The following is a 57,671-nucleotide window of genomic DNA, read 5'->3' on the forward strand; positions in this document are numbered from 1 at the left end:
CGCTATACAACTTTGTGGAATTTTTTAGCTAATATTTTAATAGCTTTAGTTATTGTTGCGGGAGTAGGTTTATTATACTTCTTCCTTCAAGTAGGACTGTGGGTTATGTTTATCGTTTTATTTGTAATGTTTACGATTGTAAATTATATCTTTATTAAAATTTTAAAATTAGGTGCAGAACGTATATTGTCAAATATTGAATAAATAGATAGATCCTCTGTATTCGTGCAGAGGATTTATCCATAGATGGAGGAGAAAAGGTGAAGAAAATAGCAATTGTAACAGGGGCAACTCGTCTGAATGGAATTGGTGCAGCTGTATGCAAGGTGCTTGCTCAAGAAGGGATAGACATTTTTTTCACGTACTGGTCTCAGTATGATAAAGCGATGCCGTGGGGAATGCATGACAAAGAGCCCTTTTTGTTGAAAGAGGAGATTGAAAGTTACGGTGTTCGATGTGAAATGGCAGAAATCAACTTATCGCAGTCGTATTCGCCCAATCGTTTGTTTTATATGGTATCAGAACGGTTAGGCGATCCATCTATTTTAATTAATAATGCAGCGTATGCTACTCATACGAGAATTGAAGAATTAAATGTAGAACAGTTAGATAAACATTATACAGTAAATGTTCGAGCTACTATGTTATTAAGTTCATTATTTATAAAACATTATGCAAGCAAGGCGAGTGGCAGTATTATTAATCTTACTTCAGGGCAGTCACTCGGGCCAATGCCTGATGAACTAGCATACGTAGCGACGAAAGGGGCAATTGAAGCATTTACAAAATCAGTAGCACCAGTTGCGATGGAGAAGGGGATTACAGTAAATGCTGTTGATCCAGGACCGACGAATACAGGATGGATTACAGAGGAGCTGAAGCATCACTTAGTATGGAAGTTTCCACAAGGTAAAGTAGGAGAACCGGTGGATGCTGCGCGCTTAATTTCTTTTTTAGTCAGTGAAGAAGCAAAATGGATTACGGGGCAAGTTATTCATTCGAATGGTGGTTACTCATAAATATATTATGTTAACAATTATTGAGAAACAAAAAAACGAAAGAAAATTTTATTTTTTTGTGTAAATAAAATGTCAAGAAAGATAAAAATTTGATAGAAGAGTATATCGTTATATAAGGATCGTAATTCTTCATATGACAATATACTCTTTTTCTTTTAGTAAAGAGAAGAAAAATGAAGTAGAAGAAACTCGAATATTCGAATTGATTTATCATTTTTTGTACGTATTATTATGAAGATTACTGTCGGAAAGATGGTAATTCGTATGAAAAGGGATTTTTTAAGGGGAAATCGAATCGTAAAGGGGAGGATAAATAAAGTAAACATAGGGGGATTTATATGAAAATGAAAAAGGTCGCTATCGCATCGATAACAATTGGTACAATGCTTACTATGGCAGCTTGTAGTCCATCAGCAGATAAAGAAACAGAAAAGAAAGAGCAAGTAACAGCGCAAAATGAAGGAGAAGTAAAAACGACAAGTGCAGATGAAGCGTCAAAAACAACGAAAGATACTGAAAAAGAAACAAATACTTCTTCAAATGAAAAAACAGATAAAGATGCCAAAAATACGAAAGAATCATCAGGAACAGAAAGTAACGGTAAAACGTCAACTCAAAACGAGAATGTAAAAACAAAAGAAAAAGAGACGACAGGAAAAACAAATGATCAAACGACTAGTGGGAAAACAACAGATCAAAGTACAAGTGCAAACTCAGACGGAAAAACAACGAAAGATCCGAAGAAAAACGTAGCGGTGAAAACAAATGTAAAAGAAGTTGCGGCATTAATTGATAGCTTAGACAAGCAATTAGCTGCTAATCCGAAATTAGAAACAGTAAATAAACTTGGAAAACAAATTAATGCAAAGTGGGATGTAATTGAGAAAGAGTTAGAAACATCACACCCAGCTGAATCTAAAACAATTGGACAAAGTATGTATCCGTTAATTGTAGGAGCGGAGAAAGAAAAGATAGATATTAATAAAATGAAATCATTAACGACGAAAACGAAAAAAGATTTAAATCAATTATTAACAAAACTTTCGTAGTTTCAAAAGCCTACTTGTGGGAGTAGGCTTTTTTTATGTGGAGAGTGTAATGAAGGTTTATGGGAATCATAATGAAAAAGGATGGTGATAAAAATGACAATAGATCGAATTTGTACAATTGGGCCAGCAAGTAATAATAAAGAAACGTTAGCGCAGTTAATAAGCAATGGTATGAAAATTGTTCGGCTAAATTTATCACATGGAACGCATGAAAGTCATAAAGATATCATTCGTTTAGTGAAATCGTTAGATGATTCTATTAAAATTTTAGGCGATGTACAAGGTCCTAAAATAAGGTTAGGTGAAATAAAAGGAGAACAAATTACACTTCAGGCGGGAGATTCTTTTATTTTGCATACGCAACCAGTTACAGGGAGTAGTACGGAAGCAAGTGTTGATTATGAAGGAATCGCGAATGATGTGAAAGTTGGAAGTAGAATTTTAGTTAATGATGGTGAAGTTGAGTTAATCGTTGAGAAAGTAAGTACGGATAAAATAGAAACGAAGGTGAAAACAGGTGGTAATATCTCATCTCATAAAGGGGTGAACTTACCAGGCGCAATCGTTCGTTTACCAGCTATTACAGAGAAAGATAAAAAAGATATTCAGTTTCTTTTAGAAGAAAGTGTTGATTTTATTGCATGTTCTTTCGTAAGAAAACCTAGTCATATAAAAGAAATACGAGATTTTATACAACAGTATAAAGAAACGTCACCTAATTTAATTGCAAAAATAGAAACGATGGAAGCGATCGAGAATTTTCAAGATATATGTAAAGAAGTAGATGGAATCATGATTGCAAGGGGAGATTTAGGAGTTGAGTTACCGTTTCAATTTATTCCGCTCTTGCAAAAAATGATGATTCAGGAATGCAATCGAACGAATACATATGTTATTACAGCGACCCAAATGCTTCAATCTATGGTAGATCATTCGATTCCAACAAGGGCTGAGGTAACTGATGTGTTTCAAGCTGTACTGGACGGAACGAATGCTGTTATGCTTTCTGCTGAAAGTGCTTCAGGAGAGCATCCAGTTGAAAGTGTGAGTACACTACGTCTCGTTTCTGAATTTGCTGAGCATGTGAAACAAGACGGTCCTTTTGTGATGAAAGATGTACTGGAATTGCTGCATAAATCTTTGGGTGAGTGAAAAATAAAAAGAGGGCGGATATGTATCCGTCCTCGTGTGTTTCATTCTATTCTTGCTCTTGCTCATCCAAAATCTTTTCAAACGCAGCAGATACTTTTTCAAATTCCTCGTCATTCTCAATGTATGAGAATTCACTATCTTCTTCTACTTTTAAAAAGAAAATATCAATGTCTTCCTCGGTTTCTGTTTGAATGTCTTCAACAAAGGCAACTGCAATATATTCAGCGCCTTCGACATCCATCGCTCCAAGCACTTCTACTTCTTGCTCTTCGTTATTCTCATCACTAAGCGTAAACACTTCGCCAACTTCAATATCAGACATATTCATTCTCCTCCTGTCCAACTCTAATAAATAGAGTGTTTAAACTGCATACATACTAATATATCTTTCCATGAAAAACCAATTTCATACATAAGAGAAATGAAATTCTACTTTTTTCGTATGAGTATGCAGCTATAAGGAGCGCATGTTATCTTATTCAATCCATTCAACAATTGCATCCATAGTCTGTCTTGTTTTATCACGTTTTGGCTCTTCTTTACGGTAACCAAAGGCAACCATAACAGATACTTCAAAGTTATCTCCATTGACAATGCCTTCTTGACGAAGTAAAGAATCTACTTTCTCTTTATCAAATCCTTCTATTGGACAAGAATCAATCCCGATTTGAGCTGCGCTCGTCATCATATTCCCTAAAGCAATATAAGTTTGCTTAGATGCCCAATCAAATACAGCACGATCAGATTGTAATAAGTTAAAATCTGTTTCCTGGAACTTTTTGAAGAATTCATATCTAATTTTTTGCGCGTCTTCAGGTAATTCAATAATATCATTCATCATATGTTTAATATAATCTGCATCATAATGCATATCTTTAATATTTCTTGAAAGAACAATGACAAAGTGGCTAGCTGTTGCAAGTTGCCCACCAGCGCCCCATGAATATGGTCGTAGTTTTTCTCTTAATTCTTTATTTTGTACGACAACAAATTTCCAAGGTTCATATCCGAAAGAAGAAGGAGATAATCTTCCTGTTTCTAAAATAAATTTAAAATCCTCTTCTGAAATTTTTTGCATAGGATCGAACGCTTTACATGCATGTCTGAAATGAAAAGCCTCCATAATTTTTTCTTTTGTAATTTGATTTGTATTTGTATTTTTCATAAAAGTTCCTCTTTTCATTAATTTATTTTGTAACCAAATTATATTTTTAAAGTAACATAGAAACAAGTACGCACATTTATGTGGTATAGTATCAAAAAAGATACTAATGTTAAGGGAAGGGATTTATTATGGATTGTTCAAACGAAAATAATGTGAATTACCCATTTTTAAATAAATATTCTTGTCCAGTTGAAGCGATGGTTGAGGTTATTGGCGGAAAATGGAAAGGGGTTATTTTGTATCATTTATTAGATGGTACAAAGAGATTTAATGAATTAAAAAGATTAAAACCTAATATCACACAAAGAATGTTAACATTGCAGCTAAGGGAACTCGAAGCGGATGGCATTATACATCGTGAAGTGTACCGTGAAGTACCTCCAAAAGTAGAATATTCGCTAACGGAGCTTGGTGAATCACTTCGTCCAATGATTCTATTAATGATGGAGTGGGCGACTCATAATATGGAGAAAGTTTTGGAGAGTAGGAATGCACAAAATAATAGTAAATAGTTGAATTTGGTATAGTAGAGAGAACGGATGAGAAGTGATGTTAAGAAATAATATTATTGCACTGCTGATTCCTCTTTTTATTGGCGTTTTCAGGTGGTTATTATCAAATTTCACAAATATATTAAATACGCGTAGTTTTGAGTAGAGTGTAATTATTTTATGTAAACTAATTATTGAGTTGCTCTCATCTATATAAAAACTTGTATACGTAATTCTATAATGGTAGGAAGGCACTTTTAGTTTAATACATAATACATCCATTGCTTTTAGGGAACAGTAATTCAAAACTTAAAACAATGGAGGTTATACTAATGCAAAAAGTACTTTTTTCTTTCTTTTGTATATTTTGTTTCGTAATTGGAAGTTCTTTCACTGTTCATGCTTTTTCTCCAAAGCAGTTGCCGGTTTCTCAAACGTCAGATCGATGGAAAATAGAAATTAAGAAACCTGATAAAAAAACTAGTTTAGTTACATCTAAAAAGGATGTTTTTGATACGTATGGTTTCGAGGTTCAAGATATTGGGAAGGACGCTTATCATGTAACCGTTGAAGTATTTCGAAATGAACCACATTCTCGAACGAAGTATGAACTTTTCACTTCTAAAAAAGATTATGTGTTAAGTAAAGAAATTGCTTTTAATCATGCGAATTTTCCTATATCCGTTCAGTCTAATGAACTTGAAGTTATTATAACTTGGCAAGAAAAGCCTTCTAAAGTGTTGGAAAATGGACAAAAAGACTGTGAGGCGGAAAGAAAGTATAAACAGACATTTATATTTAAACAAAATTAAATTGTGCGAAAAAACTCCATTATTTTTAATGGAGTTTTTTATTTTAACATTTACATTTTGAAGACACTTCACAATCATAACGTAGTAGGCGTATTAAAATACTTATTTAGTGTATTGTCTTTTAAAGAAGAAAGCGGAACCTTTACCTCACTACCTTCCTTCATATTCCGCAGCATAGCGGTTTCTGTACTAAGTTCTTCTTCCCCAATAATAAGCACATAAGGGATATTCTCTTTATTTGCATAATTAAGGGCGCGTTTTAATTTGCGTCCTGCTAGTTCAAGTTCGATTTTTAAGGAAGTGGTAGAACGTAATTGCTGAGCGATTTGTAAGCATTGTAATTCTGTTCCGAGCGGGATGATAAATATATCCGCTGTAGATGATACTGTTTCTTTCTGTGATAGTGCTGTATAAATAACGTCTAAACCGAATGAAATACCGACTGTTGGATAGTTCATGTTATCGCCACGGAATGCTCCAATAATATTATCGTAACGACCACCGCTACCGATGCTAGATGTAATCGAGCCATCTTTTAAAAAGATTTCATATACAGTACCTGTGTACATTGTGAGTCCTCGTGCTAAAAATGGATTAAATATCGTATTCTCATTTATTCCAAGAGCGATTAAATATTGCTGTAATTGTTGTAATTCGTTTACCCCATCTGCAACGAGTGGATTATTGAAAGCTTCTTTAAAGTCAGCAATTGAAAGCTGTAGACAAGATAATACGGTATTACATATCGTATCAGCCATTTCTTCAGAAATTCCGCGCTCAAGTACATCTTTCCGTACACCATCAATCCCAATCTTTTCGATTTTGTCTAATGATAAAATGACGTCACTCGTTCGTTCAGTAGGGATGTTAATAGACTGGAGAATACCGTTCAACAATTTTCGGTTATTATATTGGATCGTTACTTCTAAGTTTAACGTTCGGAACAGTTCAAACGCCATGCTCATAAGTTCCGCTTCTGCCATGACAGATTCAACACCGACAATATCAACGTCACATTGTATAAACTCACGAAATCTCCCTTGTTTAATAGGGCCATCTCGAAATACTTTCCCAATTTCATACCGTTTAAAAGGAAGGCGTATGTTTGGATTCATTGCCACAACTTTTGCGAATGGAATTGTCAAATCGTAACGTAAGGCAAGTGCGCGTTTTCCTTGATCCTGAAGTGTATATATTTCTTTTAATATTTCATCACCACCGCCGTACTTGTAAGACATAAGCTCATACATATTTAATGTCGGCGTTTCTAACGGTTTACATCCGTATCGTTCAAACGTGTCTTCGCACGCTCTTTTAATTTTATTTCGTAGTACTTGTTCCTCTGGTAAATAGTCTTTCGTTCCTTTTACATTTCTCATTTCCATTGTAATCACTCCTTTTTAAATTAAAAAAAGCTATGCAGGTATAAAAATACCCACATAGCTTTATGAACGCTTCGTGGGTCAACAGGAAAAGCCCTGTACCCACGAAGAAAAATTTTTCTTCGGATACACGGCGTTACGTATGATGATGAAGTTGGAAAGAAGTATTAAAATTTTGCATTACAAATCTCTCCTTAACATAAGTTTTTCCAAATTATATCAGATGATTTTTGAATTATCAATATTTTTAGTTTTGAAATATACGTGAAGTTATGTAGGAGAAATGGAAAAGGGTGTATAATAAAACTTAATAATATGAAATAACTTTTTTAAGGAGAACGTTATGAAAAAAGATAAAACAAATGCGATGCGAATATTAGATAAAGAAAAAATTGAATATTCGATGATGTCATATGATCCAGACGATGGAAAAATTGATGGCGTATCAGTAGCCGAGAAAATTGGACGAGAAGTGAGAGAAGTATATAAAACGTTAATCGCTCAAGGGAATAGTAAAAATTACCATGTGTTTATCATCCCGGTAGATGAGGAACTAAATTTAAAAGCTGCCGCAAAAGCAGTAAGTGAAAAGAAAATTGAAATGATTCCTGTTAAAGATATTACGAAAGTGTCAGGATATATTCGCGGCGGCTGTTCACCAGTCGGAATGAAAAAGTTATTTTCTACATGTATCGATGAAAGCGCCCAATCGCTTGAAACGATCATTGTAAGCGGCGGGAAAATCGGTATACAAATTGAGCTTAAAGTGGATGACTTGGCGAAAGTGACGAGAGCGCAGTTTGGTGAGATAACGAAATAATGATACATAGGGAAAGAAGTTCTAGTTTTATTTAATTTAGATAAAGATTTATAGGATAGTTAGTCCATTATGAGGGCGGATTATCCTTTTTTATTTACAAACTGGATAAACCAAATAAAGATTGAATGTTCAGTTTGATATAAACATATAATCTGAATCGTTTGTTTGGATTTTTGGGGACGACAAAGCCTCGGTGCGAGGACTTTAAATAAACAAGCAGAGTTACTCTTAAAGATAGACAAGTGACGGGAGAGTGTTTAATAGGGGTTCAAGAAATACCCAATCTTAGCTAGATGGGCATGGGGTGCTACCCTTGAAAGAGGATGTAGTGATTAATCATAGTTTATTGGGTTCTTCTTGGTTGATAGTAGTATAACATTATCATTAGTGATCCTAAATGTGATTATTCGTATATATTACCTTGGTTTTGTTATGTTTATATCTATGTTTTCTCTGCTTATAGATGGTGCATAACTTGAAATTGTATAATGTCTTTCCATAAATATTCCCTCATTGAGTAGAAGGAACGCCTATACTAGGAAATGAAAAAAGGGATATTTTAACAATGTAACCGGATTTTATAGTAAAATAGGTATCATGGTATAAATGTACGTTTTAGATATGAGCCCAATGAAACATAGGCTTATAGAATTGAGAAAGACCTAAAAACAAATAAGTTATATATTTTAAGACGGTAATACTTTAAGTGGTATATTTAGGGAATTAAGTAACTTAAATGATTTAAGATTCAAACTATGTAAAAGTTAAAGTATATGACTAAGGAAAAGAAGGTTTTGTAGTGTGCCACACATTCAAGAATTAATTCTTACATAGGAGTGCTTATATGAAAATTTTGAAGCATGTAATATTAGTATTATGTTTCTTATGTCTAAATGGTTGTAATCAAGAAAATGGAGCTGAGGTACAAGAATATATAAAAGAAAAATACGGTATTGATGTTGTTGTAACAGATTGGAGCCCGATAAATGAAAATAATGGTGGTAATACCTACCATACTGTACAAGAAAAAAATAACAAATATCTAAAATTCCGAGTAAAGGTACAAGGTCTCCTCTATTCGTATCTAGTAGGTGATGAATACCAATATGGGAAAAAAACATTTGAGGAATATAAGAAATTCAAACCAACTCTAGAAGAAATAAAAAAATTAGGATACGTGGAATCTGAAATGGAAAATCCTCTTCAATATATATTAGATAATAAAGATCCAGATGAAGGAAAACCTACTAATAAATTATTATTAACTTTGCAAATGATTAACGAGATTGACTTTAGCCAATTGAATTCCGTAGAATTAGATCGTTTATATGCTCTATTTCAACTCATTCAGGAGAATAATAAAAAGATAACAGAACTAGAGATTAAGGATCAAAATGGTAAATCTTTAGGTGGTCCTTTTAAAAATGTGCAAGAAAAGATAACAAAAGAAGAACTGTTACGAACAATGAAATCTACGATGTCAGATGTCATAAACAAATATTAGTAAAATTGGATTAGAGCGCAGCACAGTAGGGGCAAGATTATATGAAATGCAAAACGATTGATTCGCAATTAATAAAATCACTCTATAATCTGGCCCAATTGCTGAAAAATATGACCGGTATTTTTATAGCACTCTATTATTTCTGTACAAAAGGAGATTTTATGAGAGGGATATCGTCAGGTTTTTAGAAAATTCCCAGGTTAAGAGTATGCAAATTTTTATGTGGATTTTCAGCTAATTCAGTAACAAACGAGAATTTTAAAACTGAGCTAGGATAGGAATGTATAAAAAATACATGGATCCATGTAAAAAAAGAAGGTTCTCTTGTGAGAATATGTTTTCCTCTTTTCATTGATGCCGATAATGAGACGTTTTGATAACCTCACATGAATACTCCATTCATGTGAGGTTATCAAAATTGTTTTTGCTGATGGTATAATCAAAATCATGGAGGGATATTATGTTGATTTTTTATGTAATACCATTGTTTCTTATATCCGGTATTTCAATATTTTTATTTTTCTTATCTGTTTCACCCAAAATTAAGGCTAAAAATTTATCATTGATAATAATCTGTTTAGCGATAAATGTACTTACAATTCCAATTTCTTGTTTGGTAGGTTCGTTTGTTTCTTATAAACATGAGGCGTCAACAGAATTTATATATAATAATCCACTTTATTTTTGGAAAGGATTTTTCTTTATTCAAATAATACCGTTTTTCGTGCTATTTGTGGCTTTGATATGGTGGTTTATCCGTAAGGGTAAAGAAAAAATCGAAACATAGAATTTTAAAATAACTTCCGCTTTCGAAAACTATATAAATAAGCTGTTCACTGGAATCTCATAGAAAACTATGGTGAGATGCAATGTTTGATTTTGAAGTACTTCAAAATCTTAGCTAGATGGCCATGTATCGGTACCCCACAATAAAAAGGCAGGGACATATCAAATATGTCCCTGCCTTTGATTTTAGAGACATGTTTCCTAACAGTTGATTTTGTTAACGAAAGTCGACTTTAAATCCATATTTTGTGTGAAATAAAAGCATATAATAAAAGTATGAGGTGATGATGTGAAGGAGATAAACATTCATAAAGTAATTGCGGATAAGAGAAAAGAAAAGGGAATTACACAGGAAGAGTTAGCGGCGTATATCGGTATTACGAAGGCGTCTGTTTCCAAATGGGAGACGGGGCAGAGTTATCCGGATATTACATTTTTACCACTGCTAGCATCGTACTTTAACCTAAGTATAGATGAACTAATCAGTTATAAACCGCAAATGGAACAGGAAGATATTAAAAATTTATATCATAGACTAGCGGAAGCTTTTAGTGAAAAACCATTTGATGAAGTAATGATGGAGTGCAGGAAAATCATAAAAAAATATTATTCTTGTTTTCCATTATTAATTCAAATAGGAATACTTTTTATTAATCATCACATGTTAACGGAGGACACGGATAAAAGAATTGAAATGTTAGAAGAAGCAATGTATCTCTTTAGCAGGGTTCAGGAAGAAAGTGATGATGTTTCTCTTGTGAAAGAGGCGGTATCGTTTCAAGCAACTTGCTATCTTATACTCAATAAACCGAATGAAGCATTGCAATTGCTTGGTGAAACGATACGTCCTAACGTTCCAGAGGAAGATTTAATCGCACAGGCGTATCAAATGCTTGGAAATACTAAAAAGGCGAATGAAATAATGCAAATTAGCATGTATCAACATTTAATACAACTCGTTGCGACAATACCGAATTATGTAGTAGTAAATGCCTCAAGCGTTGAAAAAGTAGAGGTGATTTTGAATAGAGCTTTTATGTTAATAGATATATATGAAATAGAAACATTACATCCTAATATGACTTTAAAAGTATACTATGCTGCTGCGCAAGTATATTGTATGCAAGGGAATTTTGAAAAGGCGTTAGAAATGTTACGTAAATATGTAACGGTTTGTGCGGCAAGCTTCACAGTAAATAGTCTGCATTTACACGGTGATTCCTATTTTGATGCGATTGATGGATGGTTTGCAGAGTTTCCACTCGGCGCTAAAACAGTTAGAAATGAAGAGATTATAAAGCGAAGTATGTTACAAAGTATTGCAGAGAATCCAGTTTTTGCTCCAATGAAAGATGTAAGAGAGTATAAAAATATAATAACGAGTTTGAAATTTAAATTGGATATAAAAGAATAGGGGGACAAAATGATGACTTTTGATGAATATGAAGTAGCGATCAATAGTGAGTTTACTTTGCAAGGTACACTCACTAAACCGAAAGCTGACGGGAAGTATGCGGCTATTGTCATTATCGCGGGATCTGGAGAGATTGATCGTGATGGAACGATCGTACCACTAAAGCTTGAGGCGAACATATATAAAGATTTAGCGCATGTAATGGCGAGACTTGGGGTAGTGACGCTCCGCTTTGATAAACGCGGAGTAGGAAAGAGTGACGGAGAATTTCTGAAGACTGGAATGTGGGATTTAGTTAGTGATATAGAGTTTACGATTACGTATTTAAAAGAACAACCATTTGTTAATCCGGAAAATATCATTTTAGCTGGTCATAGTGAAGGCTGTATGTTAGCAACTGTAGTAAATGCAAGAACACCAGTTAATGGACTCATCCTTCTTACAGGAGCTGCGGAATCGTTAGAAGAAGCTACGAAAAGACAAAGAGAGATTGCTTATAAAGAATTAAAAGAACAAAAAGGAATAAAGGGAAAACTAATGCGCCTTCTCAATGTGGAGAAACGTGGAGAAAAGCAGATGGAAAAAATAAAAGAGAAAATGATGAATACAGAAAAAGATACGATTAAAGTTGGTTTTAAACCGATGAATGCAAAATGGTTTAGAGAGCATTTTCAGCATGACATTTATAAAGACTTACAACAAGTAACATGTCCAGTGCTAGCTATCGCTGGTGATAAAGATATTCAGGCTGACCCTGAAAGAGCTAAGCGGATCAGTGATTATGTGAAAGGTGATTCTGAAGTATATGTAATAAAAAATATGGATCATAGTTTGAAAGTTTTTGAAGGTGAGTTTAAAGCATTAGATTTTAAAAAGAATTATGAAGAAGGAGCAAGAAAGCCACTTCATCCAGAGCTGGAAGAAATAATTATAAATTGGATGGCATCATATTTTATCCCAGGTAGTAGGACTCTTACATCAAAATTAGGTGAATATGAGGAAGATGGAAGGGAGAGTAACTGCCTATAAAAGACGGACTGGTGTGGGGGGAATGGTAGGTGTAAGTACTTCTGTAGTTTCAAACATATTCCCCTGATTGTAGGTTCTATAAATACCCTATAAATAATCCAGGCTATTTAATATTAGGAGGAAGCCAACTATACACATAATCCATGACAGAGCTGATCCTGTACTATTAGCGATTTTCACTCGAATTCTCTCGAGAGGTTTTTGCATCCATCGACCAAACAGGAGATAGAAGAGAAACAGCAAGAGAGAGGGCAATACCATGATCAAGTTGTATCCAGCTAAAATAGAAGACCATTCTACCCATGATAGATTAGACGTAGTCAGTATACCAATTGCCGCAAAATAAGGAAATGCAGTACCCGCTTCAATTAATGTAGTAGTGAATCCTAGTGCAATCATTGAAAAAATACTTTTTGTTTTTGGTGAAGGGATCTCTGAATTTTTCTTAGGTGGAATATAGAAGCTTGCAATGAATAATATGACACCAATAATGAAGAACGACCAGCTTACGATTCGGTTTTGAAATAAGCTAGAAATAAACTTAAACAAAAAATCTAATCCTAACATGAGTGAAACGCCAACAGCAAAATAAAATCCTGCTACCGTCAATAAATAAACGAATAAACGTTTCGTGAGACGCTCTTTATCTGTTAAAAGTAGATATATTGTTACTCCTATTGTAGTAGGGCTTAGCGTGTCTAATATAGCTAATCCGCCTATTAGGAGAAGTTGCTCTGTACCCATTGTGCTTTCCCCCTTATTCCGGCTCAGGATTATTTTTTTTAGTCATAAAAATGGCATATGCCTCGTTCATAAACTGAAGCACATCTTGATCGATTGGATATAAACTAAGTTTCTCTGATTGTTCGGGAGCCATCCTTATCTCCCAAAGCTTATTTAGAAATTCATCCTCACCTTCAAATTCTTCTAAGCGTTTTTCCTCCATTCGTCTTATGATATTTTGAACTTTCGTTGCTTTTGGGCCATCCTTCATATAACGCTTTAACTGGCCGATGAGAGCAATCCATTCGAGTGAATCAGAACAGTCACTTGCCATTTTAGGAACCTTTTCCAATAGTTTTATTTCTTTTTCTTTAAATACAGATTCGCGATAATACTGTTGTATTTCTTTATCTTTGCTGGATAATTGCATGATTTTTTGAATCGCGATCCAGCTTTCTTCTCCCTCTAACGCAATTCCATTTATCATTTCTCGTAAGGATAATTCTATTTTCTTTAAATTTTTCTGCTCATTTATTACATAAGATAATTGGCTCTTTAAACTATCCGACCAATCCCACTCATTGAAGTCGAGCATATGTTTAATCTCTTGTAACGGAAATCCAACCTTTTTTAAAAATTGAACTTGCTGAAGTTTTTTTATTTCTTCATTTGTATATAAACGATGGCCACCCTCTGTTTTGGATGCTGGTTTTAATAATCCGATTTTATCGTAATAACGCAGTGTTCTTACTGTAACGCCTGTCAGTTCTGCAACTTTATTAATGTGTATCAACTGATAAACCTACCTTTCTGTACGTTAAGATTTTATCTTTAACGATTATTTTCTTATTTCGCATCTAACCTTCTTTACTAAGAAGATTTTTAAGTAAGTAGCCTGCTCCTAATCCAATTAGTGCACCAGGAAATCCATGATCCAGTAGCAGTCCAATACCTGCACCTATAATGACACATCCATAAATAATAATATCGCCCTGTTTCATATGAAAACCTCCTATTTTTCTAATTTCTTTTATGAAATTGCTAAATAGTAGCTACTTAACAGTATATAAAATGACCCAACGTCAACTTCAAGTGTTTTTGATTATTATTAATACATTTATATAAACCTTTAAAGCGCCCTCTAACGGAAGATTTAATTTCAAAATATTTTGCGGGCTTATCGTTCCAAAATATTTATACTAAAATATATAATACGGGGGTGTGGTTAATGGGTAGAAAGATTAGTTTTAATAAAGTTATGTATTTATTTTGGGAGAAAGGTCATAAGCTGAGCTACTCTCTACGATAGTTTTTGAGGTAAGGATGCACTATTTAAACTAGCTGTGGAACATTATAAAAACTTTGGTGCCTTAGCATACAAAATTCACGTATTGTTCTTGCTATCCTGAGGTGAAATTGGAGGGAATGTCTTTTGAGAAGCATGCCTGTAAAGTTATTTTTTAAATCAATCCTATTTTTTTTCTTATGCGGTATTGTTGTTTATTCTATATTTCAGATTATGTTTGTCTGGAGTGCTTCGACAGGATTAGGAAGGGATGATATAGTCGGATTTTCTGATAATAAGTATGTAATTGGTCGTCCACCTGTTAGCTATAATTTATATAAAAAAGATAGTGGGGAAACTATATTAGATAATGTTATTGGTTATAAAAAAGGAAAAACGAAAAGCTATGTTCGGAATGAAATCGAATTTGTAGTGATAAATGAGATAAAGGGTAGCTATGAATTGTATAAAATAGAAAAGGCTTCAGAAAAGGATATAGAACGGCTGAAAGAAATGCAGAAATTAGAATAAAAGGGGCTATTTGAAGGATAAAAATGCTATTGGGTTGAAATAAAATTTAATAAAATACTAACTTCAGAATTTTTCATTTTTAACAAACTTAATTGGAATTTTACAAATGCACACATATTATTGTTAAATCTAAAAAATGGTTTAGACTGATAACTGAGTTTTATTTCATGAAAAAAGTCAGCATAAAAATAAAGCATTAGGAGTTCAGTCCCATGTCTATCAAACTAATTAAAGTTTCTTTTTCAGGGATAGAAAGGAAATGAAATCATGGAAAAATCAATAAATAGTGAATTGATTGGAATGTTTATCTTTAATGAAACTTTACATACATATGAACAAAACGAAGGAAAAGTACATTGGGAATTGGATGTTAGAAATGAGCGTGTACAAGTACATGAAATGCTGAAAAGAGCAGAAAAGCTTTATGTATGTTTAGAGGAATTTGATAAAAAAGCTAAGCTTGCTATAGCGGAAGAATTAATAGAGTATAAAAATGATTTTTGGCCTGAATATGATGAGAATGATGAACATTTAGATTGGGATGCTGTAGATGCAGGAGAATATGATATGACGAAAGAAACATTTGAGCAATCTATTACTCTTATGGACATTGTAATGAGAGAAAATGATATATATTGTGAATACAATGATGGAGATGTATTTGGTGGCCATAGAATCCATGCTTCTTTTGACAATGAGTACAATTTATTAGCTGCAGAGATTTAGCTTTGAGAGATGCAAGTGAAAAGGATTGATTACTATAATCAATCCTTTTTTTCATTATTATAAGATAACGGTGAAATAATAGGGAGAAAGTTTCATAGTTTTAATACGGTCCCCACTCAATATTCACGCCAACAATAAGAAAAATAAGTCCAATAATAAACCAAATGAATGCAAGTGGAGCCATAAATCGAATCCATTTTCCATAAGAAATACCGCTCGCTGCGAGAACGCCCATTAAAACACCGGAAGTTGGATTGAGGCAGTTCACTACACCTTCGCCGAGCATAACAGCTTGTACTGTAACTTGGCGTGTAATGTGCATGAAATCAGCTAACGGAGCTAATATCGGAATAAAAATAACAGATTCACCTGTACCGGATGAAATAAGGAAATGTAATGCGGCACTACTTACATACATACCGATTACGCCAAATACCGGGCTTTGTCCTTCGAGAGACTGTGCGAGTTGGTTAACGATTGTATCAAGTAATTTTCCTTGTTCTAAAATGACTGAAATACAACGAGCCATTCCGACGATCAAAGCACCGTATATGAGATTTTGGCAGCCTGCTAGAAAAGTAGAAGCGATATCGTTTGCTTTCATACCACCTATTATTCCAGCTGTAATTGCGATGAAAATAAAAGTAGCAGTCATTTCTGCGTCTGTCCAATGTAGACGAAAAGCGCCGATTAAAAATGCAATTAATGATAAAGCTGAAACGAGTAAAATTAATTTATGACGTATTGTCCAAGGAACTTCTGTTTTCTGCGCTTCTTTTTCACTTGAAAGAGCATTACTTGGAAACCAGTTATCTCCGAGTATGCTTCCTTTATTCGAATTTTTTAAGCGTTTTACGTACCAATTAATATATAGAATGGTAGCAAGTAAAAAAGAGATATAAATTGCTGTGCGTAAACCAATTCCTGAAAACATTGGGAGTTCCGCGATTTTTTGTGAAATGCCTAAAGGTGAAGGAGATAATATAGTAGCATTAAAACCAGCATAAGTACCTAAATAAATAATGGCTACGCCGACGATAGCGTCCCATTTTAATGTGCGGGCAACGATGATGCCGATAGGGATAAAGCCGATAACTGAGTTAACGATAATGCCAGTCGTTCCGAGAATGGAAAAGAGTGCGGCGACAATACATATGAAAAGTAATTGCTGATTACGAAATTTGTTAATAACATGATAGATTAAACCGTCAAGAGCACCTGTTTTTTCAAGAATAGCAATAGCGCCACCCGTAAATAAAATTAAGAAGATGATCGGAGCAGCAAGTGTCATTCCTTTTTCAATAGCGGTAAAAAAAGAAACAAATCCTACTGGCGATTGTGGAACAGAATGATAACTTCCTGGTATTGTCGTTGTGACAGTCCCGTTTGTAACTCTTTTAAATTCTCCAGCAGGAACGAAATAAGTAGCTATTGCACATAGTAAAGCAATAAAAAATAGTAGTACATACGCATCAGGCATTTTAAACTTTCGTTTACTAGGTTGTTTTTTTACTTCAGTTTGTAATTGCATAAAACCCCTCCTTTTTCACTTAATTAATTTTTAATATTCTGAAATTTATCTGTGAAATAGATTATAATAAAGGTGGCTTCGTAAGGCAATAGTTTTTCTGTCCTTTTCCCGCACATACAAATTCTTGCAACATTAGACAGGGAAACGAAAATAATCCAAGAATATGTTAAATAGAAAGAATAAGGAAAAGAGGGGGAAAAATGTGGAAAACTACGGATTTATGTGATGAGTTTGAAAAAGAATTGCAAATATGTCGCCAGTCTTTTCGATCTTTTGGGAAGAAAGAACAATTTCACGGGAAAATTGCAACGGTGAAAGTGAAGGATGATAATGTACTAGTGAAAGAAGGATTGCAAACACTACCAGAAGGAACGGTATTAGTTGTTGATGGCGGTGCGTCTACGAATTGTGCGTTACTTGGTGATAATTTGGCAGCTATTGCGGAGAAAAGAAAGCTGGCAGGGATTATTGTAAATGGATATGTTCGTGATTCTAGTGAACTAAAGAATATTAATATTGGTATTTTAGCGTTAGGAACGATGCCAAATAGAAGTGTAAAAGAAGGGAAAGGCGAGAAGAATATTTCATTGCAATTTGGACAAGTAGAATGGAAGCCGAATGAATATGTATATGCGGATGAAGATGGCGTCATTATTAGTGAAAAGAGTTTGCATCGTTAAAGGTTAGTAAGTTACTATTCTTAGAAAATAAATCCGATAAAGCATGGACAAAATTCTTTGTCAATAGTAAAATAATACAGAAATTTAAAATTAACAGAATGTATAGGTTTATCGTTTTACGATAACTTAAATGGAAGTAAGTTGTGCCTAGAAAAGTGAATGTTATCACAATGATACGTTCATGAACAAAATTATTTTTCCTATACAAATATAGCCGCGAATGATGCGGGTCGGAGGTGTTGCACAGTTTGTTCGACACTTACAAAAAAAGAGTGTCAATTGCACGCCCTTGAAGGGCCTTTTTTTGTGTGAATAGTAGTAAGGGAGGAAATTTTGGGATGGCAATGTTAAAAAAATGGCTGCTTACGTCGTTAATGGCAGTTACACTTGTATTTGTTTCTTTTGCGAATACAGTACATATTACGTTTGCTGAAGGAAATACAGCAAAACTTGCAATTATTGGTGAATCACAAAAGGGCATTATGTTATGTCCGAAAGAAGAGCAAATTAAAGATGGGGAAACAGCTTTAAGCTTGCTGCAAAAAGTCATGGGGGACAAAGTAGAAGCTGAAACGATGTCGTTTGGAACGTATGTAAAAGGCATTGACGGCTTAATGGCTGGGGCTACAAGCGGCTGGCTATATGATGTAAATGATCAATCTGCAGAAGTTGGAGCGGATAGTTATAAATTAAAATCTGGAGATGTTGTTGTTTTCCGATTTGTTTCAGATTGGAACAATATGAGTCAAGAAACATTACAACAAACATTAGATAAATTTGGTACTTGTAAAACTGTAGAAGAACCAAAAACAGATGATCCAAAACAAGAAAAACCAGAAGAACCAAAGACGGATGATCCAAAACAAGAAAAACCAGAAGAACCAAAAACGGATGATCCAAAACAAGAAAAGCCAGAAGAACCAAAAACGGATGATCCAAAACAAGAAAAACCAGAACAACCAAAGCAAGAAAACATTCAAGTTCCAGCAGCACAAGTAAATGACGCGATCTCTAAGACATCTGAAAAGATGTTACAAGATGGAATTGAAAGTGATTGGGTAGCGTTAGGTCTTTCTCGTTCTGGAAAGGATATACCAATCGAAGCGAAATTAAATTATGTTAAGGCTGTAACTGAAAAGGTAGAAAAGCGCGTTAATCGTTTTTCAGCGACAGATTTAGCTAGAACGATTATTATGATGAATGCCATGAATGCAGACCCAACAAAGGTAGGCGAACATAATTTAGTTCAAAAATTGTACGAATCAGATAAAGTGAATTCTGTTACAGGTTATACATTTGCTTTACTTGCATTTGATACGAAGAAATATGAAGTGCCAGTGAATTCAAAATGGAATCGAGTTGCTTTAGTAGATGCACTTTTAAACGCACAACATACAGATGGCGGCTGGACTTATGATAGTGCAAGCAGTAAAGACAGTGCGAGTAGCGTTGATGTAACAGGTATGGTTTTATCAGCATTAGCTCCTTATCAAGACCGTGAAGATGTGAAACCAGCTATACAAAAAGCTGTTGCGTATTTATATAATGAACAGCTGCAAAATGGTGGTTTTTCAGCGGATGGACAAGAAAATTCAAATAGTACTGCGCAAGCAATTATTGGATTATCGCTTGTTAAAGATGTAGATCAAAATCGTCTTCATAAGGCAATGCAAAACCTATTATCATATCAACTTCCAAATGGTGAATTTAAATGGTTACCAGGCGATCAAAACGGTAGCGGAATGGCTACAGAGCAAGCATTATTAGCTTTACTTCAGTTTAAAGATCTTGGGAAATCGATTTATGACTGGTCAAATGTATCTGTTCCTGAAATCGATACGAAACCAAATGTGGATTCAGAAAATGTTGTAGTAGAAAAAGAAGTTACTGAACAACCACAAGAGCAAAAAGAACAAAAACAAGTACAACAAGAAACGAAAGATGACACTTTAAAAGTTGTTGTTGATAACGAACCGGTTAAAAGCAAAAAGTCAGGAAACGGTAGCACGTTACCAAAAACAGGAGCATCTTCTCATAGTGCAGCGACAGAAGTAGGTATGGGTGTATTATGTATTGCTTCTGCATATGTATTATGGAGACGTAAAGCAGCTTAACAAAAATTAGGAGCAATCATTTGCTCCTAATTTTTAATATGAAAGGTGAGAGACAACATGAGTAAGGTGAAATGGTTTATTTCTTTACTGCTTTCACTTGGGCTACTTGCCGGATGTGAAGAGGCAGCTGTAAAGCCTGAGAAGAAAGTAGAACCAAAGCAAGAAGAGGTAGCAAAACAAGAAGAGAAAAAAGATGAAGCGAAACCGGAAGAAAAACCGGAAGAAAAACAAGCTGAACAAGAGCAAAATAAGCAAGAAGAGCAAAAAGAGAAACAAGAACAAAAAGTAGAAGAGAAGCCGAAAGAAGAAAAGCCACAGGCACAACCGGAAGTAAAGAAAGAAGAGAAACCTGAGGAACAGCCTGCTGTTAATAAACAACCAGAACAACAAAAAGCACAAGAAGAAAAACCACAACAGCAGCAACAACCGAAAGCACCAGAAGTAAAAGAAGAAGCTAAGGTTGTGAATCAGCCGAAAGAAACACCGAAGCAGGAGCAAAAGAAAAATCCAGAAGAGAACAATAGTGTACCAACTCCGCCAACACCGGTACCACCACCAAAGCCAGTACCACCAGTACCACCAGAACCTAAAGCAAAACAAGTCACTATCTCAGTAAAAGGTAATGAAGGATACTTATTAGCTGCGAAAAAGGTTGATGTACAAGAAGGTGATACTGTTTATAAAGTATTGCAGCGTACAGGATTAGATGTGGATGCGAGTGGATCTAAAGGTGATATTTACGTAAAAGGTATTAATGATTTATATGAAAAAGATATTACAGATACTAGTGGATGGAAATATCGTGTGAACGGTGCGTTTCCAAACCATAGTGCAGGTGTAGTTACAGTGAAGCCAGGAGATACAATTGAGTGGGTGTATGTATTAAAATAAGAAAGGTATTCGGTAAAGGACTATGAAAATAAGTTTTTCTTCTTTACATCCTTTTGTGAATTTTTTCTATTATATCGGGGTGATGATACTATGTATGATGTGTCTTCATCCTCTTTTTTTAATTGGAGCAATACTATTAATTGTTATAATCAATGTGATGCAAGGGAATAGCGAAAAGATAAGAAAGATGTTACCGAGCACAATCGTTTTCTTTTTGATGGTCATTTTATTTAATTCGTTATTAACGCATAGAGGTCGAACTACATTATTTTGGTTAGGTGATAGCCGTATTAAGCTTGAGGCGATCATGTTTGGAGTAGTAATGGGGTTATTACTAGTTGCGATTATGTTTACGTTTGCTTCGTATAATGATATTATTTCAAGTCATAAATTTTTATATTTGTTTTCTAGAATTTCACCGAAAGTAGCATTGTTAACGATGATTACGGTGAGGTTTGTTCCTTTGTTTATGAGGCGATTACAGAAAATAACACTCGTCCAAAAGACAAAAGGTGTACAAGTAGATGCAGGTTCCATAGTGGAACGGGTTAAAAATGGTATGCAATTGTTGCAAGTACTATTAATTTGTTCGTTAGAAGATGCACTGCAAACAGCAGATTCTATGCAAGCGCGTGGATTTGGTGTAACGAAGCGTACGACATATATTCGGTATAGAATGGAAAAACGCGATTGGTACACTCTCAGTTATTTAAGTATTCTATTTATAGTTGCTATTATATGTAGTACGTATGGCGGAGGAAAGTTAATCATTTATCCGAGAGTTGAATCTATATTATTTCAGCAATACGATGGAATGATGTTCGGCGTATTTACGATGTTTATTAGTTTACCAATCATAATGGAAGGAAGGGAATGGTTATGGTGGCGCATGCAGAAATAAACAATTTATCATTTGTATATGCTGATGAAAACGAATATGCGTTACAGCATATTTCTCTTTCTATTCAAAAAGGAGAGTTTATTGTACTTGCCGGCGGATCAGGGTCCGGGAAGACGACTTTATTAAAACATTTTAAAAAGGAATTACTTCCAATTGGTAAGCGTACTGGGGATACATATTATGATGGTACTTTATTAGAAAATGTACCGGATTTGTTATCTGCCCAAGAAATTGGAATGGTATTTCAAAATCCAGAAAATCAGCTCGTAATGGATACGGTCATTCAAGAATTAGCATTTTCTTTAGAAAATATCGGGTTACCATCACATATTATTCAAAAACGAATAGCAGAGCTTATTAGCTTCTTAGGATTTCAAGATTTATTGCACCAATCTGTTCATACGTTATCTGGTGGACAAAAGCAACTTGTCAATTTAGCTGCGGTATTAGTTATGCAGCCAAAGTTATTATTATTAGATGAACCGACAGCACAATTAGATCCAATTGCTGCGAAAGAGTTTTTAGGATTGTTAAAACGTATTAACGAAGAACTTGGAATTACGATCGTTTTAAGTGAACATCGCTTAGATGAAGTGATACCACTTGCAACGCGCGTTATTTGTATGAGTAACGGCCAAATCGTGTATGACGGTAGTCCGAAAACGGTTGTAGCAAATATGTGGGAAGTAGAAAAGTTCCGTCCATTTATTCCGCAAATTCCAAGATTGTTTTTAGAGTGGAATGCGAAAGATATTCCGTTTACAGTGCGAGAAGCACAAATGAAAATGAATGATTTTTCAGCGATATCATATGTAAATGAGCCAATAGTACAAAGTGAAAAGCAAGAAGTCATTTTAAGTGCCGAGCATATTTCGTTCCAATATGAAAAGAATAGTCCGCTCATTTTACGAGATTTAACAGTATCGATTGAAAAAGGAAAATGGGTAGCTCTCGTTGGAAAAAATGGTACAGGGAAGTCTACACTGTTAACGATTTTAGCAGGGTTACAAAAAGTGAGAAGAGGGAAAGTAAAGTGGAATGGGAAAGTGATACATAAAATTGATTCGAAAGAACGATTTAAAAGTATTGGGTATGTATCACAGCATCCGTATTATCATTTTACATTTGATACAGTGTGGGGCGAGGTGTATGAACGAGCACGTGAATTATATGGAGAACAAGGAAAAGAAATAGCAGAACATCAGCTTAAAAAGTTTTGGCTATATGCACTTAAAGAACGCCATCCACATGATTGTAGCGGGGGAGAGCAACAACTACTTGCATTATGTACAACGTTATTATCAAAGCCGGCGTTATTATTACTAGATGAACCGACAAAGGGACTAGATCCGTGGAAGAAAGAAAGAGTAGGAGAGCTATTTAGAAAACTGCAAAAAGAAGGTACAACAATTGTAATGGCAACGCATGATATTGAGTTTGCAGCGAAATACGTTGATCAATGTATGATGTTATTTGACGGAGCAGTTATTATGAATGATGCACCGAAAGAATTTTTTAGTGGCAACTTCTTTTATACAACATCTATCAATCGATTCATTCGAAAACAATTGCCATATGCATTAACGTGGGAGGATGTGTACGAAGCGTGTCCAAACGATATGTTGCATTCATAATATGTATTTTTGCAGTAATAATAGGCACATTACTCTTTACTACACTTATCATGGATGGGTATTACATGTTAAGTAGTTTGTTTTTATTAGTCGTTATTATGTTACCGTTCTATATCCGCTTTGAAAGAAAGGCATTTGTTTCACGTGAAATTGTTCTCGTTGCTGTGTTAGCGGCAATTGCAGCAGTAAGCAGAGTACCATTTTCTATTTTACCAAGTGTACAACCAACTTCTTTTGTTATTATCGTTTCTGCAATCGTGTTCGGAAGTGAAACTGGATTTATGATCGGGGCAACAGCGGCGATTGTGTCTAATATCTTTTTAGGGCAAGGTCCGTGGACGCCGTGGCAAATGTTTTCATGGGGTATGATTGGTTTTATAGCTGGATTATTACGTAATACGTTTTTAATGAAAAAGCTATGGGGAAGACTACTATACGGATTGTTTGTTGGATTTTTATTTGGCTGGATTATGAATTTCTGGGGACTTCTCGGTTTTATACGAGAGGCAACGTGGGAAACAGTCATTTCGTATTATATCGCAAGTTTTTATTTCGATTTGAGCCATGCCATTTCGAATGTTGTTTTCTTACTATTATTTAGTACGTCTTGGATTACGATTCTTACAAGATTTAAAAAGAAATATGGCATATTAGATGAGCATAACATGGTATAGAAAAGCATACTCATATAAGGTAGGGTCGCGACTTACATATTCGTTTGCCTCTTTCATGCTTCTTACATATTGTAAGGAGCATTTTTTATTGTCAAAAAATAGTCCAATATATATCCGTTACTATATAAAATTATTTGTATAATAGTAGGTGAGAATTATTTTCAAAAGGGAGGTGTATAGTTAATGAAGTTAGTTATTCCGAAGCAACATGGTGCATGGGCGATGCTTGTTATACCATTTCTATTAAGTGTCATACTTGGGAAACCTACTATGTATCATATTCCATTGTTTTTAGCTTGGTTCTTTATCTATTTAGCTACGTATCCATTTCTTATGTACATAAAACAAAAACGGAAAAAAGAGTATTTACATGCTTCAATTGTATATTTTATTATTGCGTTCATATTTGGGATGATTTCTCTATTATATGAATGGCGCATTCTTTTATTCGTAATAGTCATGATTCCACTCTTTATAGTAAATATGTATTACGCTCGTCAAAAAAATGAAAGAGCATTATTAAATGACGTTAGTGCAATTATTGTTTTCTGTATAGGTGGTTTAGTTAGTTATTATTTTTCAATGAAACTGATAGATAAAACAGCATTATTTATTGCGCTTATTTCATTTTTATATTTTTTAGGAAGTACGTTTTATGTGAAAACGATGATACGTGAGAAAAATAATCCGAAGTATCGTTATATATCTTGGGGTTATCATATCATGTTAACGGTCATCGTATTTGCTATTAATCCGTGGTGCTCCCTTATTTTTATACCAAGTGTCATTCGAGCCATTATATTGTATGGCAAAAAAATTTCTATTATAAAAGTAGGGATTTTAGAAATTGTGAATTCTGTATATTTTTTAATCATAACGGCAATAATTATGAAGTATGCCATTTGAAAAAGCTTCCCACCTTATGATGGGAAGTTTTTTCAATCTTGTTCTAAAATGTGAACGGTGTAGTCACAGCGTTGAATAGCTTGTTCGATTGCATAAAGAGATTGTTCAATACGAGCGCGATTAAAATCTTTTTCAACAGTCTGTAGTGCTGCTTCTAAACATTGTTTTGCTTCTTGTAATGATTGAAAAGAGTCTTGGACATATCCGCGGGCATTTTCGTGCATTTCATAATCCTCCTTGCATATTCATATATGTATAGTATGAACAGTAAAGAAGAAAATATAATTTGTTATATTTGTTTGACAATTGAAATGAAATTACGTATAGTAAGAATTAAGTGAATATTTTCTTATCCAGAGAGGTGGAGGGACTGGCCCGATGAAACCCAGCAACCGCGATGCAGGTGCTAATTCCAGCAGAACAAATTTGTTCTGGGAGATAAGACGAAGATATATACGTAACTTCTTCTTATCGGAGAGGTTTTTTTATTGCAAAAAAACCGATTACGAAAATTTACATTAAGAAGAAAGGGGTTGCGCATTACTGTGACACTCGAAAAATACGTAAAACTGCGTAGTACAGTTTATGAATATATGATAGAGCAAGATAAGCCAATATCATTGTTAGATATTCAAGAACATATCGTTTCGCATCATGAAGGAAAATTCACGAAAAAGATGTTACATCAATTTTATTTATCAAGATTATTAGATGAGTTGAAACTGGATGGGAAAATTACATTAGCTGATGAGTATCTCTATACTGAAAAAGGGGTATTGTATAAGGCGAGAAAAGGGAGCTAAGCTCTCTTTTTTTGAAGTATGTAGAGTAAAAGACTGCTTAAGCAGCCTGATACAGGGAATGGTGTTGAGTGTGTAGTGTCAAAGATTGAATGTGCCTGAAAGAGGCACTTCATATCGGCTGCAAATGAAAAGAGACACCTTCGCCGAATAGGTGTCAGTCGTTTTGTCATCTAGACTTGCTATTTGACAGTTATTAGAATAACATGCGCAGGTTTGGAAGTCAAAAGGGAATTAAAGGAAGAGGGGTTGTTATGTACGCTTATTTAATAAAAGAACTATATAGGCATATTCCGAAATATATTATTGATAGAGGATATGAATATTATGAAGATGGACATGTAGAAGATGTTGAAATACATGATAATAAAGTATTTGCATTTGTAACTGGAAATGCAGGGAATTATGAAGTGGTCATCGATCTCGAAGATTTTTCAGAAAGTAATTGTGAATGTCCATATGAAAATTATTGTAAGCATATGGCGGCAGTTGTTTATGATATGCAAGAGGCTGGTGAGAGTAAGGTGAAAGAGAAACTGAAAGATTTAGAAAAGGAAGAGTTACTCACAGTATTAAATCGTTTATTGCAAAGTTCAAAAAACGTACAAATTGTAGAAAAGATGTTAAAGAAGGGGAAACTTTAACTTATAGAGGGAGTTGTTTTGTAGTGAATGTACTCATTGTATACGCTCATCCTAGTCCTTCAAGTTTTAACGCGGCAATTTTAAATCATGTGCAAAAAGGACTACAGGAAACAAATCATTCAGTTACCGTACTTGATTTATATAAGGAGCAATTTGATCCAGTCCTTGTATTTAATGAAGAGAAGAAAAGACGTGATTTAGTAAATGAAGAAGAAACAGCCAGGTACAGAACATTAGTAGAAGAAGCAGATATGCTTCTATTCATCTATCCGATATGGTGGTGGGGGATGCCAGCTATTTTAAAAGGGTTTATTGATCGCATTTTCGTAGCTGGATTTGCTTATAAATATGAAGGGGCCTTGCCGAAAGGCTTATTGAAAGGTAAGAAGGCATGGGTAATTAATACGTTAGACTCACCGTTATGGTACGTCGCATTACTATATCGATCAGCAGATTGGATTATAATGAAGAGAGGTGTTTTACGTTTTTGCGGCATTCGCGATATAAAACGGTCAGTATTTCAATCTGTGAAAACGAGTAAACGAGAGAAGCGGGAAAAGTGGTTATTACAAATAGAAGAAAAGGCTCGTACATTATGAATGAAATCGATCGAATTATAAACTGTTGTGGGTATGATAACGAACTTTTTCGAACGTATATTACATGTTTACTTCAATTGAAGAAATGTAGCGAAACATTTCAGCAAATTCAAATACAATTAAGAAATGATTACTTAATAAGAGGAATTTGTGAAAGAGAAGTGGATGAAGTAGTAAGGGGAAGTAAGGAGTATGAAATGCATTTTCTTCCTAAAGCTTTACAGTGGAACTTCTTGAGGGAAAATCCACATCAGATTGAAAAAGTATGTGAAGATTTTTTTGCATTTGAGGCATTATATCTTACGGAGATAGAGTGGAAGACTGTGATAAATTGCGTGGGAAATAAATGATTTATTATGTAAAAAAGCTAGTATAAAACTAGCTTTTCGTTTAAATAAATAAGAAACATAGACTTATGATAAATCCTGCATATAGTAAGTTCACAACGCAAAATCCCATAATATCACGAGCACCTAAACCAGCTATCGCTAATGCTGGTAATGCCCAGAAAGGTTGAATTAAATTTGTCCAAGCATCGCCCCACGCAATGGCCATTGCTGTTTTTGCAGCAGGTACACCAAGTTCAGCGCCAGCTGGAATCATAATGGGTGCTTGCACAGCCCATTGACCACCACCAGATGGAACGAAAATATTAACGATGCCAGCACTTAAAAAAGTAAAGAGGGGGAAAGTTGTTTCGTTTGAAATGCTAATAAAGAAATTCGAAATAGCTCCTCCAAGTGAAAGGCCTTCACTATTTGCTCCAATCATCATCCCCATAATTCCTGCGTAAAACGGAAATTGAAGTAGAATGCCAGAAGCGCTTTTCGTAGAGTCTGAAAAAGCGCGAATATATTGAATCGGAGTACGGTGGAAAACGAGTCCAGCAATTAATAACATAAAAATAACGATGTCTAGCGTAAGGTTAAAGCCTTTCGTATAAAAGTAGTTGAAAATATAAATGAGACCTAACAATCCAACGCAAAGTGTAATAATGATACTATTTTCCATTTTCTCAGCGAACGTATTTTTCCCTACCTCTTGAGCGGCAGCTTCTTCATGGAACACGCTAGGGTCTACTGTAATCGTATGTTTTTCATCTGGATGCATCGCCTTATTAATGAGAGGCATCGTAACTAAAAAGATAATAACTGGAACTAGGGCGTATGGTGAGAATAACGTTTCAGTGATTGGAATCGCTTCTTTAATACTTCCAGCTGTCGTTTTCATTAACGTTTCTCCGCCTGTTGCTAACGTAAGAGGGATAGAAGCAGAAAGCCCCGCATGCCAAATGAGAAATCCAGAGTAAGAAGAAGCAATTGCCAGTCTATAATCTAATCCTTCCAGCTGTCTTGCTACTTCTTTTGCATATAAAACAGATACAACAATACCAAATCCCCAGTTTATGTACGCCCCTAGTAAACTTACGATTGAAATGGCAATAATACCTTGTCCATTTGTTTTTGGTAGTCTTGCCGCTTTCGTTAATCCTTTTTTAATAAGAGGAGCATTTGCTAAAGCAGATCCTGTCACGAGTACAAGTGCCATTTGCATAGAAAAGGCGAGAAGTCCCCAAATGCCATTACCCCAGTGATTAATCATTTCCACAGGTGTTTGATGCGTTGCAAACATACCAAAGAAGATAACGAAAACAGTTAATAAACATGATAAAATAAACGGTTCTGGCAAGAAGCGTTGCACTAAGGCGACGCAACCATTAGTAAAAGAACGAAACAAAATAGATCAACCTCCTTATGTATATGTATTACAATTATTCGAGGTTGTTTCGTTCATAACCTCTTAAAAATAGAAAATTCTGATATTTTTAGAAGGATTGAAATATGTTCAAGAAGAGTGGTAGCATCATCACCCTGACAGAAAAAGTTGCTTTTCCCTAATATGAAATATTGCATATAAAAATGAATTGATGCAAATGTAAAAGCTTATTATAATGAAAGCATAAATATACAATACATCTTAATACAGCAAAGAGGAGGAAGGAATATGGAAATCGCAATGGCAGTTTTAAAATTTTTAGGTGGAGTAATTCCTTTAATTCAAGAACTTTTAAAAGCGTTTATGTAAGTTTATTCGTTAGCTATCATATATCCATCATTATTATATCTTACTAAAAAAAGAATGGGGTGATTTTTCTGAACATTAAGAAAAATTCTAAGAAAAGAAAGTTCCTTACATGTGTATTAGTTAGTCTATGCACTCTTAATTATTCATCTATTTCTTTCGCAGAAACACAAGCCGGTCATGCAAATGATATAAACAAAAATGCTAGTAGCATTGATACTGGTATAGGGAATCTTACATATAATAATCAAGAGGTTTTAGCTGTAAATGGTGATAAAGTAGAGAGTTTTGTTCCAAAAGAAAGTATCAATTCAAATGGTAAATTTGTAGTAGTGGAACGTGAGAAAAAATCACTTACAACGTCACCAGTCGATATTTCGATTATTGATTCTGTAGCGAATCGTACGTATCCAGGAGCTGTACAACTTGCCAATAAAGCTTTTGCAGACAATCAACCGAGTTTATTAGTGGCTAAGAGAAAGCCTTTGAATATTAGTATAGACTTACCTGGTATGAGAAAAGAAAATACAATCACTGTCCAAAATCCGACATATGGTAATGTAGCTGGAGCAGTAGATGATTTAGTATCTAATTGGAATGAAAAGTATTCCGCAACACATACGTTACCTGCAAGAATGCAGTATACAGAATCTATGGTTTATAGTAAATCACAAATCGCAAGTGCTCTTAATGTTAATGCTAAATATCTTGATAACAGTCTAAATATTGACTTTAATGCAGTTGCAAATGGAGAAAAGAAAGTGATGGTGGCGGCATATAAACAAATATTTTATACTGTAAGTGCTGAACTACCTAATAATCCATCTGATCTCTTTGATAATAGTGTTACTTTTGATGAGCTAACTCGTAAAGGAGTAAGTAATTCGGCTCCACCTGTTATGGTTTCAAATGTAGCTTATGGTAGAACGGTTTATGTAAAATTAGAAACAACATCTAAGAGTAAAGATGTACAAGCTGCTTTTAAAGCTTTACTTAAGAATAACAGCGTCGAAACGAGTGGACAGTACAAAGATATTTTTGAAGAAAGTACCTTTACTGCTGTCGTATTAGGTGGAGATGCGAAAGAGCATAACAAGGTTGTTACAAAAGATTTCAATGAAATCCGAAATATCATTAAAGATAATGCTGAATTAAGTTTTAAAAATCCAGCATACCCAATTTCATATACAAGCACGTTCTTAAAAGATAATGCAACTGCTGCTGTTCATAACAATACAGATTATATCGAGACGACAACTACAGAATATTCAAGTGCAAAAATGACACTTGATCATTACGGTGCTTACGTTGCGCAATTTGATGTATCTTGGGATGAATTCACATTTGATCAAAATGGGAAAGAAGTACTAACACATAAAACATGGGAAGGTAGTGGCAAAGACAAAACAGCCCATTACTCTACAGTAATCCCTCTTCCACCAAATTCAAAAAATATAAAAATCGTAGCAAGAGAATGTACAGGTCTTGCATGGGAATGGTGGAGAACCATTATTAATGAACAAAATGTTCCATTAACAAATGAAATAAAGGTTTCAATTGGAGGAACAACATTATACCCAACGGCTAATGTTAGTCATTAGGTTGGAGCAAATTGCCCTGTTTATAGGGCAATTTTTTTACTTAAGTGAAAGTAGATCGGCGTTTCTTAAATATATCATAATCAATTCGCAAATCTTGTCACCATATTTTTAAATGTTATCAGTTTTCATTATTAATTTATTGCGCATCAGCATTTGGATATTTTTATTGGGAATAGTAAGGAGGAGGGGAGGTGCATTACATATGGGAAAAGGTAGAAGTAATAATGCTGGTAAAAAGCAACCAAATTTCGATGATTCATCTAATTTCGCTAAACAAAGTCAACCGACAGAAAAGAAGAAATAGGAAAAGGAGCTCTCTTTATGAAGAGAGCTCCTTGTTAGATATATTGATGTTTCAGCACAAGAGATTGCGTGTTCAATCAAATAGTCATACATGTAAGGTTTAAACTCCTGCTGCTACTAATGTGGAACCTTTTCTAAATGATGTGCAATATCAACATACATGTTTGAGTATGTTGAATGTATGTCATTACTTGGCGTAGCGTTAGAAGAGAAGTGGACAATTACCATATTTGCTTTCGGATCGATGTAAAGTGTTTGTCCGTAACTACCTAACACTTCAAAAGCACCTTGTTCATTGTGCGGAATCCACCATTGATTATGATAAGAAATGGAAGCTCCAGGGCCAACTGCAAGTTCACCTTCTTGGACATTTTTTATATCTTCAGTAATAGAAGAAGGGAGAATTTGTTTTCCGTTATATTCCCCGTTGTTTAATAGTAATTGCCCGAATCTAGCCATATCTCTAGCAGTTGCATTTAAACCAGCACTAGCTTGTTCAACTTTTGTTTCATCTGTTACGTAATACGCGTTTTCTTCCATACCAATTTGAGACCATATGCGCTCGCTAACATTTTCAGCTAATGATTTACCTGTGATCGTTCGAATCACCCAAGCGAGTGTTTCTGCTGATCCGTTATCGTAAGAAAAATCGGAACCAGGCGGTGCAGTTTCTTCTGCTTCTCGTAACATATCATAAATTTTCATCGGGCCATCGTAATTTTTACCTCGAGGTAAAATATTGCTCGCTAAATATAGTTGTGCATCTTGATTTTCTAACGCTGGGTGTTCATAGCCGTGAGTGGGGTATTCCACAGAAACTTGCATGTCCATTAATTGCTGTAGTGTTGCTTTTCCAAATGGTGTATTTTTTAATTCTTTTATATATGTGTCAGCTGTTTTTTCTAAATCAATACGGTTTTCTTCAGCGAGAGATTGTATTATTGCTCCGGTAAATACCTTTGCTAATGATGCCATGCCATGCGGTTCACTCTCGTTATATCCATTAAAATATCGTTCATAAACAAGTTTTCCATTGTGTACAACGACAAACGCATCTGTTTTGTTATCGTCTAAAAGTTTTTTTAGAGGAGTTGTATTTCCCAATCTACGCTCTACAGCAAAATCATCTAAGTTTTGCAAAGCGGTAGAGAAATGGGAAACTTGATCTGGGTTATGATTTACCTCGTTAATTAAAGTGAATTCTTTCATATGTGTATACGACCAACGTAAGTATGGATCATCTAACCAATTTTTTTTCGTCACATTATTTTTCGACGGAATTGTTTTATTATGTTTGAAGTATGTAAAACCGAGCCCTGTAATTACAAATATGAATGTGATTATGAGTAAGAGTAGGGGAGATTTTTTAAGTTTCATATCGGTCCCTCCTTTTTATTTCTATTATAAGTATACGCTCCAATTGAAAGAAATACAAAATAAGGAAAGTAAACGGATAAGTTTACTTTCCTTATTTACGTTAAGCGGATATTTGTCCGTCTGTACGCTGTTTCTTAAATTTTTGTTTTCGTCCGTGTAATCCATAGTATAAAAGTAAAGTGAACGCAACGATAATAGCCGCGATAAAATACATATTATGGTAACTTGATTTCGCTGCGACGATACCTAAAATGAAAGAACCAAAGCCAATACCACTATCAAAGAATGAGAAGTACGTAGCTGTCGCAGAACCACGTCGATGATTTGGAGCGGCAGAAATCGCAATCGTTTGGAAGCTAGGAATTAATGTTCCGTAACCTAAACCGATTAGCATACCTGCACCAAGGAACCAAAATGAAGTTTGTGCTTGGCTTAAAATGAACATCCCAATTGTGAAAATAATAATAGCTGGATAAACAAGTACGTTTTCACCGAAGCGATCAAAAATCTTACCTGTAAATGGACGAGAAATGACAACAACAAGTGCGTATAAAATAAAGAAGTAACTTGCAATATCAGCTAAACCGAGCTCTTTTGCATAAATAGGAATAAAGGATAAAATACCACTATAAGAAAAGGCTAAAACAAATCCTGTAAGAGCGATTGGAATAGAAGATGGTTCAAGTAAGTCTTTCCATTTCATTTTTTCTCGTTTTTGTTTGCTTACAGGTGCTTCATGCGGAATATTGACAAGTAGTCCTAATAAAAATGCAAGTAATGAAAATACGGAACAAACGATAAATAATACAGTAAACGAAAAATGAGAAATAATTGTTAAACCTAAAAAAGGACCAATTACCATCGGCAGACTCATAAATACGCCGAAATAGGCAAGTGCTTCGCCTCGTCTATGAGCTGGCGCAACATCTGTGACAATCGTACCAGTTGCAGTTGTTGCCATACCGAACCCAATACCATGTAAGAAGCGAAGGGCTAGTAATAAAAATAAACTTTGTGCACCGAAATACATAACGGTAGCGGCTAAAAATAGTGAAAGTGAAATAAATAATATTTTCTTTCTTCCTAAATCATCGAGCCACTTTCCTGTGAATGGTCGACATAAAACAGATGAAATAAGAAAAACAGTTGCAACTAAACCAATTTCCTCAGGTTTTCCTTTTAGGCCGTCTATTACATAGACGGGTAAAGTAGTCATAAGCATATAAAATGTTAAGAAGAGAAATAGACTACTAAAACAAGTTCCGAGGAAATCCTTCGTCCAAAGTTTTTCACTTTGCATCGTCATCCCTCCAATTTAATCTAAGTTTTTAATAATTTGTTGTAACACTTGAAATGCTTGATGTAAATCATCTTCGTTAATACCTTCTAGCGTCTTTTCTTCGAAAGTATCAACTTCTTCTTGCCATACCGGAATCATTTTTATCGCTGTTTCTGATAAAGAAATGAGCTTCTCACGGCGATCTTTTCCTTCAGTACGAATAATCCATCCCATCGTTTCCATACGTGTTAACGTACGAGTCATCGTTGGTGACTCAACATTTAAATACTGACATAATTCTGTTTGCGTACAAGAACCAGTTTGATTAATACGGAAAATTACAGCCCATTGCGCACTAAATAATCCAGTGGGAGATACGCGTTCATTAAATTTCTTCGTAAACTTGCGAGAAGTCTGGCTGACAATGTGAAAAAAATGTTGTTTTTCGTCCATGTATGTTGATCCTTTCAAATTAGTTACCTAGCTAACTATATACTTTTTTATTATAATTGTCTAGTAATAGACATGTTGATTTATGTAAAAATTTCGTATCGCTTTTTTGTTGAGAACATACATTCTGCGTGTTATTCTTTAATTAAGTAAAGAATTTTCTTTCTATTAAAAAGAATGGGGGAACTTGTGATGATTAAGCCTGCAACAATGGAGTTTGTTTCACTATCGAACGGAGAAACGATTGCGTATCAGGAAGTTGGAAGGCAAAATGCAGAAATTCTTGTACTCATTCACGGAAACATGACATCGTCACAACATTGGGATTTAGTCATTGAAAAGCTGCAAGATCAATACCATATTTACGCTCTTGATTTAAGAGGATTTGGTCAATCAACATATAATAAAGCGATAGATTCAATACAAGATTTTGCAGAAGATGTAAAACTATTTATTGATCAATTAAAACTAGAGAAATTTTCATTAATGGGCTGGTCAATGGGCGGTGGTGTTGCGATGCAATTTACAGCGAATCATCCAACGTTTGTCGAAAAGTTAATTTTAGTAGAATCGGTGGGTATGAAGGGATATCCAATTTTTAAAAAGGATATAAACGGGCAACCAATCGTATCAAGCTTAGTAAAGACGAAAGAAGAAATTGCACAAGATCCCGTACAGATTGCACCAGTGTTAGATGCGATAAAAAATATGAATAAATTATATTACCGTACAGTATGGAATTTATTAATATATACACATAATCAACCTGAACCAGATCGTTATGAAAAGTATTTAGACGATATGTTAACGCAACGTAATTTCGTAGATGTGAATTATGCGCTCATTACATTTAATATTTCAGATGAACATAATGGGGTTGTAGAGGGGAGTAAGCAAATTCATCATATTAAAGCGCCAACACTCGTCATACAAGGTGACAGAGATTATGTCGTACCACAAGTAGTCGGTGAGGAGTTAGCAAAACATTTGCCAAATGCAGAGTTGAAGGTATTAGAAGATTGCGGTCATTCGCCGTTTATTGATTGTTTAGACGTATTTATAAAGCATGTAGAGGATTGGTTAGAACAGAAATAATCCCCGAAATGAAAGGTATTGCATATACTATAACATTGTAAGTAAAAGGGGAGATTATCCATGCACCATCCGTTCTTAATTGCGCATTCTCCATATCATCATCATGTGTATACAAAAATGATGATAGCTCCGTTGTATATGCAAGTTTCACCAGCTGTAGTTCCTTTACAACTGCAATACCCGCAGCCACCAATCACTAGTACACAGCAATACGTGTATGAAACTGCTTTTTATAAACATCCGTATTTCAAGCAATTCCATAACAATGTGAAAGCACAAGTTTGGGAAGGATAAGAAGCTAAAAGATTCATTCTTTTAGCTTCTTTTTTATTGCGAATATTCGTACACGCATTTGCAGAAACAGTTTATAATGAAAAGTGGAAAGCGTGAGAAGGAGAGGGAAAGGGAATGTCAATGCGTTTTACTTTTTGGATTATGGTTGGGATTGTAGCAATCTCGGGTTTGTCACAAGGAATGCTTTTACCGGCCATTGCAATGATTTTTGAACAAGAAGGGGTTAGTTCAAGTATTAACGGTATTCATGCGACAGCACTATACATTGGGATATTAGTGATCTCACCGTTTCTTGAAAAACCGATGCAAAAGTTTGGAATGAAGCCAATTATCGTCATTGGTGGGTTTCTCGTTATTATTTCATTATTCTTTTTTACACAAACATTTTCATTTTGGGTATGGTTTATCCTTAGATTTCTAGTTGGCGTGGGAGATCATATGCTACATGTCGGAACACAAACATGGATTACGACAACATCGGATCCGAGTAAAATAGGTAGACAAGTATCGATATACGGTGTATTCTTCGGAATTGGTTTTGCCGTCGGTCCGTATTTAGCAAGCACAGTTCAGTACGGTCTTGCAACGCCATTTATTATATCTACTATACTTTGTCTAATAGGTTGGCTGTTATTATTACCAACAAAAAATGCATTCCCGGCGCAAGATGAAAGAGAAGTGAAGAGTGAATCATCATTTTCTCGTTATAAACAAGTTGTTGGATTAGGATGGATTGCACTGCTGGGACCACTTGCATATGGCGTACTGGAAGCAATGTTAAACAGTAACTTACCAGTATACGCGCTTCGAAAAGGATGGTCCGTTTCAGAAGTATCCTTCTTATTACCAGCATTTGCAGTTGGGGGCATTATTACACAAATTCCGCTCGGCATATTAAGTGACAAATACGGAAGGGACCGTATTTTAACGTGGACGTTCAGCATAAGTACGGGCATTTTCTTACTTGCAGCCGTATTTGATCAATATTATTGGATCGTCTTTGCCTGCATGTTGTTAGCGGGTATGGTCATTGGATCGTGCTTTTCGTTAGGACTTGGATTTATGACAGATTTATTACCGAGACACTTATTGCCAGCAGGTAATATATTATCTGGAATCGCCTTTAGTTTAGGAAGTATACTGGGGCCTGTATTAGGAGGCGTATTTATAGAAAAAATACAGTATACAAGCTTTTTTATTGCGGTTATGATTATAATGGGAATTCTCGCAATGTTATATATGATTTACATGAAGAATCAATTCGCATCAAGAAAAATAGAAAGTAGGTTAGGGCATGACAAAACAACCTAATAAAAAGAAATTTGAAGTACTCGAAAATGAAACAATTACAGACTGCTTAGCACGTATGGAACAAGAAGGCTATGCACCGTCTCGCCGCATGGAAGAGCCAATCTTTCATGAGGTGAAGAAAGACGGTAAAACAGTAGTTGAACCGTGCGGTAGGAAGATTGTTTTTGAGGGGAAATTGAAGTAATACAAATAGCAAATTCTCTTTATAGTATAGAGCCACCCAATTCATTTGAATTGGGTGGCTTGTTTTGTTACTGAGTAATAAAGGAATAGGTAGATTAGGAATTGAATAGAATGAATGGATATTTTCTAGAGAGGATGAAGTTAGTTGTTCGGGTATGGATTATAGAGCTAAAACTATAAGAAGCTAAAATTTTGCAAAGGGAAATAGGTAAATACGCCGAGTGCTGGTTAATCCGTACGTCATCAATTTTGTCATTTGGAAGAAAATAATAATATCATAAAGCATACTATAAATAGTTATATTTTTTTGTATAGAAAATGCGTAATTGTAACGTTAAATCTTCCTGGAAGAGCAGTTACACTAGCTTTGGATTTTTGTTAATTCAAAATTCAGTGTGCAAACGAGGTGGAGTTCAAAAATGGAAGCAAATCAAAATGAGCGAATTCTCTATGCAGTTTTTGAGAATGAAATGAAAAATGAATCTGTTTTGTTCTCACAAAATAATTCACACATCTAGTCATATAAGAAAACGCTGTTGATTCCAATATCAATAGCGTTTTTATTTTTAGTAAATATATAGATCAAAATGAATTTCTGCTTGAATCGAACTAGCGAAATCAAGTATATCTTTTTGTAAATACATTGCGGGTGATTCGTTATTCTCAATTTGAATGACTACCATAAATAGAAATTCTAAATCATATTTTTTCTTAAGCTGTTTTAATGGTTCTGTTTTCTCTTCAAGTGATTTTAGAATAACATACAACTGATTATTTATATCGTATGATTCTTGATAGCCAGTGCTTAAATTCCAATCCGTCTCTTTTCTATATAGTTTTTTTGTGGATACAAGATTCGGATTATCACGTCTTGCGACAATATCACCTTTTTTATAAGTTCTTGTAGGTTCGATATTTAGGGCGTCGGTAATTGCTTCAACAGGGAATATATCACCCGTTATACTAAAATAAGCCATAACTTTAGTTTTATCCAGAACGGTTCCTCCTCTATTGTTAAGATGTCACTCTTATTACATTATAAAAATTTAAGAATGTATTTACTAGAATGTAAATGTGTTTTTGATTGAAATTTGGTGTTGGGATATAAATGATAATGCTAGATATATACCTTTGTAGTAAGGGGGAATTATACAAAAGTAGGATGATTTCAAATGTATTTATTTGTATGATAAAAACAAAATGTTTTTAAAAAATTGGAATGTAGGGGAGGGGGAATCATAATGATACAAAGCATATATGAAACGCATTTACATGTGAAAAATTTAGAAAAGGCGATAGATTTCTATCAAAATAAGTTAGGTTTAATATTAGCAAAAAAACTATCGGAAAGGCCGGTTGCTTTCTTTTGGATAGGAAAAAATAAAAAACAAATGCTTGGATTATGGGAAGTACATAGTAATGAAGATTTTGAGATGAAACACTTCGCTTTTCGTGTAGATGTAGAGTTTTTAAAGATTTCTAAATTATGGTTAGAGAAACGTGGAATAGAGGTAGTAGGGAGTCAGGGGAAAGGAAATGAAGAGCCAATTGTCCAAAGGTGGATGCCAGCTGCAAGCGTATATTTTCTAGATTGTGATGGAAATAAATTAGAGTTTATTTCTATGTTACATGATAATCCAGATGAATTAGAATATGCAACGTATTTAAGTGAATGGGAAGCGGAGCACTAAGAAGAATAAAGTTTAATCAGTAGGAGTGTTATAGCTTTGTATTATGTTAAATAGATAGAGACAAAAAAATCCCTCAAGAAAAGGCATGTTCTTGAAGGATTTTTTTATTGTTTGTAACTTATTAACGATCTTCACGTTTAGATATTTCAGCGCGTTGAATATAACCATCAGAGAAGCTGAAATAAAGAGAATAGCTTCCTCGATTATATATAAAGCCTTCGCTAGTCATATCCTCTCCGATTAAATCGGGCTCACCAAACCACTCTTTTAATTCATTGATAGAAATATCCATTTTAACCCATATATATCTAGCGTCCCAAGGGTACATGTCAATATTATAATCGCCGTATACCGCTATATTAGGTGCATCACATTCTGTACATGGTGCTTTTTTCAAAACATCAGGCACTCCATATTCTTTTTTTACTTCAGATATATCTTTACGCAATGAATTTAATGTAAATGGACCAAACGTCCCATTCTCTAAAGCTGTTGTTAACATTTGTTTCAGTTCTTCTTTTGAATTGATGTTGAAATTATAATTTCTGTTTTTTGCTATTGCATTATAGAAAAATTGTGCATACTGCTCACGCTTCACAAATGTGTTTCCGTTAAAATTACCTGACTCGTCACCTTGTGCTATACGGTTACTACGCAGTGTATTTACAGCTTCATAAGCCCAATGACCTTTTGGTACGTCTTTAAATTTTCCTTGTTCTTTTGATTCTAAATGAAATACTTTTTGTAATATTACTGCCATCTCATATCGAGTTAATACATCATCTGGACGGAATGTACCTGTTCCATCACCTGTCATAATTCCAGCTTGCGCAATGGCTTTAATATCTTTTTCAAACATATGATTTGTAATATCACTAAACATATTTCCTTGTTTATCGTCTACTTTTAAACCTAAATGTCGATTGACTAAAGAAGCTACCTGTCCTCTAGTAACATTGTCACCAAAACCAAATTTCCCATTTCCATACCCCTTATAAATCCCTGCTGCTGCTAAGTAATCAATAGCATCTTTTGACCAGTGGTCCTTTGGTACATCTGTAAATACAGTGTTCGTATTGCTAGCTACCTTATAGTTATTCGTAGTTGTTTGTGCATTAGCTGTGCCTACCATCGTTGTAGTTACTAGTGCTGCGGTGATTACGAATCCGAAAAAAAATTTAGCTTTGCTTGTTTTCTTCCCCATTTGCGCAAGCCTCCCCAGTTTCATTTAACTTTATTAAATATACTCATTACGATGCATGCATTTAATACAATTAAATGCATGCATCGTAATTGTAACATGTAAGTTATAATTATTTGTCATTTATTTCCGTAATGTGGATGAAATTTTGATAATATAACCAAAAATGTGGATAATTGATATTCAGCGTTATTTAATGATGATACATACAGTAAAATGTTCTGTTTTCCATTCTACGATAGAAAACAGAACGTATATTTGGTATAATCGAAATATACTATATGAAACGATGTACATGAGTTTGACATGTATGTATTAAGGTACGTACTACATAACAATAACTACGCTTTATACAAATCAATCGTTAGAAAGGAAAAGAAGTAATGAATCAAATTTCATTTGAAGATTTATTTGAAGAAGAAAACGCGAAAGAAAAGGTGGAGGTAGCTGAAATACCAGTACCTTTATCACCATTGCAAAGAGATATATTGGAATTAATGGATTCTGAAGAAATAAGTGCACTTGAGCTGTGTGAACAATTAATACGAGCTGGAAAAATATCAGATGAAAGATTCACAACGAATAAGCCGAAAGCATATGGAGAAGTATGCTTACTATTAGAAGGATTTGTTAAAGAAGGAAAGCTTATTTTTGTCAAAAGTGATGAGAAAAGAGATAGGGTTTATAAATTGAATGAAGAAATGTTTAACGGATAAGGTGTGCAGGGGGAATTCATTCATTTTTCTCATTAAAAAAGGGTGTCAATTTTACTTAGATTGACACCCTTTTAATCATCTAACACCTTACATGTTTACGCTTGAAACCAAGTCTTCCTCTATCAAGTTCTTTCTGAATACTCTCTGCAGCATTTAGCAAACTACTTTTTTTATTATCACGTTTTATTTCAACTATACCAACTTCTTTTGCAATCTCGACTGCTTTTTCGTGTAGTGGTACATAGGAAATTGCTACAGTGTTTAGAAAATTATTCATAGCGGATTTAGTTCGTTCTGGCGAATCATGGATTGTCTTTTTCACCATTTCAAGCATATCGGAAAGTTTGCTTTCAGAAAACTCATCGTCTTTGCGATTTCCTAAAAGCCAGCAGTAGCAACTCCAGCCTGCAGACATTTTAAGCTCTTTACCACTTGCAATCCATTTATCAGCAACTTCTTGAGCGATATTTGATTCGGATAAAGTAACTGCCACCACATAATCAGACAACATATAAAAATACGCTCCGTCTATCCATCGATCAAAATCAGACTCCTTCATAGCTTTCGGGTCCGCAATAATGCCTGCAAAATACATAGCATCGTAGTTGCCTGTGGCATAAAGTTCTTCTGCTAACTCTTGGTTTATTTTTATTTTTTTTGCGATTGGTTTCATAGCACCTGTAGCTACGCCGAAAACTGGTTCCTGCGCACCGTTAGATATGTATATTTTTTTCGTTCGTTCCTTGCCTAGAGCTTCAAGCTCTTGCATAACTGTTTTAAAATCCAAAGCTGTGCACTTCCTTTCTTCATGTAAAAACCATTTTAATTGCGAACAACTAGCCTATATTTTTTATCATGTTTCCATACTTTCTAATTTTAAATCTTATGTGAGTAGGATGTCTACTTTCTATAATTTGTCGATAGTGCAGATAGTGATTTTGAAAGTCTAGATTTTTAGGATGAAAAACTACTGATTAAAGTTTCCCTGTATCTTTGGCTCTTTCTCGGTATTATTATGTTATTATTTGGTAAGAGGATAAATGTAAAGTGAAACATGTGAGGTTGGTTATAAATGATAAAGAAATTTACTAGAGTAGTATTAACTGTAGTTATGCCAATTAGTATGATTGTGGGGTGTGGAAATACTGAAAAAACTGAAGCAAAAGAACCGAAAGCGATACAATCAGAGAAAAAGGACTATACGGATTATTCGTATGGAAGCAAAGGTATAGTAGTAAGCGGAAAAGCGAAAGAACGTCAACAATACGAGGTTGGATATATGGATGATAATAAGTTAATTGGGATTGATGAAAATATTGAGGACTGTATTATTTTAGATAATAAAGATGAAGCAAGTCTCGTTTGGAAACAAATAGAGCGTGGATCGATTATTGAAGTACAATATGGTAAGGACCGTAATGATATCATAGGCGTACAATTAGTAGGAGATCGTGAGCCATACGAAATTAGTGATAAGTTTGATCGAAATACGATAAACGAGATTGTCGAAAACGTTAAAGGGAATTTGTAATAGAAGCTAAAATGAAAAAATATTTAAATTTACTATTAATAAAGTCGATTCCTTATGGAGATAAGAAATCGACTTTATTAATTATCTTTTTTGTAAGTTGTCTTTCCAAAAATTATAGCTATTATCAATAACTTCTTTTAATTTGAAATAGTTTTCCCAAGTATCTTTTACGTGGTAGAGAGTTTCTTCGTCTATAAAAACGTCTGAGTAATCACTTATATACTTCCATTCCTCATCATTATTAAAGTAATACATCGCGAATTGATTGCCTTCGTCATTTAACATGTCGTCTGCCAAAACGCCATCCCAGTTCATATAAATTTCTGTGCCAGTCATTTGTCTAAGTTTAAACTGTTTAATTTCGTCTAGGGACTCTTCTTCAAATTCTTCACTAAATAAATTATGTTCAAGTATCCATCCTAAAAACATACCAGTATGTACAAAAGCTTGATCAATTGGTAAGTCTTCAGGAAAATCTCCTTCATAATGGTACTTCGCTTTATCGTAAACAATCGTATGTAACAATCAGTTCATCCCCTTTAAATAACGTATTCTCTAATAAATTTGTACTGTTTGTTTTAATAGTTCAACTATGTTTTCAAGCCATTCTAGCGGTGTTATTTCTAGTCCTTCAAAATATATACCATCTGCTGAATATCATGTGTACCCTCGTTTTTCTTCATCATTTTTTGGTCTTCTTCATTTCAGGTATCAATATGAGAAATCTTTTCCAAATAAAACTCATTTCAATGTAAAAGGTTACATCTATATTATCGTAAGAATGTAAAAATGTTAATATTTTTAAAGAGAACAAGTACAAAGAAACAGGATTTATTTAATAGATACTTGATAGTTATGAAAAATTACAAAGATCCTTCTTGTTGAAGAAAATCAGTAAAAGGTATCCGAATCTATTTTTGAGAAGTAGTGGTGTGTAAGGGAAGAAGTACTTTTGACGTCGATTGCAATTGGTTGTAAAATAATGTCTGTTAAGGGATTTTCTAGAAACTATCATTCGCCTGCTGGGGATAAAATGCAGTGTTTATAAAAAGGCGGAATAACCATATTTTTATACATAGTAGATTCATAGTCTTTCACGAATGAGAAAATAAAGGGAGGTTGAGATATTTACACGAACAGTGTAGGTATCGATTACAGCAATGAATATAAAAAAACGAGTAATCGGACTATCAACAAGTCTAGTAATGTTAGGGAGTGCACCTTTATCAATATCAGCAGAAGAGTTAAATAAATCTCATACTGACCAGATTAGTATTGCACAAGGGGAACGTGGAACGAACGGATTACGTTATTCTAATTTCAATCTAGAAACTCCAGATTACATGCAAATTAATGAAGCAGAAGTATCAGAGAACGAGGAAATTCTTCTAGAAGAATATAAACATAAACATGATGAAACAGAAGAGTTACATAAAATGAAAGAAGCGAAAAAAGGTGAAGTAGCAGGAGATGAAGCTATTTCAAACATTGAAAAGGCATTTGAACATGTAGACGGTCGAAATGATGGCTCTACTCGTGAACTGAAGCCGGTTGAAAAACGAAGAGCTATTCAGTATAGTGCATCGATGACTACAAAGAAATATGGAACACTTGCAGGTGTCCCGTTTGTAGAGTGGATTGTTCCAGCTGGAAATCCTGATATTCGTCCTGCAAATCCGATGAAAGCACGCTACATTACAATTCATGAGACTGCAAACACAGCTCGTGGTGCAAATGCTGAAAATCATGCGAAATATTTGTATAAACAAGCAACGGAAGGTACGTTCCGAACAGCTTCTTGGCATTTTACTGTAGACGATAAACAAATTTATCAACACTTACCAACAAACGAAAACGGTTGGCATGCAGGAGATGGGGATGGATCAGGAAATAGAGAATCTATCGGGATTGAAATTTCAGTTAACCAAGATGGAGATTACAATAAAGCGTTAGAGAATGCAAAGAGACTTGCAGGTTATTTAATGAATAAAGAAGGTATTAGTGCGGACCGCATTTATAGGCATCAACAATGGAGCGGGAAAAACTGTCCTGATATTTTAATTTCTCGTGGGAATTGGACTGGCTTCGTACAAGGGATTCAATGGTATGCAAATGTTAACGCACAAATTGATTCGCCTTTACAAGAAAGAAATGAGCTATTTGATTCAAATGAATATAATCCAGCTGAACCTAATATGGAGCTTGTAGTGAATGGTGATGGTATAAACGTACGTAGTGGTTCGGGACTTGAACATCATATCGTTCGTAAAGCTTCAAATGGAGATCGTTACAAAGTGTTAGCAGTTAAAAATGGTTGGTATAAAGTAGGTAACGATGAGTGGATTTTCTATAACCCAAGTTGGATTAAAATAAACTATAATATGCCACATAAAGAAGTACAAAAACCAAAAGATGATATTACAGGTGGATGGTTTGAAGGGAACATTCGTAAGCTGAACAGCCTAGGAATTATGAACGGTGAAGGAAACGGTGTATTTGCGCCTTATCGTAATGTTACGAGAGCTGAGTTTGCAACATTAATCTCAAATGCTTTCAAGCTACCGGAAGGAAATAAGTCATTTGTAGACATTAACAAAGCGCATCCATCACTTCATAGCGGTATTAAACGTAGTGCAAGCGCAGGAATTATTAGCGGTCGTGGCGGCGGAATTTTTGATCCTAACGCATCTATCACACGTGAAGAAGCATCGATCATGATTGACAACGCATTACAGTATAAAGGTGTTACAGGTGAATTAGTTGCATTGCCATTTAGGGATAAACATTTGATCACATATAAACAGCCTGTTCAACGATTATATAGCTTAAAAGTAGTTACTGGTGTTGGAAATAATGAGTTTAATCCTAAAGGGACAACAACTCGTGGTGAAGCAGCTGCCTTTTTAGTGAAGATGTTAGATGCAAGTCAAAAATAGAAAGAATGATAAAGGAGCTATCCAAAATGAGAATTTGGAACAGCTCCTTTTTATATAAGCCCTTATTAAGCCCCTTCCAAGCCCCTTCCAAGCCCCTTCCAAGCCCCTTCCAAGCCCCTTATAAGCACCTACCAAGTAATAAATCACTAAGAAAAAACAAAACAAAAACAACTACAAGAACAAAAAAGCGCGAAAAAATAAAACCGTCGTTGTAGTAGTTAAAAAAATTTGGAATTCAACTGCAAAAATCAATTCCTCACTCCTATATATATATTGAAGGATTGAAATCTGCCTTTTTATAAGTGCGAGGGGGAGGTAAACATATGGCGGTGTACCGTAATGTGCAAGTGAACTTTTGGCAAGATGAATTCATATTAGATTTAACGCCAGAGGAGCGTTATTTTTACATATATTTGTTAACTGGTACGAAAACGAAGCAATGTGGAATTTACGTATTACCGAAGCGAGTGGCAGAGCTGGAAACAGGTTACAGTATGGAAACTGTTGAGAAATTGTTAAGTAGATTTGTGGAATACGGCAAGATTTTATATGATGCGGAAACGAAAGAGTTATACATCATAAATTGGCTACACTATAACCCTATTTTAAATACGAATGTAGAAAAGTGTGTGCTACGTGAATTAAAAATTGTGAAAAATAAAAAGTTCGTACATATGTTTTTACGTAAATGTCTGGAAGAAGAATGGAAGATTCCGTTGTTGTTACAGCATTTTGGTATGCCAGAAGAAGAAGGGAATAGTAGTTTACAAGAAGTTGTTGAAGAAATAGAAGATGAGGAAGGGGAAGAGGATACTCAGCATAGTGAAGTTTACAAATTTTACGAACAAAATATAAGTAGTCTATCCCCATATATCGTGAAGGAATTGAAGAATTGGATACAAAGACTTTCAGGAGAGAAAGTATTAGAGGCACTTAAAATTGCGTTTGAACATAATAAGCGAACGTTTGCTTATGTGAAGGGGATTTTGAGGAATTGGTGTAGCAAGTATGGTGGAGAGAAGTGTGTGATGGGTAGTTTAGAGAGAAGGAGAAGTGTTTTGAGTAGTGTGTTTTAATTTACATTAATTTAATATAGAATATATGTTCGTTTCGGTTGGTTTTATGCTATACTACAAGTAAATAAGGGTATTTTTATAAAGCATAAACAGATGCGGGGGAACAAAGTTTGACTACAAATGCAGCTCAGTTGTTTCAATATGTCCATATGACAGAAGAGCAGGAACAATTATCATTGCGTTATTTAAAAACGAAAGATGAAGAGATTTTAAATCATATACAACTAACGACAATTAGAGATCAAAATAGAAGCGATTTTGCAAATCAGTTTATAAATGATTTTAGGAAAGTATATAAACAAGATCCAGCTTTCTTTCGGTTATTTTATTATTTGTTAGGGGAGCAATTGTTAAATGTTCTTATAATAAGGTTTAAGTATGTGGATTTTGCTAATATGAAGATTTATTTAGAGAAAAGTGCACTTCCATTGGATAAACTGGTAGTAATTGCGTGTAAATATTTAACTAATATCTCTAGTTATGTGAATGAGGCGTATAGTTTTCTTAAAGAGTTAACAAAAGAGAAACCGAACTATATAGAGGAACAATTACACACTTTACCAAATCAGCAGCAATTATCGTTACTTCTCGTAATGTTTGAAGTAAATTATGAGAGGTTCTATACATATAGCACTTTATTGGACGAGAGATTAGAAGAACATGCTGAATTTATATTGAATTTGAATGGAGAAAAGGTAAAGGTTGAAGCAGTTGAAAAATATATAAAAGGTGAGAGTGATAGGGAATTATTTTTAGGTGGAAATTTACCAGAATATATTTGGCGACTATTATTTAGCATTCATCAGTATTCAAATATTGCGAGGCGGTATGTTGAAATATTAGCGAAGAAAAACGTTTGGGGTTTTATGAATCATGCTACGCGTTACGTGTGTCAAACTCTCGATCAGCCTCAAAACTATAAACGAACAGGTAGTGTAAATAAAAAAACATATGATGAAATTCAAAATTTTTGTAAACAGTTTTGGATTTCTGAGGAAAGATTTTTTGCACACCGTCTGAGGCAACATGATTTAAATAATGAAGAATTCTGTAAGACGTATGAATATGAAATGTTATGCTCCGTGGCGGAAGAAAACCCTGAATTTGTTCAACGTACTTTACAATATGTAAGTAAAAGTAATTACCTCATAATCGCCCGAACGTTAGCTGAAAAAGGACATGAGTTAAATAGAGGGAGAATGAGAGAGGAATTTTTTGTCGCTGCTTTGCAACTTAAGTTGTCTACGGTGCGGGATACGTATCGTGATTATTTACTCGGGAAATTGTCATTTGATGAAATGAAGCAAATACTTAAAAATCCGAAGTATAGAAATATGTATTGGGATATGCCAGTTTTAGAAGTTGTACTTCTTTGGGATATAGATGATGTGGCAAAAAGAGAAGCGGCACTCACTCTGGAATTTGGAGATGTATATAGTGTTTATTTATATGAACTTCTGTATGAATGTTCGGCTAGAGGGATAGAACCAGAAAAAATAATAGAAGATCTCCTTTCTTACGGGCTAAGTAAAGAAAAGCTGATTGATTATTCAGTTGAGCAAGTCTCACATTATGTAGAAGAGAGAAATAAAGCGAAGGAAGCGCTCGTTACGATCATTGTAAAAGAACAGGCATACATAATGGAACGATTTGATATGTATTCTGCTGAGGCAAAAGCGTATATTTTGAATGAATTAGCAAGAGATAACAGGGTTGAAACACGTCCGGTTTTAATTAAAAACTTAGGTGATTCATCTAAAAAATTACGTAAGTCTATAGTTGAACTGCTTTCAAAAGACATAGAAGCGGCAGAGGATGTAGCAGTTGAACTTCATAATAAAAAGAAAATTGTTCGTGAAAATGTGATGAAAATACTACTAGCGTATAGGATTGAAACATATACACAACTCGTACAGGAAGCATTGAAAGAAAAGAAGAATGCCTCTTTAGCCGAGAAGTTTGCTCCATTACTTGAAGTGGGGAGGAGCTCAGAAAATATAGAAGAACTTTGTAGCCGTATCGTAACGGGACAAAAAAGAAATTCACTTCTGCAATTGATTGGGGAGGAACCGCAAATCCGTCTTCGTCATTCAAATGAAATTGCGGATGCTACAATTCCATTAGCTTATATACAACAGTATATTTCAGATGCTGTCATTGAAAAGAAAGAGGCAGCTGAAGTAATTGGGAGTACTTTAAATGAACAAGACCTGAAAGAATATGTGCAAGCAATCTATCAAATATGGATTTTTCAAGATGCAGATGTGAAGAAACGCGGTATTCTTTCGTTATATGGAATATATAGTGATGACAAAATGGTCGGTATACTTAAAAAGCAAATCGATGAATGGGTACTAGATATGAGAGGAAAGATTGCAGCAGATGCTGTTCGTGCTCTAGGTTTGTCTTCATCTAAGCTTGCACTTATGTTTATTCATGCTATGGCATTTAAATATAAACATAAACAAGTGCGTAATGCGGCAAAAGAAGCATTAAGTCTTGCTGCGAAAACCCGTGGTATAACGGAAGAAGAACTGGAAGATCAACTAGTACCAGATCTTGGCTTTAATATACGTGGGGAGAAGAAGATTGATTTTGGGAATAGATGTTTTACTGCTATTTTAACTTCTGATTCAAAAATAGAATTAGAGACAGAAGAAGGAAAACGTATGAAGTCACTTCCAAAGCCGAATACAAAAGATGATATAGAAAAAGCTGAATTAGCTAAGAGAGAGTTAGCCACTTTAAAGAAAGAGCTTCGGAATGCTCTTTCCATGCAGAAACAACGTCTGGAAGCTGCTCTATCATTAAAACGCTATTGGTCATATGATACGTGGAAATCGATATTTTTGGAAAATCCAATTATGAAGCAATTTTCCACTTCACTTATTTGGGGTGAGTATGCGGAAGGCAAGTTACTGAAAATGTTCCGTTATACAGAAGATGGTACGTTTTACTCAATGATAGGAGAGAAACATGAGGTTTCATCTGGAACTGTAATCGGTTTAATTCATCCGTTAGAATTATCTAGAGCGGAAAAGGAAATGTGGGAAGAGCAACTGGAAAACTCGAAAATTGTCCAGCCATTTCTACAAATTGAACGTCCTGTGTTTGTAGTAGAGGAAGATGATAAGGTTACTGTTGAGAGATTTGGCGGTATTTTACTAAATGGTCGCTCGTTATTCGGTAAGATGACGAAACTTGGATGGATTCGCGGATCAGTTCAAGATGGCGGTGTGTATTATACGTTTTATAAAGAAGATACTCGCACTGGATTAGGGGCACAACTGTCATTTAGCGGAGCACCAATTGGCTATGAAGACGAAGAAGATATATGTGTGTATGACATTGAATTTTATAAAGCAGGTACAGTGAATCGTGGTTCATATGAATACGATGAAATTGATGATGAAAGACGCATTGTGCCAAAAGAAGTAGATAAGTATTTCTTTAGTGAAATATTATATGATGTACAAGTAGCGACCGATTCAAATCTTGGTCATAATGAAAGCTGGCGTAACAAACGATAAAAATTCCCCCTTCATTTGTAGGAAAATGAAGGGGTTTTTCAATTTTTCTAAAAGGTTCTTTCAAAATAGAAGCGAATAGTTTGAGAAAGGAGGGGTTATATGGAAGTTGTTATAAAGAAGAAACGAACTAGGGGTAAGAGAATTTTCATTTGGTCTAGTAGTATCGTTCTTTTGTTAATAATTTGTACAGCGATTTTTTTGAACATATATACACTTAGATCTATGCCAAAGATAGATGGAACGATAAAGCTAGAGGATTTACAACGTGCTGTTACGGTAAAGCGGGATAGTAAAGGTGTACCGCATATTAAAGCGGAAAATGCACATGATTTATATTTTTCGCAAGGGTATGTACAAGCGCAAGATCGATTATTTCAAATGGATTTAAGTAGAAGGCAAGCTTCTGGGATGTTAAGTGAAGTTGTAGGGGAAGCAGCTATTGATCGAGATAAGTTGTTTCGAACGCTCGGTTTACGGCGAGCAGCCGAAGCGTCTGTTAGCCAATATGATGGAGAAGCGAAATTTGCTCTGCAGTCATTTGCTGATGGGGTGAATGCCTTTATACGCGAGGCAAAAGTGGAAAAGAAATTGCCAGTTGAGTTTACTATATTAGGCTATGAACCTGCTGAATGGTCAATTGTGGATACGTTAACGATTGGAAAGTATATGGCGTTTGATTTAGGCGGACATTGGCACGGACAGGCGTTTCGGTATTGGGCGCTAAAAAATCTACCGAAAGAGCAAGCAAATGAGCTGTTTCCTACATATCCGAAAGATGCCCCTAGATTGCTAGCTGAACTGAAAAATACAAATGTAGACGTAGCACAAAGTTTTGCAAAAGCAATCATTCCACCAGAGTTTAATGGTAGTAATAACTGGGTTATAAGCGGTGAGAAGAGTGCGTCTGGTAAGCCAATTTTAGCGGATGATCCTCATTTATCACTTGCGACACCTTCTATTTGGTATCAATCGAAACTTGAGATGAAAGATTTACATGTGAGTGGCGTTATTTTCGCTGGCGTACCCGGGGTTATATTAGGACACAATGACAAAATAGCATGGGGCGTTACGAATACAGGTCCTGATGTGCAAGATTTATATATTGAGAAGAGAAATCCTAATAATGAAAATGAATTTCTATATAACGATAAGTGGGAAAAGGCGACTGTTGTGGATGAGTCTATTAAAGTAAAAGGCGGAAAGACAATACCGTATAACGTTACCGTTACGAGGCATGGTCCAGTTATTTCAGAGTTTGCGGATAAAGGGAAAGAGAAGACGAAAACAGTATTTGCTTTGAAATGGACTGCTTTGGAGCCTTCCGCTGAATTAAAGGCTGTATTAAATATGAATAAGGCGAAAGACTGGAATGAGTTTGAAACGGCACTGCAAGATTTTCATACACCAACTCAAAACTTTGTATTTGCATCAAATGACGGCACAATTGCTTATAAAGCAAATGGAAATATACCAGTGCGTAAAAAAGGTGATGGTAGTTTACCTGTTCCAGGATGGACAGATGAATATGAATGGGAAGGGTATATCCCGTATGATCAGCTACCAAAAGTAATCAATCCAAAACAAGGGTTTATTTCAACTGCGAATAATAAAATTGTAGATGATAATTATCCGTATCATATTAGTAATACGTGGGCGCAGCCATATAGGCAAATGCGTATTCAAGAGTTTTTACAAGAGAAGGAAAAGTATACGGTGAAAGATTTAGAAGAATTACAGATGGATCAAAAAAATTTATATGGGAAAGAATTTGCTCCTATATTGTTAAAAGAGTTAAATAAAGCGTCTTTACATGAAGTAGAGAAAGAAGGCGTAAAACAATTAACGAAGTGGAATTTTTACGATAGTAAAGATGACGCGGCACCGTTAATATTCCATTTATTAATGAAGGAGATTTCAAATACGTTATTTTCAAAAGAAATTCCGAAAGATGTGATGGAGTTATTTGAAGGGAAGTCACAAGTTGTGGATGAATTGATTCGAAAAGAAGTAGCAGGAGAAAAGAGCACTTGGTTTACGAAGTATGGAGGATTCACAAAAGTTGTGCATACATCGTACGAAAATGTAATGAAGAAATTACAGAAGGAATATGGACCAGATGTTACGGAGTGGAAGTGGGGGGATTATCACCAACTTGCTTTTACACACCCAATTTCAAAATCATCTAGTATGTTAGCGCTACTTGCGTTTAATCGTGAGAAACCAGTTCCAATTGGCGGAAGTCAAGTTACCGTTCAAGCGGCGAGTTACGGCGATAACGGTATTGTCAATCATGGAGCGTCTTGGCGATTCGTTATTGATACGAAGGATATGTCAAACGGTTATCATATTGTAGGGCCAGGACAATCAGGACATTTTAGAAGTGATTGGTATCATGATCAAATAGATGATTGGGTAAATGGCACGTATCATACGACTACATTGAATACGGAGGGGATAGAGGGGAAGGTGTTAAATTTAGAGCCGAAGTAATAGGGGGTTTTTGTTTGTGGAGGGGACTAGTAATAATCTTTTTGATAATGAAAGCTTATCATTTAGAATATAACCTAGTTCTTAAATCATTTTAACAGCCAGCCTACTATCATTTAATTTGATAGTAGGCTGTTTCCATCTTCGAAATACGCTGTAGCAACTTCTTCAGGATTACGATTCTTTCCACATGCTGCAAGTGCTGTAACTAATAAAACTATTAACATGATCATTCCAGTTTTGAGGGATTTAGTTAACAAAGGCCAGGTATTATTTGCAACAGAACCGTCTATCTGTACCCCTTGTTTCATCATTTTTCTAGGCCATCCAACTTGACAAATGTTTTTTTATCAAACTACAATGAAAATCATTATCAATAATATAGGGAGGATACTTTTGTCAATAAATGAAAAACAATATATTTATAGGTTAATAACTAGATGTTGTTAAGTCGTATGTACTATTTTTAGTTTAGCGTTGCCTAGAATGTACACCAATTAATCTCACGAATTACAAGAAAACTATTATTGAAATGAGGCTTGCATTGTGAAGTTGGACGTGAATGAGTTAGCAGAGTATCTTGCCAATACTCCTTTCCGAGTAGAAGGAGTATATCGTTATGCTAAAAATCCAGGTGTGCCTTGTGCTGAGTCTACAGATTCTTTCCCAGGATTTGTATTTCCACTTACAGGGAAGACGGAATTTCAATTTAATGGTACGCCGTATACCCTTTCCCCAGGAAAAGTTATACATGGGGGTGCAAAAATGACATTAGCCCATAAAATGCTTGGTGAAATAAACTGGGAATATATTCTTGTTTTATATCGGATAAGCAATTCAGAACGAGAAGATTCTGGCTTTACTCATCAGCATTTTGAATTATTAACAGGACAATCTCCTCGTCTTGTCGAATTACTTATGCGTCTTTGGGATGTGTATAATCAGCGAGGAGGCATTTCGATGTTTCAGACGGAAATGCTATTTCGTGAAGCGTTGAATGAAGCTTTATTAAGTGTTGTCAATAGAGAAAACAACTATGAATCGCATACTTTATTCGAACGAATATCTAGTTACGTTCATAAATACTATTATAAAGATATTACAATACATACGCTTACAGAACAAAATAATGTTAATCGAAATCGTCTTTCTTACGTGTTTAGAAAGCATGCAGGTATGGGGCCAGCAGAATATTTATTGAACTATCGTATAAAGATGGCTCAAAAAATGTTATGTACAAGTGGTGTGCCTGTACAACAAATTGCGCAGGCTGTTGGAATCGCAGACCCTTTTTATTTTAGTAGAGTTTTCAAGAAGCGAGTTGGCATTTCGCCTACTAAATATCGCGAGAAGTTCATCAATAATCCATACTAATGTCAACAGGGGTCCATTCTTATTTGAAAATCACTGTTCTATACTTATGGAGAGTTAAAGGAAACATTGGATTGAAAGTACTTTCATTGAAATCACTCCTTTGTACTATCTGAATGAAAAGTTCTGGCCTGAGCATTTTCTTTTTAAGCATAATAACGACTTTTTTACTTAGATTACTGTAATATAGTGGAAGTTGAAAATGAGGAGGGATCATTATCCATTACCAACCTATTAAACTAAATGACGAGTTATCTAAAATTAACGATTATTGGTATCCACAAGTGATTAGTGAAATGAATGACGATCAAATTCAGCTTTTTAAAGCTAATGGAGATTTTATATGGCATGAGCATCCTAATACGGATAAGCTATTTATTGTGCTTGAAGGGGAGATGTTCATCGATTTCCGTGATGGACAGGTGAAAATTTCTAAGGGCGAGATGTTTATTGTCCCGAGAGGCGTTGAGCATAAACCTTTCACTGAAAAGGAATCCCACATCATGTTGGTAGAGCCTAAAAGGGAAATGGATTGATAATCGTAAAAAGATAAAAAAGGAGCGGAAATCCGTTCCTTTTTTATTTATCTTACTATTTTTAGGAGCTTAGTATGAATAAGATGTGAATAAAGGATGAATAGCATTTTTATCAATAAAAATTTATTGGATTTTTTGTGGAATATATATGAAACATTGTATAAAATAATCAAGAAAGCCAAAAATTATAGGGGGAAAGTTGTGAAGAAAAATAAGAGTTTAATAAGTTTTTTAGGAGTGTTTATTATGCTGTTTTCTTTTTGTTTTCAAGGAAATGTACAGGCAGATGTAAATACTGTTCAATCTGGAAAAATCAAATCAGGAAATGTAACGGTATGGGAAGTTGGAAATGTAGCGAAAGTGTTAGCTGATGTAGAGCGCTTAAATTTAAATACAGTAAATGTACCAATTCAGGTAGATATTCCGAATGTGACTTCTACGAACATGGTAATTAATCAAGCGCAAAAGCAACAGGCTATTATTTTAATTCAAGAATTATTAAAGCGTAATATTCAAGTTATAGTGGAACCGTTCCCATATATTCAGCAAGGAAATGTTGGAGAAACGGAATGGAATCCAAGTAATATTAATGATTTCTTCTGGAATTGGAAAACGGTTATTTTGCAAGACATTTTTAACTCGATTACAAGTAAATACAATGTGTACGGGCTCAAGATTGCTTCTAATTTCGTGAATATGGAATATGCAGAAGGATATTGGAGCGATACGATTGATTTTGTTCGCCAGCAGTATAAAGGAAATGTTTTGTATCAAATGAATTGGTGGCTAACAGCAAGCTGGGATCCTTCATATGAAGCGAAGTTTGTTGAGATAATAAACCGTCCGTATTTAAAGAAGGTAGACATTGTTAGTATCGATAGTTGGTTTGAAGTTTCAGGAAAAAGAAATCCATCATACGAAGAAGTGAAGCAAAGTTTGTTTGCGACGACAGTATATAATCGTGGACAGAATGTTGTTCAGCAACTAGAACAATTACATAAAGCAACAGGAAAGCCAGTTTACTTTGGTGGATTTAACGTTCCAGCGCGTGAACTAGGCTTGCAAAATCCGTGGAATCCAGATGTTACTAATGTGTTTTCAAAAGACGTACAATTAAACGGATGGCGCGCTTACCGTAATGTATTAGAACCGAAGCCATATTTTAAAGGCTTTTCAATTTGGTTTATTGGATCTAATAATAGTACGCATGCGTATCAAATACATAGTCAAGAAACGGCAGCAGTTATTAATGGCTGGTACCGAAAATAATTTTTATAAAATAGGTAAGTTTTAAAGTTTACCACATATATTTCTAGTGAAAGGCCTTTCACCATCTTATCACCTAGGGGGCAATCATCATGAAATTTTTGTCTTACCTTACAGTAATTTTGGTGATTCTTGGCGGTTTGAATTGGTTATTTGTAGCGTTAGATTACAATGTAGTTGAGAAATGGTTTGGTTCTATGCCGGCGCTTGTGGACACTATTTATTGGCTCATTGGTCTTTCTGCAATTTATCAAATTTTTGATCGGTTCTTTACGGACAATTAGCTATTATTCTTTTATTACTAGAGTGTTAAGTACGATTATGTACTTAACACTTTTTTGTGTGTTTATAAAAACATTGGCACTTGCAAGCGATTCCATTGCGTCTTACGCCGTAATAATAGAAAACAAATTGACCGTGTCTTGTATTGTGGGTTATAATTCAGAAAGTTTAAAAAATACAAAAATGAGAAATAGGGAGGTCATCCGGGTGATGGAGAGAGTGTATAATTTTTCAGCAGGACCATCAATACTCCCTTTGCCAGTTTTAGAGAAAGTGCAAAAGGAGCTTGTAAATTATAACGGGACAGGCATGTCTATTATGGAAATGAGTCACCGATCTTCTTATTTTCAAAGTATTATAGATGAAGCGGGTAGCTTACTTCGTGAATTAATGAACATTCCTGATGAGTATGAAGTATTGTTTTTACAAGGTGGTGCTTCATTACAATTCTCTATGATACCGTTAAATTTAATGAATAAGTATAAAAAAGCAGGGTACGTATTGACTGGCTCATGGTCTAAAAAGGCGATGCAAGAAGCTGAAAAAGTAGGAGAAGTACAAGTGATTGCTTCTTCTGAAAATGAGAGGTTTACGACAATTCCTAAACTGGATGGTTTACTAGGCGATGAAAAACTAGATTATGTACATATTACAACGAACAATACAATTGAGGGAACGAAGTATGTGGACATTCCACATGTAGATAAAGTACCGCTCGTTGCGGATATGTCCTCAAATATTTTATCAGAACGATATGATGTTTCGAAGTTTGGTCTTATATATGCGGGAGCGCAAAAGAATTTAGGGCCAGCAGGCTTAACGATTGCAATTATAAAAAGAGATTTAATTGGAGGAGCAGATCGTTATTGTCCTACGATGTTAAACTATGAAACTTACAGTAAAAATAACTCCTTATATAATACACCGCCGTCCTTTAGTATTTACGTAACAAAACTTGTATTAGAGTGGCTGAAAGAGCAAGGCGGAGTATCTACGATTGAAGAACAAAATAAAATGAAATCTTCACTTCTTTATAATTTCTTAGATGAATCAAAAATGTTTACTTCACCAGTTGATCCTACGTATCGATCACTTATGAACATTCCGTTTACAACACCGTCAGAAGAGCTGAACAGTGAGTTTCTACAAAAAGCGAAAGAACGCGGCCTTGTTACGCTAAAAGGACATCGCTCAGTCGGTGGTATGCGCGCAAGTATTTATAATGCGATGCCAGCACACGGCGTACAGCAATTAGTAAATTATATGAAGGAATTTGAGCTTGAGAATAGATAGGGAGATGGGGATATGTTTCGTGTTCAAACGTTAAATCAAATTGCAGAAAAAGGTTTGCAAGTGCTTAGCGGAGAGCGCTATGAAGTAGGGGAGAGAATGGACCACCCAGATGGCATTTTACTTCGCAGCTATTCTTTACATCAAGAAGAGTTTTCAAAAGATTTAAAGGCGATTGCGAGAGCTGGCGCAGGGGTAAATAATATTCCTGTCGAGCGATGTACAGAAAAAGGGATTGTAGTCTTTAATACGCCAGGGGCAAATGCTAATGCAGTAAAGGAACTCATTATCGCCAGTCTTATTATGTCTTCACGTAACATTATTAACGGAGTAAGCTGGACGAAAAATTTAGAAGGTGAAGAAGTACCGCAGCTTGTTGAATCAGGGAAAAAACAATTCGTTGGATCAGAGATTGCAGGGAAACGTCTAGGTGTTATCGGACTTGGCGCAATTGGTGCTTTAGTTGCGAACGATGCGTTAGCGTTAGGGATGGACGTCGTCGGATATGATCCTTACATTTC

57 protein-coding genes, 1 pseudogene and 1 riboswitch (2 of these 59 only partly in view) are annotated in these 57,671 nt (G+C 34.9%); of the genes and pseudogenes, 42 read left to right on the forward strand and 16 right to left on the reverse strand.

Translation table 11 applies throughout. The annotated features are described in order from the left end of the window. The 4 genes from MR070_RS10470 to MR070_RS10485 all read left to right on the forward strand — a co-directional run. Positions 1-204, forward strand: partial view of a putative ABC transporter permease subunit gene (locus MR070_RS10470; protein WP_138321552.1) — the 3' end only. The gene continues 1,455 nt to the left of window position 1, outside the view; only the last 204 of its 1,659 coding nucleotides appear in the window; the start codon falls outside the window, past its left edge; its stop codon occupies positions 202-204. Between the two features lie 56 nt (positions 205-260). Then, positions 261-1,019 (forward strand): SDR family oxidoreductase, encoded by a 759-nt coding sequence (locus MR070_RS10475; protein ID WP_044793188.1) that lies wholly within the window; start codon positions 261-263, stop codon positions 1,017-1,019. Between the two features lie 338 nt (positions 1,020-1,357). Next, a complete protein-coding gene (locus tag MR070_RS10480; protein WP_000782552.1) occupies positions 1,358-2,068 on the forward strand; it encodes a hypothetical protein in 711 nt (236 codons plus the stop codon). An 81-nt stretch (positions 2,069-2,149) separates the two neighbouring features. Continuing rightward, positions 2,150-3,220: a pyruvate kinase gene (locus tag MR070_RS10485; protein WP_242261203.1), complete on the forward strand. Its 1,071-nt coding sequence runs from the start codon at positions 2,150-2,152 to the stop codon at positions 3,218-3,220. Between the two features lie 46 nt (positions 3,221-3,266). Here the strand turns inward: MR070_RS10485 and MR070_RS10490 are convergent, their stop codons facing one another. Together MR070_RS10490 and MR070_RS10495 are read right to left on the reverse strand one after the other, a co-directional pair. After that, positions 3,267-3,548: a DUF1292 domain-containing protein gene (locus MR070_RS10490; protein ID WP_001997837.1), complete on the reverse strand. Its 282-nt coding sequence runs from the start codon at positions 3,546-3,548 to the stop codon at positions 3,267-3,269. A 147-nt stretch (positions 3,549-3,695) separates the two neighbouring features. Continuing rightward, entirely contained in the window at positions 3,696-4,403 is a 708-nt protein-coding gene (locus MR070_RS10495; RefSeq protein WP_242261204.1) for an NAD(P)H-dependent oxidoreductase, read from the reverse strand. Positions 4,404-4,513: 110 nt separating this feature from the next. On the opposite strand from MR070_RS10495, the gene MR070_RS10500 reads away from it, so the two are divergent. After that, positions 4,514-4,897 (forward strand): winged helix-turn-helix transcriptional regulator, encoded by a 384-nt coding sequence (locus tag MR070_RS10500; protein WP_000340660.1) that lies wholly within the window; start codon positions 4,514-4,516, stop codon positions 4,895-4,897. 311 nt (positions 4,898-5,208) lie between these two features. Further along, entirely contained in the window at positions 5,209-5,688 is a 480-nt protein-coding gene (locus MR070_RS10505) for a hypothetical protein (protein ID WP_242261205.1), read from the forward strand. A gap of 74 nt (positions 5,689-5,762) precedes the next feature. Here the strand turns inward: MR070_RS10505 and MR070_RS10510 are convergent, their stop codons facing one another. After that, the gene (locus MR070_RS10510; RefSeq protein WP_242261206.1) at positions 5,763-7,073 is read right to left on the reverse strand and encodes a histidine--tRNA ligase; all 1,311 of its coding nucleotides are present in this window, start codon (positions 7,071-7,073) and stop codon (positions 5,763-5,765) included. A 340-nt stretch (positions 7,074-7,413) separates the two neighbouring features. Between MR070_RS10510 and ybaK the strand changes: the two genes are divergently transcribed. From ybaK to MR070_RS10535, 5 genes and pseudogenes are all read left to right on the forward strand, one after another. Further along, a complete protein-coding gene (gene ybaK / locus MR070_RS10515) occupies positions 7,414-7,890 on the forward strand; it encodes a Cys-tRNA(Pro) deacylase (RefSeq protein WP_044793177.1) in 477 nt (158 codons plus the stop codon). Between the two features lie 844 nt (positions 7,891-8,734). Further along, a pseudogene (locus MR070_RS10520) lies at positions 8,735-9,452 on the forward strand (hypothetical protein); the annotation flags it as partial. A 402-nt stretch (positions 9,453-9,854) separates the two neighbouring features. Then, positions 9,855-10,181, forward strand: coding sequence for a hypothetical protein (locus MR070_RS10525; protein WP_098946583.1), 327 nt, complete (start codon positions 9,855-9,857; stop codon positions 10,179-10,181). Between the two features lie 288 nt (positions 10,182-10,469). Continuing rightward, on the forward strand, positions 10,470-11,594 hold the full coding sequence (locus MR070_RS10530) for a helix-turn-helix domain-containing protein (RefSeq protein WP_242261208.1): 1,125 nt from the start codon (positions 10,470-10,472) through the stop codon (positions 11,592-11,594). A gap of 12 nt (positions 11,595-11,606) precedes the next feature. Further along, positions 11,607-12,623 carry an alpha/beta hydrolase family protein gene (locus MR070_RS10535; RefSeq protein WP_242261209.1) on the forward strand — a complete coding sequence of 339 codons (1,017 nt, stop codon included), beginning with the start codon at positions 11,607-11,609 and terminating at the stop codon, positions 12,621-12,623. Between the two features lie 87 nt (positions 12,624-12,710). On the opposite strand, the gene MR070_RS10540 is transcribed toward MR070_RS10535, so the two are convergent. From MR070_RS10540 to MR070_RS10550, 3 genes are all read right to left on the reverse strand, one after another. Next, on the reverse strand, positions 12,711-13,367 hold the full coding sequence (locus tag MR070_RS10540; RefSeq protein WP_000536414.1) for a GAP family protein: 657 nt from the start codon (positions 13,365-13,367) through the stop codon (positions 12,711-12,713). Positions 13,368-13,380: 13 nt separating this feature from the next. Then, positions 13,381-14,139, reverse strand: coding sequence for a MerR family transcriptional regulator (locus MR070_RS10545; RefSeq protein WP_000581356.1), 759 nt, complete (start codon positions 14,137-14,139; stop codon positions 13,381-13,383). Between the two features lie 64 nt (positions 14,140-14,203). After that, on the reverse strand, positions 14,204-14,347 hold the full coding sequence (locus MR070_RS10550; RefSeq protein ID WP_000808927.1) for a hypothetical protein: 144 nt from the start codon (positions 14,345-14,347) through the stop codon (positions 14,204-14,206). A 440-nt stretch (positions 14,348-14,787) separates the two neighbouring features. Here MR070_RS10550 and MR070_RS10555 point away from each other — a divergent pair, with 440 nt between their 5' ends. After that, positions 14,788-15,162, forward strand: coding sequence for a hypothetical protein (locus tag MR070_RS10555; protein ID WP_012644490.1), 375 nt, complete (start codon positions 14,788-14,790; stop codon positions 15,160-15,162). 267 nt (positions 15,163-15,429) lie between these two features. Next, positions 15,430-15,888 carry a DUF2262 domain-containing protein gene (locus MR070_RS10560; RefSeq protein ID WP_000415699.1) on the forward strand — a complete coding sequence of 153 codons (459 nt, stop codon included), beginning with the start codon at positions 15,430-15,432 and terminating at the stop codon, positions 15,886-15,888. A gap of 100 nt (positions 15,889-15,988) precedes the next feature. On the opposite strand, the gene MR070_RS10565 is transcribed toward MR070_RS10560, so the two are convergent. Then, positions 15,989-17,419, reverse strand: a complete 1,431-nt coding sequence (locus tag MR070_RS10565; RefSeq protein WP_061184649.1) for a YfcC family protein — start codon at positions 17,417-17,419, stop codon at positions 15,989-15,991. 200 nt (positions 17,420-17,619) lie between these two features. Between MR070_RS10565 and rraA the strand changes: the two genes are divergently transcribed. The 7 genes from rraA (at position 17,620) to MR070_RS10600 (ending at position 25,219) form a co-directional block, all read left to right on the forward strand. Beyond that, positions 17,620-18,099, forward strand: coding sequence for a ribonuclease E activity regulator RraA (gene rraA, locus MR070_RS10570; RefSeq protein ID WP_044793175.1), 480 nt, complete (start codon positions 17,620-17,622; stop codon positions 18,097-18,099). 338 nt (positions 18,100-18,437) lie between these two features. Continuing rightward, positions 18,438-20,213 (forward strand): DUF4430 domain-containing protein, encoded by a 1,776-nt coding sequence (locus MR070_RS10575; protein WP_242261210.1) that lies wholly within the window; start codon positions 18,438-18,440, stop codon positions 20,211-20,213. Between the two features lie 57 nt (positions 20,214-20,270). Continuing rightward, positions 20,271-21,104, forward strand: a complete 834-nt coding sequence (locus tag MR070_RS10580) for a DUF4430 domain-containing protein (RefSeq protein ID WP_000048878.1) — start codon at positions 20,271-20,273, stop codon at positions 21,102-21,104. A 22-nt stretch (positions 21,105-21,126) separates the two neighbouring features. Further along, positions 21,127-22,005, forward strand: a complete 879-nt coding sequence (locus MR070_RS10585) for an energy-coupling factor transporter transmembrane component T (RefSeq protein WP_011733105.1) — start codon at positions 21,127-21,129, stop codon at positions 22,003-22,005. Continuing rightward, entirely contained in the window at positions 21,978-23,639 is a 1,662-nt protein-coding gene (locus MR070_RS10590; RefSeq protein ID WP_070806525.1) for an ABC transporter ATP-binding protein, read from the forward strand. The genes MR070_RS10585 and MR070_RS10590 overlap by 28 nt, the downstream gene beginning before the upstream one ends. Beyond that, entirely contained in the window at positions 23,612-24,313 is a 702-nt protein-coding gene (locus MR070_RS10595; RefSeq protein ID WP_000044896.1) for an ECF transporter S component, read from the forward strand. Before MR070_RS10590 ends, MR070_RS10595 begins: the two co-directional genes overlap by 28 nt. 183 nt (positions 24,314-24,496) lie before the next feature. After that, positions 24,497-25,219: a YwiC-like family protein gene (locus tag MR070_RS10600; RefSeq protein WP_070806524.1), complete on the forward strand. Its 723-nt coding sequence runs from the start codon at positions 24,497-24,499 to the stop codon at positions 25,217-25,219. A 32-nt stretch (positions 25,220-25,251) separates the two neighbouring features. Here the strand turns inward: MR070_RS10600 and MR070_RS10605 are convergent, their stop codons facing one another. Continuing rightward, positions 25,252-25,443, reverse strand: a complete 192-nt coding sequence (locus MR070_RS10605) for a hypothetical protein (protein WP_000545001.1) — start codon at positions 25,441-25,443, stop codon at positions 25,252-25,254. Between the two features lie 122 nt (positions 25,444-25,565). Then, a riboswitch (SAM riboswitch) is annotated at positions 25,566-25,664 on the forward strand. Positions 25,665-25,764: 100 nt separating this feature from the next. Between MR070_RS10605 and MR070_RS10610 the strand changes: the two genes are divergently transcribed. From MR070_RS10610 to MR070_RS10625, 4 genes are all read left to right on the forward strand, one after another. Next, positions 25,765-26,022 (forward strand): hypothetical protein, encoded by a 258-nt coding sequence (locus MR070_RS10610; protein ID WP_000171481.1) that lies wholly within the window; start codon positions 25,765-25,767, stop codon positions 26,020-26,022. 251 nt (positions 26,023-26,273) lie between these two features. Beyond that, a complete protein-coding gene (locus MR070_RS10615; protein ID WP_242261211.1) occupies positions 26,274-26,663 on the forward strand; it encodes an SWIM zinc finger family protein in 390 nt (129 codons plus the stop codon). Between the two features lie 23 nt (positions 26,664-26,686). Continuing rightward, positions 26,687-27,262, forward strand: coding sequence for an NAD(P)H-dependent oxidoreductase (locus MR070_RS10620; protein WP_001101676.1), 576 nt, complete (start codon positions 26,687-26,689; stop codon positions 27,260-27,262). After that, positions 27,259-27,612 carry a group-specific protein gene (locus MR070_RS10625; RefSeq protein ID WP_242261212.1) on the forward strand — a complete coding sequence of 118 codons (354 nt, stop codon included), beginning with the start codon at positions 27,259-27,261 and terminating at the stop codon, positions 27,610-27,612. Before MR070_RS10620 ends, MR070_RS10625 begins: the two co-directional genes overlap by 4 nt. A 40-nt stretch (positions 27,613-27,652) precedes the next feature. Here MR070_RS10625 and MR070_RS10630 read toward each other — a convergent pair whose 3' ends face one another. Continuing rightward, positions 27,653-28,999 (reverse strand): short-chain fatty acid transporter, encoded by a 1,347-nt coding sequence (locus MR070_RS10630; RefSeq protein ID WP_046198436.1) that lies wholly within the window; start codon positions 28,997-28,999, stop codon positions 27,653-27,655. Between the two features lie 407 nt (positions 29,000-29,406). On the opposite strand from MR070_RS10630, the gene alo reads away from it, so the two are divergent. Further along, positions 29,407-30,945 carry an anthrolysin O/cereolysin O family cholesterol-dependent cytolysin Alo gene (gene alo, locus MR070_RS10635; RefSeq protein WP_242261213.1) on the forward strand — a complete coding sequence of 513 codons (1,539 nt, stop codon included), beginning with the start codon at positions 29,407-29,409 and terminating at the stop codon, positions 30,943-30,945. A gap of 420 nt (positions 30,946-31,365) precedes the next feature. On the opposite strand, the gene MR070_RS10640 is transcribed toward alo, so the two are convergent. The 3 genes from MR070_RS10640 to MR070_RS10650 all read right to left on the reverse strand — a co-directional run bounded on the left by MR070_RS10640 (position 31,366) and on the right by MR070_RS10650 (position 34,357). Next, positions 31,366-32,625 carry a serine hydrolase domain-containing protein gene (locus MR070_RS10640; RefSeq protein ID WP_242261214.1) on the reverse strand — a complete coding sequence of 420 codons (1,260 nt, stop codon included), beginning with the start codon at positions 32,623-32,625 and terminating at the stop codon, positions 31,366-31,368. A gap of 100 nt (positions 32,626-32,725) precedes the next feature. Further along, positions 32,726-33,925 carry an MFS transporter gene (locus MR070_RS10645; protein ID WP_001190334.1) on the reverse strand — a complete coding sequence of 400 codons (1,200 nt, stop codon included), beginning with the start codon at positions 33,923-33,925 and terminating at the stop codon, positions 32,726-32,728. Positions 33,926-33,940: 15 nt separating this feature from the next. Next, a complete protein-coding gene (locus MR070_RS10650; RefSeq protein WP_000343680.1) occupies positions 33,941-34,357 on the reverse strand; it encodes a MarR family winged helix-turn-helix transcriptional regulator in 417 nt (138 codons plus the stop codon). 174 nt (positions 34,358-34,531) lie between these two features. On the opposite strand from MR070_RS10650, the gene phaZ reads away from it, so the two are divergent. The 4 genes from phaZ to MR070_RS10670 all read left to right on the forward strand — a co-directional run bounded on the left by phaZ (position 34,532) and on the right by MR070_RS10670 (position 37,238). Then, positions 34,532-35,449, forward strand: a complete 918-nt coding sequence (phaZ, locus tag MR070_RS10655) for an intracellular short-chain-length polyhydroxyalkanoate depolymerase (RefSeq protein WP_242261215.1) — start codon at positions 34,532-34,534, stop codon at positions 35,447-35,449. A 60-nt stretch (positions 35,450-35,509) separates the two neighbouring features. After that, positions 35,510-35,743: a hypothetical protein gene (locus MR070_RS10660; protein ID WP_242261216.1), complete on the forward strand. Its 234-nt coding sequence runs from the start codon at positions 35,510-35,512 to the stop codon at positions 35,741-35,743. A 114-nt stretch (positions 35,744-35,857) separates the two neighbouring features. After that, positions 35,858-37,054, forward strand: coding sequence for an MFS transporter (locus MR070_RS10665; protein ID WP_242261217.1), 1,197 nt, complete (start codon positions 35,858-35,860; stop codon positions 37,052-37,054). Beyond that, positions 37,038-37,238 (forward strand): NETI motif-containing protein, encoded by a 201-nt coding sequence (locus MR070_RS10670; protein WP_000166303.1) that lies wholly within the window; start codon positions 37,038-37,040, stop codon positions 37,236-37,238. The genes MR070_RS10665 and MR070_RS10670 overlap by 17 nt, the downstream gene beginning before the upstream one ends. Positions 37,239-37,803: 565 nt before the next feature. Here MR070_RS10670 and MR070_RS10675 read toward each other — a convergent pair. Beyond that, on the reverse strand, positions 37,804-38,214 hold the full coding sequence (locus MR070_RS10675; protein ID WP_044793149.1) for a DUF4279 domain-containing protein: 411 nt from the start codon (positions 38,212-38,214) through the stop codon (positions 37,804-37,806). Positions 38,215-38,478: 264 nt separating this feature from the next. Here MR070_RS10675 and MR070_RS10680 point away from each other — a divergent pair, with 264 nt between their 5' ends. Further along, on the forward strand, positions 38,479-38,928 hold the full coding sequence (locus MR070_RS10680) for a VOC family protein (protein WP_242261218.1): 450 nt from the start codon (positions 38,479-38,481) through the stop codon (positions 38,926-38,928). Positions 38,929-39,049: 121 nt separating this feature from the next. Here the strand turns inward: MR070_RS10680 and MR070_RS10685 are convergent, their stop codons facing one another. Next, positions 39,050-40,132, reverse strand: a complete 1,083-nt coding sequence (locus MR070_RS10685) for an S-layer homology domain-containing protein (protein WP_242261219.1) — start codon at positions 40,130-40,132, stop codon at positions 39,050-39,052. Between the two features lie 380 nt (positions 40,133-40,512). Between MR070_RS10685 and MR070_RS10690 the strand changes: the two genes are divergently transcribed. Further along, the gene (locus tag MR070_RS10690; RefSeq protein ID WP_001071912.1) at positions 40,513-40,845 is read left to right on the forward strand and encodes a DUF3895 domain-containing protein; all 333 of its coding nucleotides are present in this window, start codon (positions 40,513-40,515) and stop codon (positions 40,843-40,845) included. Between the two features lie 79 nt (positions 40,846-40,924). On the opposite strand, the gene MR070_RS10695 is transcribed toward MR070_RS10690, so the two are convergent. Then, positions 40,925-41,632, reverse strand: coding sequence for a DNA alkylation repair protein (locus MR070_RS10695; RefSeq protein ID WP_242261220.1), 708 nt, complete (start codon positions 41,630-41,632; stop codon positions 40,925-40,927). A gap of 285 nt (positions 41,633-41,917) precedes the next feature. Between MR070_RS10695 and MR070_RS10700 the strand changes: the two genes are divergently transcribed. Beyond that, a complete protein-coding gene (locus tag MR070_RS10700; protein WP_242261221.1) occupies positions 41,918-42,376 on the forward strand; it encodes a hypothetical protein in 459 nt (152 codons plus the stop codon). 81 nt (positions 42,377-42,457) lie between these two features. Here the strand turns inward: MR070_RS10700 and MR070_RS10705 are convergent, their stop codons facing one another. Continuing rightward, positions 42,458-42,901: a DUF7832 domain-containing protein gene (locus tag MR070_RS10705; protein WP_242261222.1), complete on the reverse strand. Its 444-nt coding sequence runs from the start codon at positions 42,899-42,901 to the stop codon at positions 42,458-42,460. Positions 42,902-43,536: 635 nt separating this feature from the next. On the opposite strand from MR070_RS10705, the gene MR070_RS10710 reads away from it, so the two are divergent. From MR070_RS10710 to MR070_RS10755, 10 genes are all read left to right on the forward strand, one after another. Continuing rightward, positions 43,537-45,312 carry an S-layer homology domain-containing protein gene (locus MR070_RS10710; RefSeq protein ID WP_242261223.1) on the forward strand — a complete coding sequence of 592 codons (1,776 nt, stop codon included), beginning with the start codon at positions 43,537-43,539 and terminating at the stop codon, positions 45,310-45,312. Between the two features lie 323 nt (positions 45,313-45,635). Beyond that, positions 45,636-46,388, forward strand: a complete 753-nt coding sequence (locus tag MR070_RS10715; protein ID WP_242261224.1) for a DnaD domain-containing protein — start codon at positions 45,636-45,638, stop codon at positions 46,386-46,388. A 110-nt stretch (positions 46,389-46,498) separates the two neighbouring features. Next, complete coding sequence (locus MR070_RS10720) at positions 46,499-49,918, forward strand: DUF4132 domain-containing protein (RefSeq protein ID WP_242261225.1); 3,420 nt, start codon at positions 46,499-46,501, stop codon at positions 49,916-49,918. Positions 49,919-50,017: 99 nt separating this feature from the next. After that, the gene (locus MR070_RS10725; RefSeq protein WP_139895184.1) at positions 50,018-52,408 is read left to right on the forward strand and encodes a penicillin acylase family protein; all 2,391 of its coding nucleotides are present in this window, start codon (positions 50,018-50,020) and stop codon (positions 52,406-52,408) included. A 543-nt stretch (positions 52,409-52,951) separates the two neighbouring features. Next, positions 52,952-53,779: a helix-turn-helix transcriptional regulator gene (locus MR070_RS10730; RefSeq protein WP_000762802.1), complete on the forward strand. Its 828-nt coding sequence runs from the start codon at positions 52,952-52,954 to the stop codon at positions 53,777-53,779. Positions 53,780-54,072: 293 nt separating this feature from the next. Continuing rightward, positions 54,073-54,312 (forward strand): cupin domain-containing protein, encoded by a 240-nt coding sequence (locus tag MR070_RS10735; RefSeq protein ID WP_000997182.1) that lies wholly within the window; start codon positions 54,073-54,075, stop codon positions 54,310-54,312. A 201-nt stretch (positions 54,313-54,513) separates the two neighbouring features. Next, positions 54,514-55,581, forward strand: coding sequence for a glycoside hydrolase family 113 (locus MR070_RS10740; RefSeq protein ID WP_242261226.1), 1,068 nt, complete (start codon positions 54,514-54,516; stop codon positions 55,579-55,581). An 89-nt stretch (positions 55,582-55,670) separates the two neighbouring features. After that, positions 55,671-55,862 carry a DUF378 domain-containing protein gene (locus MR070_RS10745; protein WP_000670803.1) on the forward strand — a complete coding sequence of 64 codons (192 nt, stop codon included), beginning with the start codon at positions 55,671-55,673 and terminating at the stop codon, positions 55,860-55,862. Positions 55,863-56,070: 208 nt separating this feature from the next. Beyond that, positions 56,071-57,153, forward strand: a complete 1,083-nt coding sequence (gene serC, locus MR070_RS10750; RefSeq protein WP_242261227.1) for a 3-phosphoserine/phosphohydroxythreonine transaminase — start codon at positions 56,071-56,073, stop codon at positions 57,151-57,153. Positions 57,154-57,165: 12 nt separating this feature from the next. Continuing rightward, a protein-coding gene (locus MR070_RS10755) for a 3-phosphoglycerate dehydrogenase family protein (protein WP_242261228.1) crosses the window boundary here: on the forward strand, positions 57,166-57,671 show its beginning. 667 nt of this gene lie beyond the right edge of the window; 506 of the gene's 1,173 nt are visible here — the first part of the coding sequence; it begins with the start codon at positions 57,166-57,168; the stop codon falls past the right edge of the window.

This window comes from Bacillus cereus group sp. BfR-BA-01453 (genome assembly GCF_022662915.1).
GTDB lineage: Bacteria > Bacillota > Bacilli > Bacillales > Bacillaceae_G > Bacillus_A > Bacillus_A paranthracis.

Excerpts from the sequence above, each read along its gene's own strand:
- MR070_RS10580 (WP_000048878.1), top strand. The coding sequence starts at position 20,271 with ATGAGTAAGGTGAAATGGTTTATTTCTTTACTGCTTTCACTTGGGCTA.
- MR070_RS10735 (WP_000997182.1), top strand. The coding sequence starts at position 54,073 with ATGAATGACGATCAAATTCAGCTTTTTAAAGCTAATGGAGATTTTATA.
- MR070_RS10565 (WP_061184649.1), bottom strand. The coding sequence starts at position 17,419 with ATGCAATTACAAACTGAAGTAAAAAAACAACCTAGTAAACGAAAGTTT.
- MR070_RS10660 (WP_242261216.1), top strand. The coding sequence starts at position 35,510 with ATGCACCATCCGTTCTTAATTGCGCATTCTCCATATCATCATCATGTG.
- MR070_RS10685 (WP_242261219.1), bottom strand. The coding sequence starts at position 40,132 with ATGGGGAAGAAAACAAGCAAAGCTAAATTTTTTTTCGGATTCGTAATC.
- MR070_RS10650 (WP_000343680.1), bottom strand. The coding sequence starts at position 34,357 with ATGGACGAAAAACAACATTTTTTTCACATTGTCAGCCAGACTTCTCGC.
- MR070_RS10535 (WP_242261209.1), top strand. The coding sequence starts at position 11,607 with ATGACTTTTGATGAATATGAAGTAGCGATCAATAGTGAGTTTACTTTG.
- MR070_RS10600 (WP_070806524.1), top strand. The coding sequence starts at position 24,497 with ATGAAGTTAGTTATTCCGAAGCAACATGGTGCATGGGCGATGCTTGTT.
- MR070_RS10495 (WP_242261204.1), bottom strand. The coding sequence starts at position 4,403 with ATGAAAAGAGGAACTTTTATGAAAAATACAAATACAAATCAAATTACA.
- MR070_RS10480 (WP_000782552.1), top strand. The coding sequence starts at position 1,358 with ATGAAAATGAAAAAGGTCGCTATCGCATCGATAACAATTGGTACAATG.
- MR070_RS10725 (WP_139895184.1), top strand. The coding sequence starts at position 50,018 with ATGGAAGTTGTTATAAAGAAGAAACGAACTAGGGGTAAGAGAATTTTC.
- MR070_RS10485 (WP_242261203.1), top strand. The coding sequence starts at position 2,150 with ATGGTGATAAAAATGACAATAGATCGAATTTGTACAATTGGGCCAGCA.
- MR070_RS10500 (WP_000340660.1), top strand. The coding sequence starts at position 4,514 with ATGGATTGTTCAAACGAAAATAATGTGAATTACCCATTTTTAAATAAA.
- MR070_RS10670 (WP_000166303.1), top strand. The coding sequence starts at position 37,038 with ATGACAAAACAACCTAATAAAAAGAAATTTGAAGTACTCGAAAATGAA.
- MR070_RS10615 (WP_242261211.1), top strand. The coding sequence starts at position 26,274 with ATGTACGCTTATTTAATAAAAGAACTATATAGGCATATTCCGAAATAT.
- phaZ (WP_242261215.1), top strand. The coding sequence starts at position 34,532 with ATGGGGGAACTTGTGATGATTAAGCCTGCAACAATGGAGTTTGTTTCA.
- MR070_RS10690 (WP_001071912.1), top strand. The coding sequence starts at position 40,513 with ATGAATCAAATTTCATTTGAAGATTTATTTGAAGAAGAAAACGCGAAA.
- MR070_RS10505 (WP_242261205.1), top strand. The coding sequence starts at position 5,209 with ATGCAAAAAGTACTTTTTTCTTTCTTTTGTATATTTTGTTTCGTAATT.
- MR070_RS10560 (WP_000415699.1), top strand. The coding sequence starts at position 15,430 with ATGGAAAAATCAATAAATAGTGAATTGATTGGAATGTTTATCTTTAAT.
- ybaK (WP_044793177.1), top strand. The coding sequence starts at position 7,414 with ATGAAAAAAGATAAAACAAATGCGATGCGAATATTAGATAAAGAAAAA.
- MR070_RS10510 (WP_242261206.1), bottom strand. The coding sequence starts at position 7,073 with ATGGAAATGAGAAATGTAAAAGGAACGAAAGACTATTTACCAGAGGAA.
- MR070_RS10665 (WP_242261217.1), top strand. The coding sequence starts at position 35,858 with ATGTCAATGCGTTTTACTTTTTGGATTATGGTTGGGATTGTAGCAATC.
- MR070_RS10575 (WP_242261210.1), top strand. The coding sequence starts at position 18,438 with ATGGCAATGTTAAAAAAATGGCTGCTTACGTCGTTAATGGCAGTTACA.
- MR070_RS10490 (WP_001997837.1), bottom strand. The coding sequence starts at position 3,548 with ATGAATATGTCTGATATTGAAGTTGGCGAAGTGTTTACGCTTAGTGAT.
- MR070_RS10715 (WP_242261224.1), top strand. The coding sequence starts at position 45,636 with ATGGCGGTGTACCGTAATGTGCAAGTGAACTTTTGGCAAGATGAATTC.
- MR070_RS10710 (WP_242261223.1), top strand. The coding sequence starts at position 43,537 with ATGAATATAAAAAAACGAGTAATCGGACTATCAACAAGTCTAGTAATG.
- MR070_RS10640 (WP_242261214.1), bottom strand. The coding sequence starts at position 32,625 with ATGAAACTTAAAAAATCTCCCCTACTCTTACTCATAATCACATTCATA.
- MR070_RS10700 (WP_242261221.1), top strand. The coding sequence starts at position 41,918 with ATGATAAAGAAATTTACTAGAGTAGTATTAACTGTAGTTATGCCAATT.
- MR070_RS10675 (WP_044793149.1), bottom strand. The coding sequence starts at position 38,214 with ATGGCTTATTTTAGTATAACGGGTGATATATTCCCTGTTGAAGCAATT.
- MR070_RS10745 (WP_000670803.1), top strand. The coding sequence starts at position 55,671 with ATGAAATTTTTGTCTTACCTTACAGTAATTTTGGTGATTCTTGGCGGT.
- MR070_RS10540 (WP_000536414.1), bottom strand. The coding sequence starts at position 13,367 with ATGGGTACAGAGCAACTTCTCCTAATAGGCGGATTAGCTATATTAGAC.
- MR070_RS10525 (WP_098946583.1), top strand. The coding sequence starts at position 9,855 with ATGTTGATTTTTTATGTAATACCATTGTTTCTTATATCCGGTATTTCA.
- serC (WP_242261227.1), top strand. The coding sequence starts at position 56,071 with ATGGAGAGAGTGTATAATTTTTCAGCAGGACCATCAATACTCCCTTTG.
- MR070_RS10555 (WP_012644490.1), top strand. The coding sequence starts at position 14,788 with ATGCCTGTAAAGTTATTTTTTAAATCAATCCTATTTTTTTTCTTATGC.
- MR070_RS10680 (WP_242261218.1), top strand. The coding sequence starts at position 38,479 with ATGATACAAAGCATATATGAAACGCATTTACATGTGAAAAATTTAGAA.
- MR070_RS10585 (WP_011733105.1), top strand. The coding sequence starts at position 21,127 with ATGAAAATAAGTTTTTCTTCTTTACATCCTTTTGTGAATTTTTTCTAT.
- MR070_RS10550 (WP_000808927.1), bottom strand. The coding sequence starts at position 14,347 with ATGAAACAGGGCGATATTATTATTTATGGATGTGTCATTATAGGTGCA.
- MR070_RS10605 (WP_000545001.1), bottom strand. The coding sequence starts at position 25,443 with ATGCACGAAAATGCCCGCGGATATGTCCAAGACTCTTTTCAATCATTA.
- MR070_RS10590 (WP_070806525.1), top strand. The coding sequence starts at position 21,978 with ATGGTTATGGTGGCGCATGCAGAAATAAACAATTTATCATTTGTATAT.
- MR070_RS10645 (WP_001190334.1), bottom strand. The coding sequence starts at position 33,925 with ATGCAAAGTGAAAAACTTTGGACGAAGGATTTCCTCGGAACTTGTTTT.
- MR070_RS10625 (WP_242261212.1), top strand. The coding sequence starts at position 27,259 with ATGAATGAAATCGATCGAATTATAAACTGTTGTGGGTATGATAACGAA.
- rraA (WP_044793175.1), top strand. The coding sequence starts at position 17,620 with ATGTGGAAAACTACGGATTTATGTGATGAGTTTGAAAAAGAATTGCAA.